Origin of the sequence: Helicobacter trogontum, assembly GCF_000765905.2 — a bacterium.
Classification (GTDB): Bacteria; Campylobacterota; Campylobacteria; order Campylobacterales; family Helicobacteraceae; genus Helicobacter_A; species Helicobacter_A trogontum.
On record NZ_JRPL02000002.1, the window covers coordinates 1 to 57671 of the forward strand.

Here is a 57671-nt window from a genome sequence, read left to right on the forward strand (position 1 = left end):
AAATGTAGTCATTGCAAATCAATCACAAGAAATAAGCAATGCAATAGATTCTGTTGCAGTTAAGATTCTAGAAGATGTTAATAGAAAGAAGTTTTAAATAAATAAAGCTAAAGCTAAATAAAAAAGCAAAGACTAGAGTAAGATAAAGACTCTAGATAAAAGAGATAATAATAGACTAGAAGTAAAAACTCTAGATTAAAAAGATACTAAACCTCATGACCCTATACATAATTACATTATTGATATAGTGCAATGTTTATAACACCCTAGAGTGTAATTAATGAAGGGGGGGGGGGGTAAGTTTTTTTGTATATTGTCTTTTGCATACTTACACTTAATTGATTAATAATGCTTTTCAATGTATTTACTGTTGTCTTGATTGAGTGTAATGAGCTGGTAAGCCTACTTTAGTATAGTTTTTACTCATACTTTCTTATTTGAATCTTATAGAAGTTAATTCCATGTAGTATATTTTATCTGCTGATAGATAAGTTGTAATATGTAGTATCAATATATTTAACATAAATCGAAGAAATTTTTTAATAATTTCTTACCTTGTTCCTGCAAAATAGATTCTGGGTGAAATTGTATTCCATAGGTTTGATACCCCTTTGCTTGTAATGCCATAATTACACCATCTTCACTCCATGCTAACGCCTCACATTTTCCAAGTTTGCTTACATGCAATGAATGGTAGCGACCAACTCTCAGGGGTGCTCTTATGCCATGAAAGAGTGGATGGTCATTAAAGGTTACATGTGAAGTTTTGCCATGCTGTGGTGTTTGCATGGGGGTTACTTCGCCATCAAACACATGTGCAATACATTGGTGTCCTAAGCAAATACCTAAAATTTTTCTGAATGGAGCAAAATATTTTATCGCATCTAGGCAGATTCCAGATTGCAATGGATGACTAGGACCTGGTGCTATAACAAGTGAGTGGAAATCAATATTTTGTAATGTCTGAAGGGTGCAGTCATTGCGTAAGACAATCACTTCGATACCAATCTCACGCAATAAATAGACAACATTGTGCGTGAAAGAATCAAAGTTGTCAATCAAAACAACACGCATTGGCTATTCACTCACAGGAATAAAAAGCTGCGGATTAGCATTATCCATGCATACAATGGATTCAAATTGAGTTCGCATGTATGCTGTAAGTCTTGATCTTGTTATTGCCATACGGAATGGAATGAAATGCAGAATAGGCTTATCCAAGCCTTGTATATAAAATATGGGGTTATCTGTGTTGTTATGTTTGATTGTATATTTTCTTTCAAATATGCGTGAAAGGTTTTCAAACTCCTCATCAATTTCATTATTGAAATGTCCATCAGGTTCAAAATCATACACAGACACATCAAGACAAAGTTGCTTGCTGATGTCAAATACAAGTGTTGAAATATTAGAATCTCTATATTCATCGCCTAAGCTTACAAGTAGACTTGTCGCGACATTTGGCGGATATAGCATTTTCTTTTGTGCATAAAGTTGTTGTTTGGATAGTGTATGATCGTAATTATCTGGTCGCAAGGAATGTGATCCTATTTTTAGGACAGGCAATCTACTCGCCCACAAAGCTTTTCTATAAGCACGTTTGGCAAAGATTTCTTGACTTACAATGATAAAGCCCACTTTCTCGCTAATCTTATTCTTTAAGGTTTGTATAAAGTCCAGATTCTCATAATCAACAACTACAGCAATATCTTCATCGCGTAATTCCTCAAGTTCTTTTATTATTTCAAATTCTGTTGCATGTAAAATCTTGATAGTTAGCTTTGCACTCTTTAGATGTCTATGCACATAGATTGCTTCTTTGCAATCATGCAGCATGGTCGTCTTTGGTTGCAAACGCATGTCAAGTATGAGACATATATCGCGTCCAAAGGGTGCTGGGAACTGCCCTATATCTGCTTTGATTTGATTATATATCATACGTGTTTTTTGTGGCTCACCTGCTACAAGCAAAATATCACCAGGAGAAATGACTAAATCTTGTGTTGCAAGGATAAATTTACTTGCACGATAGATTCCAACAATGCACCAGCCCACTTGTTTTATCGTGTCTATTTGACGATATGCAAAAATGCTACCACTTGGCACTCCAATCTCCATAATTTCACCTTGCTCCAAACCAAAACCACGCGGTATAACTGGAACATTTGGCATACGAAGCAATAGCCTTGAAGCAACCGCATTTGTTTCTGCTACAACTATCAGGTTTCCATCATTTTTCTTTGTAGTCTCGTAGGAAATTTCTGGAGCATGTATACTACGAACAATACGACTTTTTTTATACTTTTTGCGTAAATAATCATATACAACATCCCCCTCTTTTTCATCCTGTAGCACGATGAAAATATCACTGACATCATCATTGTCTAGGCAGGATTCAAGACGAAATGATGAGGTATAATCGCATTCATGAAATCTAAAGGTATTGGGATATTTTTTTGGTAAAAAACGAGAATCTCTGTATAAAACGATATAGAAATTATTGCTTGAGTAATCATCTAGCACTTTATGCACAAAGTGCAATGCGATATCTCCATCGGCTACAATAAGCACATATCTCATTATTCCCCTTTTAATTAATTTATAAGTTTTATGCTTACAAATTATTAGAATAAACCTAGATACAATATGTAATAATGCGGATTCTAGGTTATTGCATAGATTAATTATATCATAAAACAGACTAAAACAAGTTTGAGAGGTTTGCTTTATGGAATAAGCAATAAGAAATGGTAAAGAAAAATTTTATCATTTACATATAAAACAAATAAATAAGTAGAAAATACTTGACAACCTTAGCAAAAAGTTGTATATAATATAGCTTTTTATTTTGGCAGTATTATGTGGTATTATTTAAAGGAATGATATGGCAAAGCAGCAAATGAATGGCTCAAGAATGCTTATTGAGGCACTACACTTAGAGGGTGTATCTGTGATTTTTGGCTATCCGGGTGGAGCTGTCCTTAATGTCTATGATGAGATTTACAAGCAGGATTATTTTCGACATATTCTAACTAGGCACGAGCAAGCAGCAGTCCATGCGGCCGATGGGTATGCTAGGGCTTCTGGTAAAGTTGGTGTGGCAATTATTACTTCTGGACCAGGTTTTACAAATGCGGTTACTGGTATTGCGACAGCCTTTACAGATTCTATTCCACTTGTAGTGATTAGTGGGCAAGTGCCTCTAACACAAATTGGTACAGATTCATTTCAAGAAATTGATGCAGTGGGCATTTCGCGTCCATGCACAAAGCATAATTATCTTGTAAAAAGCATTGATGAGTTACCACGTATTTTAAAAGAAGCATTTTATATTGCAAGAAGTGGCAGACCTGGTCCTGTTCTCATTGATTTGCCAAAGGATATTAGTGCACAAGTGGGGGAATTTGACTATCCAAACAGCATTTCACTTGCAAGTTATAAGCCAACAACAAAAGGCAATGCAAAACAAATCAAAAAACTTGCAAATGCAATATTAGAATCTCATAACCCATTGTTTTATATTGGTGGTGGTGCAGTTATTGCAAATAGTCATGATTTGGTAAAGAAATTACTTGAAATCACGCAGATTCCAAGCGTGGAAACACTCATGGCAAGAGGGGTAGCACAAGGAGATTCCAACTTTTTGGGTATGCTTGGAATGCATGGTACTTATGCGGCGAATATGGCTACAAGCGAGTGCGATTTACTTATTAGCTTGGGTGCTAGATTTGATGATAGAGTAACAGGTAAGGTAAGTGAATTTGCAAAATTTGCAAAGATTGCACACATTGATATTGATCCTAGCTCTATTGGTAAAATTATTAATGTAAATTACCCTATTGTGGGTGATTTAAATCTTGTTTTACAAGAACTTATAAAGGAACTACAAGATAGAGCACCAACACAAGAGGTAGTTGAGGCAAGACGAGCATGGCTTACAAAGCTTAAAAAATGGAGTAGCTCCCATCCATTATCTTATAATGATAGTCAGGATTCTAATGTAAGTAAGGCTGTGTTGAAGCCGCAGTGGGTTATAGAAGAAACAGGAAAGATATTAGGCGATAAAGCTATTGTTGTTACCGATGTTGGTCAACATCAAATGTGGGCGGCACAATTTTATCCATTTAGCACAAAGCGACAATTTATTACAAGCGGTGGACTAGGGACAATGGGATTTGGTATGCCAGCAACCATGGGTGTTTCAGTCGCCTTGCAAGAAATGTGTGAGGGTGAAAATAAACAGCGATATGCCATAAATTTTAGTGGTGATGGCGGAATTTTGATGAATATACAAGAGCTCATGACTTGTGTAGAATCTGATATTAAAACTATAAATATTATACTTAATAATGGATATTTAGGTATGGTAAAACAATGGCAGGAGTTTTTCTATGAAAGGAGATTATCTCATGTAAAACTCACGCAACCAAACTTTAAGTTGTTAGCGGAGAGTTTTGGTGCATTGGGTTTAGAAGCACATGATAAAGAATCTTTTAGGGAAGCACTAAATCAAGCTATAGAAAGTCCAAAAGTTAGTCTCATTAATGTATATGTTGATAAAGATGAGATTGTATTGCCAATGGTTCCAGGTGGGAATCCTCTCTATAAAATGATATTAGAATAATAAGGAAAGATATGCAAAAACGAATTATCTGTATCACTGTTGTAAATGAACATAGTGTATTGGCGCGTATTTCTGGGTTGTTTGCAGGTAGAGGTTATAACATAGATAGTCTGACTGTTGCTCCATTAACAGATAATAATCTTTCACGAATTACAATCACGACTCGCGGTGATGAGAAAGTGTTAGAGCAAATTATAAAACAACTGCATAAGCTTATTCCAGTGTTAAGCGTTATAGAACATAATGATATTGTTACACAAGAAATTGCATTGATCAAGTTTGAGAATAATGAAAAAATTGGCACAATAAGTGCACTTATAAATGCTTCTGGTGGTAAGATTGTGAGTTGGAATGAGAAGAATATTGTCTTTAGTGTGAGTGGCGAAACACAGATGATTAAAGACATCATCACTTCATTGCACAACTTTATGCCAAAAGAAATCGTGCGTAGTGGTGTGCTTGCTATTGAAAGATAAATTTATTGCATTGAGTTTAATTTCTATATCATGCTGATGTGCACCCTGATATTTAGGCTGTAGTGGAGAGGGGATTTTTCTCATTTTTAATTGCTATTGTTTATTTGAATTGCTGACTACTTTCGAGTATGTTGCAAGAATCTAATATGAACGATATAGCGTACTTCTATAGAATGATATATGCAAGTATTTTAGCAGTCTATCGATATTTTCTGTATTTTTGGAAGCGTTTTTTGATTGTTTTGACTTTTGTTCTTTTGTAGAGTTAAGTTTAGATCAGTTTTATTTTTATGCTATCTTATTTGCTTTTTTATTCAAGGTTTGTATAAGTTGTATTTAAACGACATAACCTTAATATGTTATAAGGGTGGATAGAGATTATAAAATCTATGAACAGCACGGCTGTGCAAAATTTGTTAATGTGTAATAAAAAATAGCAGTAACTTGTTATATACATAGAATTAATCCGCCAGTAATGTATAGTGATTATCTCCATATAATTTCGAGGTTTACTTGTGTAGATGAGCGGGTGTTATGCTGTGTAATAAAAATCACAGAATTTATTGGGATGAATAGTATCATGCAGTCTCAACTAATCATTATCTTAATATTAAACATTCTATAGTAGCTTAGTATTGCAAGGTGCTTTACTATATTAAGAATGTTTGGTGACATAGAAGTGCAATATTTACAATTATTAAATTAATTTATTGTAGTTTTCTGATTACTTGCTTGATTTATTTGTTTATTTTTAGTACAATGCGGCTTCGAACATATTGCGTTATTTAGAGCTTCGTTGCATGTCGATGATATGGAACTTTTGAACTTAAGAGCAATGTGGTGAGACAACCTATATTACACCTTTTACAAGAACCTTTGGCTTTTAGTATGTAAGTTCTAACCTTTAGCAGTTTTCAACTCCTTTACTTTGGATAGGTTGTCTCACTACATTGCTTACTAATGAAATCTTTTGTAAGCACTTCATATAAATTCTCCATGATACTTTTGCATAATAATTCCTCGCAAGTGTAGCAAGTTCTTAATGTTTAAATATACCCAATAGAAAAAGATGTGAATACATAAAACTATGCTACAATTATTGCTTGATTTTTGTTTGTTAGAGGAGATAGTGTGAAGAAGTGTTGTCTTGCAATTGTTTGTGTGTTATTTAGTGGATTGTTATTTGCAGCAGGTTCTAAAAAGTCCAATGTTGGTTATGGCATGAGCAATGTTTTTGCTGGGGCTGAAGTGGGCTTTGGCGGATATGGTTCTTTTAATCTCGGTGTAGTTGGTGGGTATCAACATTATTTTAAATCCGAGTGGCAATTCATGGGTTTTAGACATGGTGTAAGAGGTATTGGAACTATAAATTGGCTACAAAATAGTGCTGCTGCTGGCTTATTTATGCGTCTTGGTGCAGATTGGACATTGGAGTTTAATCCACAAGATAGGTTTGTTGGGGGTATTTTTCTTGGTCCATCCCTCGGATTTATTGCGCCATTTAATGGATTGGCAACAAATTTCGTGTTTTCTGGTAATATTGGCGGTTCGTTAAATATTGACAATACACATAGGATTGAACTATCGCTAGGTGCATTTTTTTATGTGGCTTCATTCCGCTATACTTACATGTTTTAACATTTGATTATTGTTATTTGTGCTAATTTTACTTTACGGTGCTCTATCTTGTTTCAAATATAGAGTTTAGAATCACTCTGTAGTGTAATAATGTGGGTTTATATATTATGCCTCTGGTGATTTAAGCGTTGTGTAAGGTAGATAGCGTTAGTCCAATAAATTCACATAATAGGCTATTGATATAGGTAAATTGTAGTTTTACTGCTGGGCTAACAATTCTTTAGAATCCAATTGCAAAAAGGAAGTTAAATGAGTTTTCAAGATTATCTTTTATTGCTTAGTGCAGCTTTTTTTGCATCTCTTTCGCATTGCGTTGGTATGTGCGGTGGGATTGTTATCGGACTAAATATGCGACAATTTGATAGTTCAAAGATTTTGCAATCTCTTGCGAATATACTCTATTTTTTTGGGCGAATGTGTAGTTATATGTTTATTGGACTATGTTTTGTTTTTATTGGAAAGAGTTTTGGTTTTAGTCAAACTGCAAAAGCAATCATTTTTATTGTGCTTGGTGTTTTACTTTTTATTACCGCATTTATTGTTACATTTTATCCTAAAGTGTTTGGGAATATAGCCCCTAGCGGCAACTATGCGTGGTATAAGAAAGCATTTCATAGTGCTTTGCACTCAAAAAGTATTGCTGGATTCTTTGTTGTTGGGGTATTAAATGGCTTACTTCCTTGCCATCTTGTTTACATGTTTGCGATTAAAGCTGCAGATTCTTTAAGTGTATGGCATGCAATGTTGAGCATGTTTGTCTTTTCTCTTGGCACTTTTTTACCTCTTTTTCTTGTTGGGTTTTTTAGTCAGCGACTTTTTCACTCTGGTATGCGACGTGTTTTTTTATATATTGCATTTGTTATTATGAGTTATTTTGCTTTTAGTAGTATTTATAAAGGTACTCAACTCTTACAAGGGCATAACCCTATGCACCACGAGAAACACCAAAGTATGTCGCATGGTCATGATACACACAAAGATATGCAAATGCCAAGTGTAGATTCCCACATGCATTCACATCATCATGAGAATGAGACGCATGAGAATCTAAATCATGAAAATACACATATGCATCATGATTGATACATCATATATGATTCTTGCCTCCAATTTTATACATGAAAAATTTTGAGATGTAGATGAAAATATGTCTTAAGAGATTGTGTTGAGGAATTTTAGGGAGAATTATTTGTGTTTATCCTGCAATATTCACTTAAACCTACTTTCATAATGATGAGGTGAAGGGCGTATTATGAATTATCCAAATATATTTGCTATTGTTGGGGCAACTTGCAGTGGTAAAAGTGCGTTATCATTAGAGCTTGCACCATTACTAAATGCTTACATATTCTCATTAGATTCACTTTGCATTTACAGGGAAGTTGATATCGCATCAGCTAAACCTTCAAATGATGAACTTGCAAAGATTAAACACTTTGCTATAAATATTTTATCTCCCAATGAACATGTATCGGCAAGTTTATTTTTATCACTTTTACATGAGAGTGTACAATACTGCAAGAAGGAGCAAAAAAATCTCTTAATAGTGGGTGGTAGCAGCTTTTATCTTAAAGCGATTATGCAAGGTTTGAGTCCGCTTGATACTTTTCAGGGTGATAATATAAGACAGACAGATTTTATGATGTTAAAAGAGCAGCCTTTGAGTGAGCAATATAAATTTTTGGCTAATATTGATTCTGTATATGCTGAAAAGATAAGCAGTAATGACACCTATAGAATCACAAAAGCATTAGAAATTTTTTTTCAAACCAATATGTCACCAACACAATTTTTTATACAGAATCCTCCCGTGCCGTTTTTTCTACCTATAAATATTTATAGTCTTATTGTACCAAAAGTTATACTGCATAAAAATATAGAGATACGAACGCACAATATGATGAAAAGCGGCATTATCAAAGAAGCAACAAGGCTTTTAGAGACTTATGGTAGTGAAATACAACCATTTAAATCTATAGGCTTAAAAGAATGTCTTATGTTTTTGCGTGGAGAGATTGGAGAGTGTGAGTTAGAACATTTAATTGCATTGCACACGCGACAGCTCGCTAAAAGGCAAACTACCTTTAATCGTACGCAATTTAGTAGCATGACACAGATTTGCCATCCTTTTAATATTCAAGCAATAGCACATGATATGTTAACAAAGATAAAAACTATTGATTAATCTTTGTGCTTAAGCTTATGATCTTTATAGCGTATTTTGTAGATGTATGAATCCTCATGCTTATAAAAAATAAGGGTTAAAGATTCTTAGTAGGGTGATTTTATGTATGCAATATGGCTGCGTGTATAAATCTATAGGTTACATACCCAGATGAAGAGGCTTATGCCCCAACAATCTTCCATTCAAGTGGCAGTGTTATATATGTACTTTCAGGATTGCTATTAACATTTATTAATGAAGAAAAATCTTTCTTTGCACGATCAAAAGTTTTTGTAACTTCATGTCGCACTGCCTCATCATTTAAACCATCAGCTTTTTGAATGATGTCAATATTGGCAAGTTGAGCTTCATTGCCCATCAACTTTATTCTTACTAATACTTTAGCACCATACCCATTTATTACCCATTCGTGTGGATAACGCACTGCATTGTTTATAATATAGCGGTACAAAGCATAATTTGGTATGTTTTCATTTTCTTGTGCGTGTCTCTCCATACCATAAGGAAACTGCTCCCATTTCTTTTCACCAATCTTTTTTGCTGCATTATCAGCAAGCATCGCCAAAACAATATCCATGCGTTACCTCCTTTCAACTACCTAAAATATCCTTATTGCTTCAAGCTTAGGAGTGTGTTTAGAATTTGATCTGATGTTGTAATGGCTTTTGAGTTTGCTTGAAACCCTCTTTGCACTACAATAAGCTGCGTTAAAGCTCTGCTTAAATCCACATTGCTCATCTCAAGCTTAGAGCCACTTACACCGCCTCTGCGTCCAGTATTTGCCGCACCTATAATTGGCTCACCACTATTTCCTGTTTCAGAGAAAATATTATTCCCTTCTGCTTGCAAACCTGCACTATTTGCAAAGTTTGCTAGACCAACTTGTGCTAATGCAAGAGTTTTGCCATTGCTAAATGCACCAAGCAATGCACCATTTGCATCAAACCTTACATCCATCAAATCTCCAGCATTGTAGCCATTTTGTGCTATATTGTAGGTTTCTGAACGTTTATCTACGCTTGTTAATCCATCAAAAGTTTGATTCTTACCAAAATTTAGCTCAATTCTTTGTGGGGCTTCAGCACCATTTTTTGGATCAAATTGCAACATAGGCGGATTCATACCTGCCAAGCTACCATCATTATTAAATGATACTCTGCCGCCCTCAAACATATTTGGGTTATCTGCACTACCACCTATAAATTGTGCTGGTTCTGGCACAATTGCCCTAAATGTCCATTCCTTACCACCACTTTTTATAAACTCAAATCGTATAGTATGTTTTGTGCCTAGAGTATCAAATAAATCAACACTTGTTGCATGTCTTGCATGTGTGAATTTACCACTTGCTACACTAGCCCCGCCTTCAATAAGTGAAGCTGTGTTTAATGCACGCATTGCATCACGCAATAAGATATTGCTTGAAACTTGCCCTGAGCTATATGCACTTGCCATGATTTGCAAGTTGTCAGTTACACCATCATCGTTATCTTTGTTTGAGATTTCAAACATACCAAAACGATTAAGCGTAACACTTACGCTTGCAGTGCTATCCTTATATTCTTTGCCTGGACTTTTTATCATATTTGCATCATATTGCATCAAAGCACGCAAATCCTCTGTTGTTTTAAATTGCCCTGTTGTAGAATCTGGATCATTTGATTTTGTATAACGATATCGGAATGCCGTGATGTCTTTATCGCCCTCTACAAAGTTTGCAAATGCTCCTGTCCCACTTTTTGTGACGATGATGTTTTTTGTATTTTCATCACCATCCATTTCGTTGCGGTTCTCAAGTCGCAATTGACCATTATCTACATATGCTTCAATACCAGTTTTATCACGCACAGCATTAATGGCTGAAACTGCTGCTGCAAGTGTGCTTGTGCCAGAAAGCCCAGAATCATTTGTAAAACTGACTTTTTGCCCGTTAAGATATATGACACTTGGCTCTTTTGTGGTCACTACATTATTTACAAGGCGAGAAGTCTTATAGCTCATCCAAAAGCCTTGATTCTCATTTAATGCAAAAGAATCCCCATCAGCATTAAATAATGCACCAAAATCCTCCGCCATTTGAGTAAGATTTCCCTTAGAATCATATTTTGGACTAACACCATCAGAAGCAGTATAAGTTGTGGAATCTAATGCAGATACATTCACCACATCATCTACATGCCTTCCTGCACTAAGGTTTGCTCTAAGTGTAACCTTGCTTGTAGGTCGTGCAGGCATAACCATACCAGGATCGATTTGAATACTTTCAAGTGGTCCTGTATTATCTACCTTGAAAAATTCATTATCAGTCATTGTAGAGCCAGAGCCCTGATCAATTGGCGGTCTATTCCAGCCTTGCACCACATAGCCACCATTTGTTACAAGATTCCCTTTTGCATCAAATAAAAACTCACCATCTCTTGTATAGTTTTTTGTCTCACCTCTATCTCTACTGATGATGAAAAAGCCATCCCCTTCAATAGCTAAATCAGTCTTGACATCTGTGTTTTGTGTATTACCCTGTGAGAAAACTTTTGTTGTTGCATTAACACCAACACCCATACCCACTGAAAAGTCATTTTGCCCTCCAAGTCCATTTTTATAGGGCGAGGTAGCAATTTGTTTTACTTGAGAAAGCATATCTACAAAAGACGCACGAGAATATTTAAAACCAACCGTATTAACATTGGCAATATTATTGCTCTCTACATCTAATGCAACTTGGTGAGCTTGAAGCCCACTTACACCTGACCATAATGAGCGTAGCATAGAAATCCTTTACAATAATAAAATTTTTCTATCTTAAGCAAATAAAGTTCCAAACACATAGAAACATCATGCATAATTATATGTATCACGTTTTATGTGGGCTGCATTTCTTGGTTGTGCTGGAGTTAAACACAAATCTTAAGCATGAATAATACATTTGCAAGTGAGAAGAATCTTTAGCTTTTTATGCAACAATTAAAAAGAAAGACAAACGTTAAAAATACATGAGATCTAACTCTAAGAGATATTCAAGAATGCGAGAGATTGTCGCTACAAGCAGTTAAAATCTTATTGAAATTCCAATAAATATAATTATAGAATATAAACATTTTGAAAGCAAGTAAGTTTCAGTATTTCTATATATGTATTACTTAATATTACACCCACAAGGGCTTGGCTTGGTCAATGTATATTAAGATTTTTTATCTTTCAAAACTATGCGAGAAACAATATGGCATTGTTTGGGCTTTTTTCTTTTTGAGTAAGTTTTTAGATGATTGATTTGGGAATGTATAAATTTTTACTTTTATATCTAGATTACTTATATAAGGGTGTAGTAAGAAGGTATTAGATTCTGATAAAAACAAACAACATAGCATTAAATCTAAATCATTCTTCATCTATATCTACTCTAGCACAAGAGTCTTTTACTCCAAGCTTACAAGCCATTTGGTAATAATCTTGTGCATCTATATCATTTTGTAATGCAGAATTAAGAGTAGCCATCATTTCACATGCTTTGGCATCTTTTTTGAAGCATAAATTTCGCAATGGCTCACGATATTTTGAGAGAAAGTTTTGTATGGCAATTTCTGGGCTATAGCAGTTCCAACAAATATTGTCATAATCATTTTGTATTGCAACGGGCACACAAAATGCCGCATTTATCGCAAAAAATGCACTCGTAAAACATACAAAACTTACATATCTCATAACTACCCCTATTATTAAAAGACTCTATGTATATATTTTAGCAAATTTTACATGATTTTGTGTGATGTTGTTATGAAGTCCTAGTAAAATCCTCACACCATTGCTTTACAAACAAAAAGCACATGATAAGCACGACACCAAGAAAAACACCAAAAAGATATACAAACGGATAAAATGCTTTAAACCATACTAGTATAATACAACATACAATCATGCCGATGAATACAAGGATTCTGGGTAGTGAAAAGCTAAGCTCAAAACCCAAACTAGCCTTTGATAAATCAAGAAACTTCGTCCTTTCTTTGCCCTTCTCTTTTTTGTCTGGTTTATTGTTTGTGCCATGTTTTTTGGCATTGTTTTTTGCGTGTAGATCATTATCTAATTTTTGTATTGTTTCTTTGTTGATGTTTTGTATGGCTTCTTGCATAGGTTTTGTAGCGTTGGCTTGAGTGTTAGTTGCTTGGCAGCTCTTATTATTTTGAGAGTTCAAGAAGCTATTTGAAAATGTTTGTATAGCAGCTTGGTTTGTGTTGCTTGTGGATTCTGATTGCTGTTTGGTGCTTAGATGAGGCATTTGTGCGTAATTGTTAGAATTTAAATTGCGTATAGAATCTTGTATGATCTGTGCTCTGTGCTCTGTATTTGCACATAAAGGCACAGATTCTAAAATTTTATCATTCTCAGGCATAATTGTATGATTCAGAGAAACTTTATTGTGAGTTGCAGATATGGAATCTGTGTGGGATGTTTTATGTGTGTCTGTATGATAAATATGAGAGTTTTGGGTCTTAATAGAATGCAGAGATTCTAATGTATTTTGAGTATGGCTAGAATCTTGTGTTGTAGCTTGTTGCGTAATGTCTTGCATTTCATCATCATATCGACTTGCATACTTTAATAGCTTTTGTTCTGTATCAGCTTCTTGTATTTTCTGCATGATCTTTAGATGGATAGATTGGAATGTTACTATCATAAGCAACATATAAGATAGGCAACCACAGATAAGTGAGAATATCCATTCACTATGTGCGATATACACGCCAATAATACCTAATACAACACTACTAAAAAGTAAAACAATGATTATTTTTTGTCGCAATGATAATGCACGTAAAGTATATGATGATAGTGACATTAATATCCTTATGTCTATTTACACATATTCATAGCTAGAATGTAGCTTTTAGAATCTTTATTGTTATAAGCAATATTGTAATTAAAATCTAGTTCCCATAGTGAATTCAAAGAAGCTAGGATAGTTTGTAAGATATCCTCCACTCGCACGAATGTCATTTGCCACGCCATAGCTAAAGATCTTGCTAGGTCCTGTACCCATTGGGTCTGTTGGTCCATACCACAACATAGGGATTACTATTACAATAGGTCCCATAGGTGATACCCATTCTACGGCGACACCAGCTGCACCCCTTGCCAATATGCTTGAATTGCCATAAATTGTACCATACTGCTTAAAGTTTGCTGCACCATTTGCACCATGGTAGGTCAAGATCCCATAATCTACATATAATGCTACACGCATTTTTGCACTAGGGATTAATCCATAGCTAAGCTCTATTGAATTAGTAAAGATTCCATCGCCACCAACACGCAACCCATCGCTATCTAGTGGCGTAACAGAATAGCTTGAATATCCTCGAATTGTGCCTACACCACCCATATAAAAAGTATCATTAAGCGGTAGAAAGTGGCTTGGGTTATAGCGGAAAAGATAACCACCTTGTGCCTTATATCGTGCTATTAAGTCAATTTTTGTCCATTTGCTGATATCAAAATAAAATCCCGTCTTAGCATATAGTTTTGTATAATATACATCACCCCCGATACCAGCGATATTTAAAGAGAGTGTTGTTGAGTTACCATTCTTTGGAAAATAGTAGTCATCTGTATTATCAAAAACAAGGCTTGGTGTGAGCGAACTCTTAATAGGAGCATTGTTCCAACCAGAATAGCTTCTATCCCATAAACCTTGTGTGCGATATTTTAGGAATTCTGTGTTTGTAATTGAACTGCAATCAGTAGCCGTACAGTCTGTTGTTTGACCAGCACCAGTGCTATTATCCCAGTTGGGATTTTTTATTGAATAATCAATATTTCCTGAATCATAATATTTCTGATATTGTGGTTGGGCTTGTCCTGTATAAAGATTGTAAAATCCAAAAGTATCTGTTTTATTAATATCATAACCCACATTAAATCTTAAAGTAGGCAGCAAGAGGCGTCCCACAGTAAAGCCACCACCCACACTTTGTTGGGTATAAACGTAGTTGAGGTAGCGACTATAATAAATATTTAACGATAAACTCCATTTAGAATCTAAGATTCTAGGGTTTGTAAGGCTTAAGTTGAAAGCTTGTTGTGTAGCAGTAAAAAAGCTATTTGCCCCTGTATTGTAGTAAGAGAAATCACCACCAAAACTCACATTTGCATATAAACTTGCTCCAAAACCACTGCCAAAAAGGTTTCGTTCATTCACACTTGCATTTACCATAAGTCCATAAAAACTTCCATAACCAATACCAAAGGTAAGTTCTCCTGTGCGTCCCTCTGTAACATTGACCACTAAATCCATAGAATCTTCGCTAATGCGTTTTTCATCAATGCGGACATTTTCAAAATATCCGATACGTTTCAATGCGATTTCACTGCTTTGAATCTTACCCAAAGAGTAAATATCCCCGGGTGCTATGAGGATTTCACGACGTATGATTCTATCACCTGTCCTTGTATTTCCCGTGATTAAAACGTCATTAATATGCACTTTTTTACCAAAGTCAATGTGAAAGATAACTTCTACTTCTTGTTTTTGTGCATTCTTTTTTAAATCTGGATTTACTGCAACATAGGCATAACCTAAATCTGCCACTTTTAGTTTTATTCGTTGCGAATCATCTCTAATATCTTGTATATTAAAGACTTCGCCAATCTTTGCACTAAGATCTTTTTTAAGCTCTTCTTCTGTAATCTCACTTTGATGTTCTGAAGCAATTACAAATGAGATTCCACTCACTTTATATTGCTCTCCTTCATTTACATTATAGTAAAGTTGTGCTTTGTGGTTTGTCATATTGACTGATAGTAGTGGATTTGATACTTGTGCGTCCAAAAAACCATTACGCATATAAGAATCTTGTATACGCAATGAATCAAGCTCAATCTCACTTAGCATAAGTTTACCTGCATTAAGCCCAGGTAACCATCCCATAAAATCTCTCTGTTTGTTTGCACTAAGGGCTTCTAGCTTTCGTTTTTGTAGTTTTGTCGCACCCTCATAATAGCTTTTTTCAATAACGATTGTGTCTCCACGATTGACATTTAGTGTAATTGCTACTGCCCTACCATCACTTAGTTCTGTTACACTTGGCTCAATGACGCTACCATAATAACCTTTATATTCCAACATTTGTTTGAGTGTTTCAAGCGCCTTATCAAGTTTGATATCATCATACGTATCGCCTTTTTTGATTCCAATTTGCCCATAGATTGTTTCTTTTTCGCTCTGTGTGCCATAGCCCTTAAGTTCAATGCTTGCAATTGCTGGTTTCTCTTTTACAAAAAATTGCAAAATTCCATCATCAAATGTTGCATAAATATCACTAAAATAACCTTGCTTGTAAAGAGATAAAATAGCATTATCTACTTTACCATAATCAAGCTTTTCACCTGACTTTATATTAATAATCTCTTTTGCTAGGGATTCTGACATATAAGTAATATTATTCACTTTTACGGAGCGTACCACTTCCGCGAAAGATAAGCTAAACATGCAAAAAATAAGCAGTAAAAGACGCATAATGCTCCCAGATTTCTAAATAAAGATTTAATAAATTATAAAAAAGCTAAAATTATAGCGGATTAAAAACAATATTAAAGCCTACTTTTGTAGAGTCGCAAGGAATTTAGCACAACACATAATGAACTTAAACTCATGAATGCTGCTGCAAATAATGGAATCACAAAACCAAAGAATGCAAGTGGGATAGCAAGAGCATTATATACTAAACTCATGATAAGGTTTTCTTTTATAATGCGCAATGTTTTATGTGCAATGCTAAAAGAATTTGCAAGACTCCTTAAGCTATCATCAAGGATAATGACATCACTATATTGCAGAGCAATTTCACTACCACTTCCCATCGCAATGCCAACTTGTGCGTATTTTAATGCAAGTGAATCATTTAGCCCATCACCAATCATTACGACATTATGTCCATTTGTGATTAAATCTTGCACAAAAGAGGCTTTTTCTAGAGGTGTTTGTGAATGCTTATAATCTGTAATATGTAGCTCCTGTGCTATCTTTTTAACAACGCTTTCTCTATCACCACTAAGAATGATTACTTTCTTTTTATACTTGCGAAGCAATGCTATAAGATCTTTTGCCCCCTCTTTTATAGAATCTTTGAGGCTAAATTTATAGGCAAGTGTGTATTGTTTTTCATCATGTAATTTATAAGCAATGAAACACTCACTCATTTCATCTTCTATATCCTTATCGTGCAATATGATACCCATTTTTTCCATATATGCTCTACTACCGCCTATAATATGCGTGTTTTTATAATAAGATTCAAATCCATTTCCTGCAATGAGAGAAAAGTCATTAAAACTATATTTATCAGATAAGGCTTTTATAGAATCTTGCTTTGCGGTATCGCTGTTGTATAAGAAATGGGCTATAGTTTTTGCGATTACATGATTGTTGTGTTTAAATAGGGCATATAAAAATGCTTTTTCTTCTTGTGCTAATGTTTTAGTATTTTTTGTAGGTTTTGTGAAGTTTGGAGGATTGATTGTGGAATCTAGATTGTGTGTTGCTTGGGTGGATTGCAGAGTCTTTGAGTGTAATTTTTCAGAATCTAGATTATCATCCAAGTAGGCTCTGTCTTGATTTATGGGTAGAGTATCGCTTTTTAAGTTTGTCTGAGATGTTTCATTGCATTTGATATGATGCTTTCTAGAATCTAGTATAAGCTCTCTTAATCCATTGTAATGTGTTATATTTGCGACACTCATCTTTCCCTCTGTTAATGTCCCTGTTTTATCAAAGACAACAGAATCTGCCTTTGATAGAGATTCCAAAAAGTCAGCTTTTGTGTAGATAATGTGATTTTTAAACCCTACATTTAATCCAACTACGCTTGCAATAGGCGTAGCAAGAGCCAATGCGCAAGGACAAGCAATTACAATTACAGATACTGCAATAAGCAGAGCATACTCAAAACCACTTTGTGCTAAAAAATAATAGTAACAAAAACTAAGCAAAGCAATGCTTAAGACAATGCGACTAAACTTACCAGCGATTTTAAATGCAGTTGTTGCAATTTTTGGTGTGCTAAATTCACTTTTCTTTAAAAGTCTTGCCAACTTGCTCATACTAGAATCTTCAAAGCTTTTTTGTGCTTTATATATCAATGGTTTATCAAGAGCTATTGCTCCTGCCATAACTTCCTCATCTACTTCTTTAGTAATCGTTAGGCTTTCTCCACTGATGTTAGCATAATCTAAATGTGCATTTGGGCTTAATAAGATTCCATCAACACAAAGCATTTCTCCAGCCAAAACAAGCAGAGTATCTCCCACTTTAACATCATACACAGATATAATTTCTCCGTTTTCTTTACGTGCTTCAAGTGGTAGTATCGCATTTAATCGGCATAGATTATCATTTGCTCTTTTTTGACTTAAAGATTCTAAAAATTTTGCACTTAAGACAAACAAAATAATCATGCAAACAGATTCAAAATAAGTATGCCCGCTCTCACTAAGCCATGCATAAATTGAGTAGCAATATACAAGGCTTGTGCCAGTTACAACAAGCAGCTCCATGCCTATCACACCATTTTTTAACCCTCTGTAAGCCTGTTTATAAAAGTTGCTCGCACAAAAGAAGAGTACGGGTGTAGTAAGAATGAAGCTTGCAAGATTTAATATATTACTTGAAATAGAATCTATGCCTGAGAAAAAGCCGCTATATTGCCCAACATTTACCCACATAACATTCATTGCACAAAATATTGCCACAGCTAATTTGATATAATACTCTCTATTTCTCACATTGTCATTTTGCTCCTTATCTTGTGGATCATAGACAATAGCTCGGTAACCTATTTTTGCAATTTCGTCATAGATATTTTGAAAATTTGTTTCATTTGGGTCAAAAAGTATCTTTGCCTTGTGTGTTGTGTAGTTTATCTTTATTTCTTTTATACCATGTATTTTTGCTAGAATTTGCTCATTTAACCATACACATGCGGCACATACAACACCCTCTATCACAAAATGCACCTCTTTTAGACCATGGGAATCTTTGAGATATTTTTGTGTGAAATTGATAGAGTTAAAATTTGTAATGACATTTTTAGAATCCTGTATTTGTTTTGTTTGCAGGGTATTATTGCCTAGCTTTGTATAAAAGGATTCCAAATCGCATGATTTTAGGAGTGAATATGCAAGCTCACAGCCATTACAACAAAAATATAAAGTTTCATTTGTATCAGTATCTTTTACTTCTTTTAACGCATTTTTGTTGTATATTTGCTTACAATGTGTGCATGGGGTTTGCATATTACGCCTTTGTATTTGATAGATCAAATTTTACAATAAAAACTGCAATAATGTATTATTGTTGTCTTTACCTGTAAAGCTTAGTTTGTCCATGATGTATTAGCTTTAATTCTTTTTGATTTCCACTATTATAGAATGTCTTTATTCTTAGCATTTGAATTCATTATGTTTTTGGCTTAGATTCCATAAAGAGAGTATAATTTTAGGGAAAATATTTATAAAAATTCATAGTTTTGTGATAGAATAGCGAAAAATTTTTTGATTTAAGGAATACAATGGCAACAGTAATTAGATTAACACGAATGGGGCGTAAGAAAAAACCATTTTACAGAATAGTGGTTACAGATTCAAGAAAAAGAAGAGATGGCGGTTGGATTGAATCTATTGGTTTTTATAACCCTGTGGCTAATCCAGCAGTTGTAAAGTTAGATAGAGAGCGACTAGAATATTGGAAAAGTGTCGGTGCGAAAATGAGTGAGAGAGTTGCAGTTTTGAGTAAGTAAAATGCAAAATTTTTCTGTGCAAGATTTCTTAGAAAAGTATGTTAAGAAAATTGTGAAATATCCAGATCAGGTGGCGATTACATCAAATGTTGGTAAGCATTCTGATTATATGATTTGCATTCAAGTTGCAAATGAGGATATAGGTAAAATCATCGGAAAAGATGGCAAGATGGTAAGTGCCTTGAAAAATGTTATTTCTGCATGTAAGGCAAAGGATAATATTTCTTATGAGCTTGTGGTTGCGTCTAACGATAGCACAAAGTCGCAATAGTTGGTGCTAATGGCAACAAACCGCACAGAATTACAGAATTTGCCGCGATTTTTACCATCTGATATGGTTGTTGTTGGTAGATTTGGCAGAAGCGTAGGATTAAAAGGCGGCATTCGTATTACAATATTGACAGATTTCCCAGAAATTTTATTGAGTGGCAATGTGTTTTATGTCGCATACACAGATAGCCTCTCTCTTTTGAAATATGATGCCACGGGAAAATCCTCTTCTCACAGCAATATAAGCAGAGCAAATGATACTATCGTGCAAAACAAAGGTGTTTTAACAACCTCTATACATAATCCTACGCACACAAAAGATCTAAAAGCTTATTTACCCTTAACACTCAAGCATCTTCATACTTCAAAGAATGTTGCAGAATTTCAAGAACTTACAAGACGTGAGGAAGCAGAAATTTTGTGTAATATGTTTTTTTACAGCACTATTGATGATACACGTGAGTTGTGTGCTTTAGATAAAGATGAGTTTTTTTATTTTGATATCATTGGTATGCGTGTTGTAGAAGATGGTGTGGAAATTGGTATTGTTAAGGAAATTCAAGAAATAGCAAATACACATTATTTTGTACTTGATAAGCATTTTTTGATACCATATATTGATCGCTATGTGCTTTCAATAGATTTGGATAAAAGGCAAATCATCACAAAGGATGCACGTTTTTTACGTGTAGAGCATTAAGCTTATCTAAATATACTAGATTTACGACTACAATTACAAAGCAAAGAGATTGTTTGCTGGGATCTAAATATTTTGATTATTGGTCTTTTTTTGTAGATAGGCTTACAAGATTGTGGGTGATAAGATCTTAAAAGTTCTTTTTCTTCCTAATGGATTAGGAATAAATTCTCTTTATCTTTAATATGAAGGCTTGATAGCCAATCTAGTCTCATACATGAATAAGTTTATAACTTAGTATCTATATGGAACATGTATTAATCTTTTATTGCCAGTTCAAGCTATTTTCTTTTTTTGTATCTTAGCATGGCTATGACTTGCCATATATGTTTAGAGCTTTCCTCTATGTCTGTTTGGGTTTAGAAGTATCTAATATTATATTTCTAGAATCTGTGCAAGTTCGCTAGATTCTATAATTTTAATGCCCAGTTCTTTTGCCTTGGAGAGTTTTGATCCAGCTTTTTCACCTGCAATTAAAAAGTCTGTTTTAGCACTGATGCTGCTTGATACTTTTGCCCCAAGCATTTCTAATCTCGCCTTTATGGAATCTCTACTTAAGGTGAAAGTTCCTGTGATAACACAAGTCTTTTGATAAAAGATGGAATCTGTATCTACCTGTGTGGTTTGCATATTTTGAAGCTGTGGTTTTAATATTTCCTGCATTTCATTAATAAAATCTTTATTGTGAGTGCAAAAATCATAAAAGCTTTGTGCCATATCTTTACCAAATCCATCAATCTCTTGCAACTGCTCTATATTATAATCAAATATTTCATAACCATAGTTGGCTAATTTTTTACTAGCTACTTCACCAATATGTAAAATACCAAGCGCATGAATGAAACGCCAAAACTCTCGGTTTCCTATACTATCTTTAATTGCATTGATAAGATTTTGCGCTTTCCTTTCTCTAAATCCTTCAAATTTTAAAAAGTCTTTTTCTTCTAAGCTATAAATATCTTTACATTGTTTAATCACGCCATTATCAACTAATAGCTCTATAATGCTTCCCCCAAGTCCTTCAATATCTATACATTTTTTTGATGCAAAATGTATAAGCTTTGCTTTAATGATTGCATCACAATTTGGATTTGTGCAATAGATATAAATATCTTCATAGCTTAACTCATGATTGCATATAGGACAATGCGTAGGCTTTACTATCTTTATCTCATCGCCCTTTCTTCTTTCGTGTAAAACTTTTGTAATTTTTGGAATCACATCACCACTTCTCACAAGTAAACAATAATCATTTACACGTATGTCTTTTTGCTCAATTTCTTTATAGTTGTGTAATGTCGCTCGGCTGATAAATGCACCATCTAATAGCGTAGGCTTAAAGTTTGCAACGGGTGTAATGATACCAGTCCTGCCAACTTGTGGGGTAATAGATTCTATATTTATTACCACTTCTGTTGCGGGGAATTTATACGCACAAGCAAACCTTGGGGCTTTCTGTGTAAAGCCTAGCTTATCTTGTAATATCAAGTCATTTAACACAATCACAAAGCCATCAAGCATGAATGGATAATTATTTCTATCACTTAGAATCTTTTGGTATTCACTCTCAATCTTTTTTGTATTGACTTTTTGTAAATACCTAAATGGTGTAAAACCAAACTCTGGTAACAACATAAGTATGTCATAAAAGCCTAAATTAGATTTCTTCGCATATGTTTCTAAAGCACTCATTTCAACACTACCTATGCCCCATGCTACAAAGCTTAGATTACGCTCTTTTGTGAGGTTGGAATCTAGTTGTCGCATACTGCCTGCAGCGGCATTGCGTGGATTTGCAAAGAGAGATTCTTTGTTTCTTTCTCGCTCTTCGTTTAATTTGGCAAAGTTCTCTTTAGATAGTACAACTTCGCCCCTTATCTCTATTGTACCTTTAAATGGGATTGTATGTGGTATTGCTTGTATTGTTTTTGCATTTTGCGTAACAAGCTCACCAACCTCTCCATCACCTCTTGTAGTCGCACTTTGTAAGATTCCATTTTCATATAAGAGATTAAGACTCATGCCATCATATTTTGGTGAGATGCAAAAATGCAGGGTGTTTATATCTATAGAATCTGTCTGATCGATATCTGTGTCAAAAAGTGTTGGGCTTATAGTATTTTTTTGGATTCTAGAGATCGCATTTGATAGCTTTGTAAGCCATTCATCTAAATCACTTGAGTTAAAAATATCTTCTAAACTCCACATTCTTTTTTTATGCTTATTTTTACTAAAATCTTTTAGAATCTTATCGCCTATCCTTTGCGTTGGGGAATCTTTTGCGATTTTATCCACATTATTTTCTTCATACAGCTTCACTGCCTTATATAGCATATCATATTCAAAATCACTAGCAATAGGGTCATCTAGCTCGTAATAATGCTTTGCATAAAGGTTTAGCGTTTTAATAGATTCTAAATATTCTTCATAGCTTTTAATCTCTTGCATAATTGCCCTTTATTTCTCATCTTGGTCTTGTATCTTTTGTATCAACACTCTTGCGAATTTTTCTTGCCCATCAATATGTGGCATATATTTTGTTTTTCTGGCTACTTTAAAACCACACTCTAGCACGCCATTAAGAATCTGCCTAGCAGAAACCGCAAAAGGCTCATCATAATCGCTGGGGATATAATTATTATCCACCGATAAAATCCCATCATCATCAAATCTTTTATATACATCTGGAATCTCAATTAGTGGCATAAATTTTAAACGGCTTTTAGTGGGGCGATCTTTTATAGGAAAATTTGTAAAAAAATGCCCTGCTGCTTGGACTGGGACTCTTTTAGGATTTAGATACCAATCTACACGGGTATATCCCGCCCATACTTTTTTAACCATAAAATAATGGATAAAGGCAGTTGTTACACAATTTGTAATATTTGAGATAATGATAAATTTCTTTTTACTGCTTATTAGAATCTGCCAATATTCCGCTGCACGAGAAAAGGGCGGATTCGTGCAAACAATATCTGCTTCTTCGTTTAGAATCCTAAGAGATTCTGCTTCTTCAAAACCACCATTATAACCTTTTGGTGTATTTAATAGCTCCCTTGCCCCTTCTTTTGTAAAGATATAGCCTTGTGTCCCTGCGTTAAATAAATCTGCTCTACTTCCATAATGCGTGCATATAAGCTTTTTAAGCTTTAGTCTAAAAAAATGTTTTATAAAATAAAGTGAAAAGGCTGAAGAGTCTGTATAATCTCTATTACTTCCTATCGCATCATCGCAATTACAAAATACAACTTTATCTTTCCATATTTTAGTAGGATACATTGAGAGTTCTTTCTCTACATCTTCCATGCGTGTATAAAACTCATCATCTTTTATTTTTCTAGCTTTATCTAGTAGGGTTTTGCGTGTAACGCCCCGCTCTTTCATCGTGGGCGTATTAGCAGGCTTTATAATTGTTTGCTTTTTAGATTCTTTAGTGTTTGACTTTGTAAGAAAGCAAGGGTGTGATTGAATAAAATCTACATACATATCAAACAAACTTTGATTAAAAAAGTAAATTTCTCGGCTGCGATACTCACGCAAATGCGGAAATTGATTTTTTATATCTTGCTCGATTTGACGCATATCGCTCACTTCACAAGTAAAAAGATAGCTATATGTATTATCCAGTGATATACCTGTAATGCTGTTATATTCTTTCAATCTCCGCTCTAAATCATTTGTGATTCCAATCTTGCATTTGCTTGGCTCTTTACTTGCTTGAATAATATAGAGATACTGCTTCATAGTTTTGCCTTTATTGAAAGCTTTTAAGGGTTAGTCTGCTCTACTTCTGTAAAGACATTTGTTAAACCAAAATATTGTAATGCCGCCATGATTTCTACAAACTGCTGCACATTTGCATCTTTATCCGCTTTAATAATCACGCTAGTTTTAGAATCTAGGCTGCGTAAATAGCCCTGCATTGATGCCTTATCGACTTGTTGGGTATTTATATAGATTTTACCTTCTTTATCGAGTGCAATATGAATGCGTTTAGATTCCATATTGCTTTGTGCACCCTCATCAATTTGTGGTATTTGAATAGGCAATTGAGAAGAAACGCTAAAGGAAGCTGACATTAAAACAATTACAAGCAACACAAGCATGATATCAATAAATGGGACGAGATTAAGCGAATCGATTTTTTTCATGTCATTCCTTTTGGTTACTATCCATTATGTTAGTGGTTTGTGTCGAATCCTTATATGTTTTCATATTGTTTTTTATTTCTATTCGCTTTGCTTTGTGTATGCGATCCTTAAGGTTAGAATCTGTTGTATAGCTGTATGGTTTTGGTCTTTTGTCTTCTCTTAACTGATTGCTTGTTAAATCTTCCCTATAATCAAGTCTTGGATTATTTTTTGTATTTGCGCTTGGATTTGTGAAAATATCCCAATTTGTTAAAATTACTTCTGCTTTTCGCACTAAGAGGTTATAGAATACAATGCTAGGTATTGCAACAACAAGTCCCAATGCGGTAGCACGTAGAGCCATTGCAAGTCCCACCATAATACCTTTTGTATCTAGCATACTATTTGCTCCAATGCTAACAAAAGTTAGCATAATCCCAATTACGGTGCCAAGCAATCCTATATAAGGGGCGTTTGAACCAATCGTTGCAACAAGAGTAAGTCGTTTGTGCAAGTCAAGCTCTAATTCTCTTTTATCGCAATAATCATCAAGCCGAATGATTGAATAAAACCAAAGCCGCTCAATCCCAATGGCGATAACAAGTAAGCTTAAAAATACTAAAAAACCAAAGATTCCATAATCCACATAAAGTGCATAATCTGCAACTTTTTCCATAACAACCCTTATATTAATATGTATGATTTTTCATATTTGCTCTGGCTTCTCTATCAAGCTCTTTTCGTTTGATAGTTTCTCGTTTGTCATACTCTTTTTTTCCTTTTGCAAGTGCGATAAGTAATTTTGCATATCCCTTTTTGTTGAAATGAACTTGCAAAGGCACAATCGCTAATCCTTTTTGGCTAACTTGCCCAAAGAGTTTATCAATTTGTTTTTTATGTAAAAGTAATTTTCTTGGACGCTTTTCATCAGGCTTAAAATAGGGATTTGTCGTATGATGATAGGTAAGATGCATACCAAATACAAAGGCTTCATTATTTATAATACGCACAAAACTATCTTTAAGGTTTGCTCGTCCATTACGCAAAGATTTCACTTCGCTGCCTGCTAATACAAGCCCAGCCTCAATTTGCTCTAATATAAAGTAATCATGATATGCCTTTTTGTTGCGGATAATACCACTCATGACAACTCCCTCATACTTTTAAAACACTCCATCTATTGGAAACATTTTTACTCACCCAGATCCCAATGTTTTGCTTTACTGCATAGATATAGGACAATGCAAGATTTTTTGTGATTGGCGAAACAATGCACAAATGCACTCTATTATACCTAAACTTTAATTATATTCCTATTTGACTTTTTTGTTGTATTCTATTTTTGCAACAAGAGATGACTAGCATCGCGACATGCCTTTTGCTAGTTGCGCCTTATCTTTACATACGAAAGAATTCTTATTGCATCAAGTAATGCTACTTACCATAAGTAATTCTTGCACTATCTCGCATTTTTTTCACTTTTTCTTTTAGAATTTCTTCCATTTTTTGTTGTTTTAAGAGCTCGATAAGCTGCCCTTTTACAGAATCAAAGGATTGTGTTACTGGTTTGTCAAGTTTTTTGAGATAGATAACATGGTAGCCGTAGCGAGTTTTTACAGGAGCTTTAGTGTAAGTTCCAGCTGTCATTTTTAATACTTCTTGTGCAAACTCTGGTGCAATCGCTGGGCTGTTGATAGGTAGTTGCATAAGTCCACCATTTTCCTTTGAGCCTGGATCAATTGAAAGTTTTTTAGCGAGTTCTTCAAATTTGCTTTCAGTTTTTGTTTTAGGCACTTTGTTAATTTCTGCGATAATATTTTTTGCCTCTTGTTCTTTTTGTACTAGGATATGTCGCACTTCAGCATTCTGTGTTACAAATGCTTTTGGATTCTCATTATAAAATTTTTGTGCATCTGCAATGCTTACATTAATTGTTTTTGATAGGCTATCAACTTGTTTTTTAAGCCACAAGCCAGATAGCATTTGCAAGTTTGCCATTCTATATTCTTCGCTTTTATCAAGCCCTTCTTTCTTCGCTGCGTTTGCTGTAACCACGCCATCAATAATCTCATCTAGCAATTGCTTTTTTTGTGCTTCAGGCAATGCGTCATAATTAAAGTTTGGGTTTTGTTGCTTTAATGCTGAAAAGATAGAATCAGAGATTTCAATGCCATCAACATTAACAAGAACTTTTGCACTTGATATCACTGGCATAAGACAAAGGCTAGAAATGGCTACTACTTGTGCTACACGCTTAAAAACAAAACTTTTCATTATTGCTCCTATTTAGTTCAGAATGTGAAAAATAAGCTATAATTATAACGATTAATTGTAAATTCACTTATAACACGCTTTAAATCACATTTGCTTGATAATAACATTAAGGAACATATTAAGATGAAGATAAATATTACATTTCCTTTTGCAAAACAAGTCTCTATGCAATGTTTTCGACAAGCATGGCAGAGTTTGCAACATAAGCGTATGTTATTTTTGAGTATTTTGCCATTGTGTTGCACTATTTTGTTATGGATGGTGATACTTACTTCGAGTATAATGCATTTTGATTGGTTTTTGCATCAGTTTCCAAGTATGTGGATTAACTATGCTTCAAATGATGGGTTCTTACCAAAAATTTCATATTACCTGTTGATATTTTTTGCAACTATTATTATGCTATTGTGCTGCGTGATTCTGGTTGGTATTTGTATGAGCATTATAAATGCTTTTTTAGCTCCACTTGTAGTGCAATTTGTGCATAAAACCTACTACCCATATATAAAAACAACTCCGCCTAACTTTACGCAATCGCTTTATTTGAGTGCTCTATTATTTATAAAGACCTTGTTTCAATTTGTTGTGTTTTTGTTGTGTTGTTATTTACTTTCATTTATCGGCTTGGGATTTATTGGATTACTACTTGGTGTTTTTATATATTTTCAATTTTATTGCAAGAATCTAAACCATGATGTTGGCATCAGCATCATGTCTCAAGAGCTTTATAAGTTGTTTTTGCAAACAAATAAGTGGCCGCTTACCTTTGTCAATATTCTTATTTTTATTCCACTTTATATTCCAGTGATAAATTGTTTTATTGCAACATGGCAAATACTTGTGTTAGCTCATTATATGTTTGCGTGGTATAGTCAGTATGGTAATATTGAGGGTAGCACATATATTGAAGAAGCTGTTATCGTTGAGTAAGTTTATGCGTCTTGATTGTTTCATAGCAGAAAAATATAGTCAAATCACAAGACAAAAAGCAGTAGAACTTATAAAACAAGAACAGGTATGTGTAAATGGTAAAGTTATTCTAAAACCTGCATTTAATGTGAATGATACAGATTCCATAGAAATAAAACAGGACTTTTTTATAGAATCTGAGATTTTTTGCAGCAGAGCTGCCTTGAAATTACAAAGATTTTTAAACAATATGGAAGTGTTGCCCTATCAATATGTGTTTTATAATGCTGCATTTCTAACAACACAAAACACATTTTTATCATATCTTATGCAATGTGTTGATACTAATGAATGGCAAAATGCTCATGATTTGATAGCAGCACAAAATAAACTTGATGTAGAATCGAAAAAGAAGATTAGAGCTCCACTCACATATGTAATAACAAGTTTGAAACATGTGCTCCCATTGATGATAAAAGATTCTGTTATTCTTGATGTTGGCGCAAGTGCTGGGGGCTTTACACAGGTTTTGCTTACATATCAACCAAGTCTTATAGTTGCACAAGATATTGGTAGGTTACAATTAAATTCTGTTTTACACACAAGAGATGAGGTTGTGTCAATTGAAGAAGTAGATATTAGAATCTTTGCACAGAATTTTGATACTTATAAAGACAAGATCTTGGCATATGTGAGAGATTTTAAAAAAGATTTGTTGTGCGATGACATATTGCAGCATAATAGGTTTGACTTTTTAGTCTGTGATGTAAGTTTTATCTCATTAGAACATATTTTAGAATCGCTTCTTCATCTTTCTAAGAGCATGTTGCTTTTATATAAGCCACAATATGAAGTTGGTATACATGCAAAGCGTAATAAAAAGGGCGTCATTAAAGATAACAAAAATATATTGCAACACTTAGAATCTTTTCTCGCACTGCTTAAAGCCAAAAATGCACTTTATATCTTTGTGGAAAAATCACTCTTAGCAGGAAAGGAAGGTAATGAAGAGTTTTTTATCTTTTGTCAATTCTAAGCTCCCTTATGAAAGTGTTGCTATTGGCAAATTTGATGGCATGCACAAAGCACATAAATATTTACTAGGATTTGTAGAGACAAATGGTTGTGCTCTAAGCATCGCCTCTATAAACCCTCCGTTTATAACCCCACCAAAGGAGAGGGCAAAATATACACATATCCCGTTTTTTCGTCTTCGTTTTGAAAGCATTAAATCGTGGGATTCCATGCAATTTTTACAATTACTCTTTATAGTTATGCCGCATTTAAAAAGCATTGTTGTGGGATATGACTTTTATTTTGGCAAAGATAGAATGAATCATGCAAGTGATTTATATAAACTATTAAAAAGCATAGGCAAAGATGAAGTGAGAGTAAAAATTATATCACCTCAAACATATCTTAATATGCCATTACACACAAGTATTATTAAAGATCTTTTAAAGCAAGGGGAAATGTATAATGCAAATGCTATGCTTGAAAGATTTTATCATATCAAGGGACGTATTATAAAAGGGCAGGGTATCGGGAGCAGCAAACTCTACCCTACTATCAATACGCGAAATACGCTTTATTTTGTGCCAAGATATGGCGTATATGCTACCTTTGTTAAGTATAAGGATGTGTTGTATAATGCGGTTTCATTTGTTGGTGATCGCCTTAGCACTGATGAAAGATTCTGTATTGAAACATATATTATTGATGAAGATATAAATACACAATACAACGACATAATGCAAATCTTTTTTGTAGCATACTTGCGTGATAATAAAAAATTTAATATACTTAGTGATCTAAAAACACAAATAGAATCTGATATATCACATGCAAGAGGGGTGCTTATGGTGCATGATAAGAAATATTGTAAATAGCTTTTCATAGGGCAATATTATTTCGTCTGGCATGGAATCTACGTGAAACTACATAAAGCAATAGAGAGTATGTCTATTTGTGTAAATTAGTAATGATTTTATAAGTATTTTCTCATTTCTCCGATACAATTTATTTTCATGATCATAGTTGGATCATATTATTATTTACTTTATTCTACATTTCCAATAAAAATAAAGATAATTTGAGATTTATGCGATCATATTCTGACAATAAAATGTATATTTTGTTACTTTTTGTAAAAATTAAGAGTTTTGTTATTTATTGGTATTCCTCTTTCTTGTGCTTATTTACATAAATGAATAATGATTGAATATCAAGTTGTTTGGTAATTTGATATTTTTACACAGAAGGATTAGTATGCAAAGACCTGTTTGGAGTTCTCAACTCGCATATATTTTGACAGTTGCTGGTGCAACTATAGGTTTTGGATCTACATGGCGTTTTCCTTACATGGTTGGGCAAAATGGTGGTGGTGCGTATGTGCTTACATTTTGTATTGCGATGATTTTGATTGGAATCCCTATGATTCTTGTTGAAAATGCAATTGGTAGGCGTATGCACAAAAACTCTTTGGATTGCTTTGGTGGTACTGCAAATGGTAAACCCATATCACCACTTTGGAAAATTATAGGAATCACTGGACTTATTGGTTGTTTTGGCATCATGGCATATTATATGGTTATTGGCGGTTGGGTTTTAAACTATATCTTTAACAGCTTAACGGGCACGCTTTCCTTGACGCATGTGCTTTCTGCTGGTGAGACAAAGGCATTTTGGCAATCTAGTGTTGTTAATGCTCCACTTGCCATAAGTATTGCTACTTTCATTTTCGTTTTAGCTAATTATATTGTTTTAACTCGCGGTGTCATCAATGGCATTGAAAAAGCTGCAAAGATTCTTATGCCTTTGCTTTTCTGTCTTATGATTGGCATGGTTATACGAAATGTTACCCTAGATGGCGCTATAGAGGGTATTAAATATTACTTAACACCTAATTTCAGTAAAATTACACTTGATTTATTTATTGTAGTCTTGGGGCAGGTATTTTTTGCATTATCTCTTGGCTTTGGCGTTATGATTACGCTTTCATCACATTTGCATAAGAATGAAGAACTTATTAAAACGTCTGTAATTACTGGTATTGTCAATACTTTGATAGCGGTTGTAGCTGGATTTATGATTTTTCCTTCGCTTTTTAGCTTTGGTGTAGATCCTGCTGCTGGTCCTAGTCTTGTATTCCAAAGTCTGCCTATTGTTTTTTCAAAAATGCATGGTGGTACGATTGTTATGATTGCATTTTTCTGTTTACTTATGCTTGCAGCATTTACTACCTCGTTGCCAAATTTTCAGGTTTTAATTGTTGTATTGGAAGAAAAATTTGGTATAAATAAGAAGTTGGCGGTGTTTGTTGTCTTGAGTATTGTTTTTGTGCTTGGCAACATTCCATCAATCTTGGGCGATAATGTATGGAGTGATGTAAAGATTTTAGGAAAAAGTATATTTGATGCTTTTGATGATATTAGTGCGACTATATTTTTTATTTTTACCTCTCTTGGTTGTGCTATCTTTGTGGGCTGGGTGCTTAAAGATGAAGCAAAACAAGAGATATTGCAAGGAAGCGAAAAATACGAGGGTATTGTAAATATTTGGTTTTTATATGTAAAATATATTATTCCTGTTATTATTTTGGTTGTCTTTGTCGCAAGTTTTAAAGACAAATTTTTATCATAACATGAAGTAATTGCAGAGCAAGTATATTTATAATATTTGCTATAAACGACACTTTGAATTTTTACACTTAGCATTGCTGTATTTTATATGTTATTTATTCTTTATTCTATGTAAAATGCTATAATCTCCGCTTCAGTAAGCAAACAAAGGAGAGTTAAGCATGATTGGCACACATAATAGCCCAGAATCTATTGAGACTTTTTTTGATTTTTGTAAGGCAAATGAAGTAGAATTTGTAGATTTTAGATTCACAGATATAAAAGGAACTTGGCATCATATAAGTTTCTCGATGTCAGCCATTGATTCTGATACCTTTAAGGTAGGCATCCCATTTGATGGTTCAAGCCTCGCAGCATGGCAACCTATTAATAAATCTGATATGATACTTATCCCTGAACTTGTGCGATACTTTATTGATCCTTTTACTGCAGATACAACAGTCGTTGTGTTCTGTGATATTTGGGATATTTATAAAAATGAGCCATATGAGAAATGTCCTAGAAGTATCGTTAAAAAAGCGATGCAACATCTAATTGATTTGGGTATTGGTGATAACGCATATTTTGGACCTGAAAATGAATTTTTTGTATTTGATAACATTAAAATGCGAGATTCCGTAAATTGCCAATATTATGAGGTAGATACAGAAGATGGTGAATGGAATCGGGATCGATCATTTGAAGGTGGAAGTAACATAGGGCATAGACCAGGCTTAAAGGGTGGATATTTTCCTGTTGCACCAGTTGATTCTCTAGTAGATATTCGTGCAGAAATGGTAAAAGTGTTAAATCAAGTGGGATTGGAGACATTTGTTGTGCATCATGAAGTAGCACAGGGACAATGTGAAATTGGTGTGCGTTTTGGCAATATGATAGAAGCAGCAGATAATGTGCAAAAGCTAAAGTATGTTGTCAAAATGGTAGCACATCTAAATGGTAAGACCGCTACATTTATGCCAAAGCCCCTATATGGGGATAATGGTAGCGGTATGCATGTGCATATTAGTATATGGAAAGATGGTAAGAATTGCTTTGCAGGTGATAAATATCAAGGGTTAAGTGAAATGGCATTGCATTTCTTAGGTGGTGTTTTAAAACATGCAAGAAGTGTAGCAGCCTTTACAAATGCTAGCACAAATTCATATAAAAGATTAATACCAGGGTTTGAGGCACCAAGTATCTTGACTTATTCTGCACAAAATAGAAGTGCAAGTGTTAGGATTCCATACAATCAAGGGGAAAAAGCAAAGCGAATGGAATTTAGATTCCCAGATAGCTCAAGCAATCCATACCTAGCTTTTGCTAGTTTATTCATGGCGGGACTTGATGGAATCTGCAAAAAAACAGATCCAGGCGATCCTATGGATATCAACCTTTTTGAATTAAGTCTTGATGAAATTAGAGATAAGGGTATCAAGCAGTTGCCACACACACTACGCAGTGCTATTGAAGAAATGTTGGTGGATAGAGAGTATCTAAAAGAAGGTAATGTTTTTAGTGAAGATTTTTTACAGGTGTATAAGGCATATAAATTTGAAACAGAGATTTGGCCCTGGGAGGCAAGACCTCACCCATTTGAATTTATTTCAACCTATAGCTGCTAATTTTATTTGACAATTAACTTTTGCTATATATGGGATTATCTATAAGATCTATATGATAGCATATAGGCTTGTATGATCCATATAAGACCTTATATATTCTTTTTGTTACGCATAACTTCAAAATAAATTTCAAAACCTATAATTATATGCTTATAAAATAGTCATAATCACACAAAATCTCTGTGAAATTTAAAAAATAATGTAAAATATAAGAAAGACACAAGGAGAATGGTATGCAAAAAGACAAAGCGACACATACAGAAATCGCAAAAAAAGACATGTATTTTAATCGCGAGTTAAGTTGGTTACGTTTTAATACACGTGTTTTAAATGAAGCAAAAAATACAAAAATCCCATTACTTGAGCGACTAAAATTCTTAGCGATTTATAGCACAAACCTTGATGAATTTTATATGATACGGGTTGCAGGGCTGCAGCGACTTTTTGCAAATGGTGTTATTGAAAGTGGAGCTGATAAGCTTACGCCACTAGAGCAGCTAAATGCCATACGCACATATATTAACAAGGAAAAAGATATTATTGTAGATCTGTACAATGATATTAAAAAATCACTTGTGGAAGAAAAGCTTATTTTGCGTAATTTTGATGAACTTGATTCTAGAACAAAGCAAGAGGTGCATAAATACTTCAAAACTTATTTATATCCCATCATTGTGCCAATTGTTGTAGATTCTGTACACCCATTTCCACATCTTAACAATCTTAGTTTTGCCATTGCTTTGACATTAAAAAATAAAGAAACAAATGAAATAAAATATGGTATGGTGCGTATACCACGAGTTTTAAAGCGTTTTGTGCGTGTGAATTATAACTCTTTTGTATTTACTGAAAGCATAGTGGGTGAGTTTGCTAGTGAGTTGTTTGAGGGTTATGAGACACTTGCGTATCTGCCATTTAGGGTTACAAGAAATGCGGATATGGAAATAGAAGAAGATGAGGCAGATGATTTTATTGCACTTATGAGTGAGGGTTTGAGAGCAAGAAAAAAAGGTGAGATTGTTCGTCTTGAAGTTGGCAGTGCAAACAAAGAGGGCGAGTATGCAAAATTGCTAGATTTTATCAATACGCAGTTAAAAGTACCAGAAGAAGATGTATATACATATAAAACTCCTATTGGAATGAATGCCTTTTGGGAGCTTGTAGGGCTAAAAGAATACGCATATCTTACTTTGCCACAATATGTAGCAAAAACTTTACCGCCACTTGGGGATTCTGTAAATATTTTTGATTGCATTGAAAAAGAAGATATATTGCTTTTTCACCCGTTTGAAAGCTTTGATCCTGTAGTGCAGTTTATACAACAAGCAGCAAAAGATCCTGATGTATTGTCTATCCGCATGACGCTCTATCGCGTAGGAGCAAAATCTCCTATTGTTAAAGCCCTGACGGAAGCTGCCGAAGTTAAACAAGTGACTGTGCTTGTTGAGTTAAAAGCACGTTTTGATGAAGAAAACAACTTGCATTGGGCAAAGGCTCTAGAATCTGCTGGTGCACATGTGATCTATGGTGTGCCAAACTTGAAAGTACATGCAAAAATAGCACTTGTCATCCGCAAGAAAGGGGAAAAATTGCACGAATATGTGCATTTGAGTTCAGGAAATTATAATGCACAAACTGCAAAAATCTATACAGATGTAAGCTTACTTAGTGCAAATCCTGCGTTTGCAAAAGATGCAGTCAAATTTTTTCACTCACTTTCTGCAGGTAGTTCTAAGCGTGTTACGCTTGATACATTATATAGTGCACCAACGCAAATTAAAAAGCATCTTTTACAATTGATTGCTGATGAAACAGCACGCAAGGAGCAAGGTAAAATCATCATGAAAGCCAATGCGTGTGTAGATATTGATATTATAAATGCACTTTATAAAGCATCTCAAGCAGGGGTAAAAGTGGATTTAATTATACGTGGGATATGCTGTTTGAAGCCCGGAGTGCCAGGCTTAAGTGAAAATATTAATGTGTATTCTATAGTGGGTAAATATCTAGAACATGCAAGAATTTATTACTTTAAACATGCAAAAACAAACGTTTATTTTGCGAGTGCGGATATCATGCCTAGAAATCTGGAGCGTAGGGTTGAGTTATTGACACCAGCGACAAGTCGACATATCGCAGAAAAGCTCATGCAGATTCTAACTTTACAACTCAATGATACTATGCAAAGATATGAGTTAAAAAGTGACGGAGAATATCAAAAAGTACCAGCAAAGGAAGGTGGATTGTCCTCGCAGGACGCATGGGAGCGTATGACAACGCAAATCCATAATGCTAATAAAAAAGTTGATGAGAAAATGAAGCGCCTTGTAACACGCATGATGGGTGAGTCATAATTACAGTTTTGCATCACATCATAATAGCTGCAATCGCTTAGAATCTAGCCTTATAAAAGTTTGTTGTATGTGAGGGAGAGTAAAATCAGAACATGAGGATATAAAGGGATTCTAAAATATTACAAGCATATGTAATAATAAGAAGGGCTACAAATAGATTGAAGCATATATTGTATAGAATTGTTTGTGTGTCAAAAGTGTAAAAGCAGCATGAGTTTAGGTTGTTGTATAGATCTTATCTATAAACTCCAATATAGCTATAATGCTTACAAAATTATCTAAACAATACGTTTTTTGGTATATTGCAGAAACATCTAAGAATAGTTTGTATAGCTTAAAATATTAGAGAATCTTTAACGCTATATCCACAAGCCAAGCTTTGTGTATGTGTTTTAAATGATCATACATGCAATATATGCTTTGTCATACAACAAAAAGAGAGTAAATTCTATTAGATTTAGCAATCAAAGATAGAGAGACTAAAAACATCATACATGAAAAATCTTATTATCACACAAGTACAAATAGCAACATAGATAGACTTTGTAGCAAAAAAGGATTAAGTTGCAGAATCTCTAAAGATACACCACAAACAAGTATCCAATGTGTTATCTTTTATCTGAAGTATCAAATCTATCAATATATTTTATTGACTGGTTTTATATATGCGGAATATTAAGAGGGCTTTATCTTCTTTGTAACCAAAAGGCTTATTAATCAATCTTACAATAAGATGTTGATAGCAGGATTATTGTTTTCATAAACAACAAAACACAAGCTGATTTCATGGAGTAAAATATTATGATTAGTAAAGGCTTGTTGTGTTGCCACAATGTGATAAATGTGTTTGCTTAATTATTGTGTATTATGAGATGTTATATTAAAATTTATTCACTAAGTATGCAATCTGACAATCTTTTCAAGAACTTCTATGTTTTTGACATGTTGTTTCGCATATGTCCATTTTGCTTAGACGGAAAGCCTTTGTCATATATTAACCAGATTTAATTAGACAAGCAATAGAATCTTATATCTGATATGTGTGATTAGAAAGTCTTGCTTTCTTGAACCGCAAGGGAATATGTGATAAATTCACAAAAAAAATATAGAATCTTTTGTAAAAAAATAAAGGATATATTGATGTTTTGCGATATGCTTAAGCATTATCTGCATGTTGTTTTGCTATTTATGTTTGGTAATACAAGCTATTTATTTTCCCAAAATTATGGGGGCAATTATGATTGGCGTATGCTTGGCGGAGGTCCTTTGCAACTTGTATCATTTCATATTGGGACAAGCACAAGCATAAATCGTAATTTTACAGGTTATAATCTTGGTGGGAGTGTAGGATGGAATTATTTATCAAGTTTTTATAATGCGTTTGAGGGTGTTGATCATATATTTGATATGGGTATACGATTCAAATATATGTTTAATGATTCGGCCATTAAAAGTCATCTTATTGGGACAGAGCTTTATTTTCATTTTCCATGTAGCACAACCAATCTTTTTCGTCATGCGCCACAGCCTATTTCTCTTGTCGTTGGCGGTGGTGCAATCTTTGCAGAACATAATACTACGCGATTACAGAATCTATCTTTGGGAGAAACAACAGGATATTATGTTGAGGTGGGTATCGGACTTTTCAAATACTTTGTGATTAATGCAAATTTGCTATATCGTGCAAGCTTTTTTCAATCAAATACTTTAAATATACAGCCAATAGAACATAATCTTCTTGTAGAGTTTGCAATCTTTTGATGGTTATGTTGTCTTGCATATTGGAGAACTGCAAGTGAAACTTGATGTCATTATGTTTTAAGATGGCTTAAAATTCTAAGGTTTAGTCAATTAGGTAAATATCTTGTCATTTAGTCTTTGAGGAATAAAAAGGCTGGTGCAACAAGTGCGGCTCCAGTATAAATTGGCACAATAGCAGCAGTTATGGCTAAAGCTGGATATGCCATAAAAGGAAAACGAAGTGTAAGCTGCATAGAGTGGTTGGTGGGAGCATTTGGAATAAAGTCGGCTCTGTAATATAGAGATGCGTGTACAGGGCTTGTCGGTAGAATGAGCATACCAACATCTACGTATGTTCCACCATTTATGCCTACGTTATCAAGTCTGCCTCCAATACCAAATAATAGACTTGCAATTTGAAAACCTTTAACACTGAGCAATCGTGGATGATAATATGATTCAATACCTAACCTATGTGTGCCATAATCTCTTGCATCAAAACCATATTCATATCTACCTTTTAAGCCAATACTGAGGATTTTGCAACCAGTCCCACCAATTCCCATCCAACCTATATCAAACGCAAGATGATGGGCTGGAAGGGATTTATCTGTGAGTGTAGGAAGATCTTTATGATTTGGGGACAGGTTGAAACCATACCCATACTCTGCTCCAAGAATATTACTTAAAGTACTCGCGCGACCTAGACGGTTAAACACGGTATTGCTACAAGCCTTGGCACTGCTGCTTATAAGTATAAGAGTGATGAATACGTATAGCAATTTCTTATATGGATTACTATAAACTAACAAAATAAGGACTCCAGTATATTTAAGTATGCGTATTGTAATACATGCGTGTAAATGCTATTTATATAAGAAGCATGATTCTTTGTCATTACAGAATCTAATGATACATGAAACTTGTAGTAAATTTGATAGCAGTGGCTATCAGCCTTATTGCGTTGTTTGTGTGGATAAACATAAACAAATAAGTATGATGACTTACCTAGAAAGGCTATCATGAATTAGCATTAGAATCAAACTATTTTAATATAAGAACCAGCCCCTATTAAGAAAAGACTGGATAGATCCTATTGGTATGTCAATGTGATTATTGTAAACTTTTTTGTAGAGCTTCGAGCTTAGCTTGATAAGCTTTTCTTGCTTCTAAGGCTTCTTCCATGCTTATTTGCTGAAATTTAACTTTATGGTTTGGTGGCAGTTGCCCCATTTTGTCCAAGTCGCAACTAATAACTGTGCAATACATTGCAAAGCCACCGCCACTTGGTGCATCACGCAAAAGCACTATAGGTTCATTTCCACCTGGTGCCTGCATGGAACCAACAGGATAGCACGCATCTGTGATGTTGCTTGGATCACTACCTGCACCAAATGGCTGTGGCAAGTTTTTATATTTAAGTTTTCGCCCATTTTTGAAGCGATAACCTGTCCTATCAGCTTCACTTGAGACCACAAAGGTATCTTCAAAAAGCCCTTTTATGGAATCCTCTGTGAGTTTATAATCGTGTAAACCCATGATAACACGCAGTGTTTCAACAGATTCCAATTTAACCTTATATTCTTCTGGCAAGGTTTTGCCAATTTGTGGCTTTTCTTTGAAATCACCTATTGGTAACATATCTCCTGCTTCCAGCTTTCTACCTTTATAGCCACCAATACCACCAAGAGGATAGGTAGAACGAGATCCCATAACAATAGGCACATCAATGCCACCTTTCACACAAATATAACTCCTAGCACCGCCACGTAGGAAATCAAAACTCAATGTCCCACCTTTTGGAATTTCAATAACGCTATGACTAGTCTTTTTTTCACCATTTACAATAGGAGTCATTTCTGCTCCAGTAATAGCTACGAAACCACCATCTTCAAATTCCAAAGTAGGTCCCATTAAAGCTACTTCAAGTGCAGCTGCATTTACATCGTTACCTAGAAGTAAGTTCCCAGCTTTAAAGGACATTTGATCCAATGCTCCACCAGGTGGAATCCCTAAATGATAATATCCATAACGTCCACTATCTTCTACAAAAGTTGCAAGTCCTGGATTTATTACTTTGATTTTAGCCATTGAACACCTCCAAAAGTTTTTTATTATAGTTGTTTGGATTTTGTTGCCAATCTTGTAATGAGAATTTTACATCTGCACTTTTTAATGTAAATGTCCCATCTTCAACCTCTTTTACAGCTTTATTGTATGCTGCTTCATCAATAGGCTTAAACTTAATGATATCACCAGGTTTTAAAAATACCATAGAATCTTTAAAATACTCGAGTTTTTGTGCAGGATCCCATACTGGTGCAGGTGTGATTCCCATCATTTGATAACCACCACCACCACGCACAGCATAAATACAACCAAAGCATCCACCATGCCCAATAGTAAGCTTTGGTGTGTCAATACGAGCTTTTAAATATTTTGGCACCTCTATCTGCCTTTCTCTCTCTACAAGTTGATACAGCCATGGTAGTCCTGCCACAAAACCTATCATACTTACAAACCATGGGTTTTCAGAATGTGCTTTAATATAAGATTCTACGCTATCATAACCATTTATCTTACTAGCGTATTCTATATCAGTGGTATTTGGATCAAACTTAGAATCTTCAGCTCTTACTTGGTGATTATCCCTAAATCTCATCATTGTGTCATGCGTATAAGGATCTTGATAAAATACTGGAAATTCGATGAGCCTTGTTGTAATTTCTGCATTCGTGCTTTGCACTTCCTTCTCTAGCTCTTTGCATATCTCAAGCACCTTCTTGTAATGTAAAACATCAGGATCAAAAGCAACCATATAAGATGCATTTGCTGGACAAATCTCAGTAATACCTTTGATATTTCTCTCGCGTAACTTATTGCAAATTGCCATTGCTTGAAAAAATGCTTCAAGGCTCATACCATCTTCACTTACCTCTACATATAAAAATGTATCGCCACCAAATGTATATTTAAACATACTATTCTCCTTTATTGTTTTGCTTTGCCATCCAAGATTCTAAGAAATTGATGTGATAATTGCCACTTGCCACATCTACATCTTTAAATAAATCTTTAAATAAAGGCAATGTTGTTTTAATGCCCTCAATCCTCACTTGTCTTAATGCTCTGTTCATGCGAGAGATTGCCATTGTTCTGCTTTCATCATAAATGATGAGTTTTGCCACCAAAGAATCGTAAAATGGTGGGATTACCCTGCCATTAAATAGCATACTATCAATTCGGATTCCAGCACCTGTTGGATAAAATACTTCACTAATCTTTCCTGGACTAGGGAAGAAATTATTGCTTGGGTCTTCAGCATTGATCCGTATTTCAATGGAGTGCCCTTTGATTTTTATATCTTCTTGTTTAAAACGTAGCGGCTCACCATCGGCGATACGCAACATTTCACGTACTAAATCCACACCAGTTATCATTTCCGTAATAGCATGTTCTACTTGGATTCTTGTATTCATTTCTAAGAAATAAAAACCACCTCGCTCTTCATCATAGAGAAACTCCAATGTTCCAGCACCTTTGTAATTCACCAGCTTTGCAAGTCCCAAAGCACTTTTGCAAAGTTTTTCTCGCATCTCATTGCTAAGAGCTTGGCTTGGCGCTTCCTCTACGACTTTTTGTCGTCTTCTTTGCAGTGAACACTCTCTGTCGTAGAGATGAATGACATTATTACCATCACCTAAAACCTGCACTTCAATATGTCTTGCTTTTGGTAAATATGCTTCTAGATATACTCCACCATTACCAAAGGCAGCCTTTGCCTCGCTACTTGCAATGACATATTGCTCTTGTAGTTCCTGCTCATTCTGCACAATGCGGATACCCTTACCGCCACCACCAGCAATAGCTTTGATAACTACAGGATACCCAATTTTTTTGGCTTCCTCGATTGCATTTTCCATATCTGTTAATACAGGGCTGCCTGGTATTGTTGGAACTTTTGCTTCTTTTGCTTTCAAAATTGCTGCTGCTTTATCGCCCATTGTTTTGATAATATCGCTACTTGGACCTACAAAAATCATACCCGCATCTACGACTTTCTGGGCAAATGTAGGATTCTCGCTTAAAAAACCATAACCTGGATGAATCGCGTCTGCTTTTACCTGTTTTGCCGCTTCAATTACTTTATCCATATCTAAGTAGCTTTTATGTGCTAGATTCTCACCTATATGCACAACTTCATCGGCTAGTTGTGAAGCAAGATTTCCGATATCTGCATCACTGCAAATTGCTACTGCAAGCATGTCAAGCTCATGTGCTGCCTGAATAATACGGACTGCAATCTCACCTCGATTAGCAATTAAAACTTTCTTAATTTTTTTAGGTTGGTATGACATGACACCCCTTTCAATTATATTAAAATGTTTTTACAACATACACAATGAAACAAGATCCTACAGACCTTTACTAAGTCCTCATGTATAACGATGAGAATCTATCGTGCCTTTAAAATCTCAATCCTATCTCCAGTAGAGGGTTTGTAAATCTTAATCACACGTAAGCATTTTTTGATACTTTATTTAAGAATTTTGCACGTTTTTACAATAACTTCATTAAAGGTATAGTATTAAGCACAATTATTCTTTTGCAATCACTATTCAACAATAAACAGCACATCACCTGGATTTACAAACGCCTCATTTTCTGCACAAACTTTTGTTACCTTTCCTGCTACACCAGCTTTTATTTCATTAAAGGTTTTCATTACTTCTACAAGACACACTGTTGTATCCGCCTCTACTATGCTACCTACCTCTACATATGGGGCTGCATCTGGACTTGGTTTCCTATAAAATGTTCCTGGTATTGGACTCAAAACTTCTGCCATATCTGTTCCTTCATAAAATAATTTTGCTAGAATCTAGCCCTCTATACCCATGAGATACAGAGGGTTAGATTCTAAATTCCATGCAATTTTTTTAATGCCGTAAAATAGGCAGTTTCGCACATATAAAATTAGGCATTTTGCCACATATGTGTGCCACATTGCCACATTTTACCACACAAATCAACATGTTTTAACATGGAAAAGAGGTAAAAATGGTGTTTTCTCGGCATCACATACACAATATTGCTAAAAAGAATTTTATCATTGATTTTGAGTTACTGTCGGTTTTAAACATTACAAAAACTGAAGCAATCATATTGGACCATATATCTTATTTTAATAAGGTGTATGGTGCCATATCGTTGAATATTAGTCAGTTTGTAGAGATTTTACAAATAAGCAGACAACATTTTTATCGTTGCATTAAAAAGCTTATATATAAGAATCTGATCTCTAAAGATAACAAGAATATCGAGGTAACAAAGTTTTATGAAGAAACTAAGGTTGCGTGTTTTAAAAACGCACATAATAAGAAAGTAAAACAAACCGGAAAGCAAAGCAAATATGCAATAAAAAATGACTGCAATGAGCATGAAAATTTAATTGACAATCTGTCTCATAATGTTACAGAAGTGTCGCAAAATGTTACACTTCCTATCCTATATAATACAAATAAAAACTTTATGTGTGTATTAAACACACATAAAGAAAATATAAAAGATTGCAAAAGCAATCATCAACAAACACAACAAGCAAGAAAGCTTGTCGGTTTGTTGAATTGGTGTAATACTAAGCAAATAAAAAAAGGCTTGTATGAAAATATCTTAAAAGAAACAGAAGTCAATCAACTTCGACTGCTTCTGCAAAACAAACAGGATGAACAAATAGAGCACGATACACAAAGACTGCAACAATCACTCAAAGAGAAAATGAATGCAGATGAATTGGAAGCTTTAAGAGACTTTAGTGTGTTACTTGCAAAAACAGGAATGTTTCTACTCCCACAAAACCAAAAAACTTTTGTTTGCCATATAGAAAAACTTATAGAACAAAAAAAGAATTTAAAAAACATGATAGCTTATAGCAAAGAGAATAATTGCTTATGGATTTGTGATGATGAAAATGATGATATGGGTATGCAGTGCTTAAAGCAAATGTGGGAATGCGTACAGTTATCGTTAAAAGAAAAAGAGCAAGAAACCATAACACACGTATCAACAAAGCATAGGCATTTATTGTTGCAATTTATGAATTATAGACAAGAGAAAGGAAGAGCTATGAATGAGTTTAGTTTAAAAAGGCTATGCCTTGTATTCAATGAGCTAGAGCAAAAGGGAATAAATCTCATAGACTGTGTAAATCAAAGTATTGAGCGTGGTTATAATTGGGTATTTAAGCCCACACATAATGCTAGATTTTTCAACAGAAAATTAAAAAATAAGTAGGTGTAAGCTATGAATAAGGTCATTCTAATCGGAAATCTAACAAAAGATATAAATTTAAAGTATTTAACCACAGGTGTGGCAGTTGGCGAATCTAGTATGGCTATAAATCAAGTATATAAAAAGCAAGATGGAACTAAGGTGCAAGATACTTGCTTTATTGATATAGTAATGTATGGTAGGAGTGCTGAAATTAGTAACCAATGCTTAAAAAAAGGTAGTAAGGTTTGTATTGAGGGTAAATTAAACTTCCAGCAATGGAGTGACCAAAATGGAAATAAAAGAAGCAAACATATAATATCAGTTGAAAAAGTTGAGTTTTTAGACACAAAAAGCGATGATAATGTGCAACAAGCCACACAAAGCACAATGCAACAAACCCAAACAAAAGCAAATTCAAACGCGTTAGCACAAAAATTTGAGGACATAATATTAAAGAACTTTATAATCATGCGAAAAAATGATACTGGTTTGATACATTTTAAAGGGACAGAAAGTGAGTATAAGTTTGCACAAGATAACTGGGCTGCTTTATTTGAGTTAATAAAGGCTAAATTACCACACACAAGTAAATTTGATATACAAAAAGACATTATACAAACTGATACAGCACAGGCGATTAACTTTGATATACAAGAAGAAGAGATACTATTTTAAAGGAGCAAGGCATGGATTTAAAAATACAAGATGATTATTATGTAGATAACAATGACAATAAATGGAATGCAAATGAATATACTAAAGATTGAAATGGCAAAGACTTTAGTTGAATTGATTGTGAGGATTGTAATGATTGTCCTCATTGTCACTAATGTATTAAATGTGAGAATTGCGAGGAATGCGAGGAATGCGTTAATTGCGATGATTATTAGGAATGAAAATATAATTCAAAAAGGAATAAAAACATGAAAACATACAAACATGCAAAAGTTAGAAACAATAGTCAATTTATACAGATAGAGGCTTGTATAAATAATGTGCGTTATAGATTTAGCACAAAACTTCTTGTAACAAAAGAAAACATGGATTATGTAGAATTCAATTATAAAGAGCTAATAGAGCAATATAAAAATCAAAAGAATATTGAAGCAAACAAAGATGATCCATATTTACTTTCAAATTATGGTTATCAAGTTTTAGAACTGGAAAAAGCAACATGCAAGGAATCAACATATATACGCTATTACAATGTGTTTAAAAAGCACATTGTATCTGCTATTGGATCTATGCTAATAAGCGATTTTAGTCCAAAGATTATGAAAGAAGTATTTGTAAATAAATTTTCTCATTTAAGCTTTGCAAACAGAAACATTGGAATGACTGTATTAAAAAAGATTTTTAATCATGCAATCACTGATGAGATATACACAAAAGCAAATCCTATGATTTGCATTAAACGCACCAAAAATCATCAAATCACATACAGAAACAAACCTTTTGAATTACATGAAGTTATGCAAATTATTAATTACATCGATAAAGATGAATTAATGGATGATCGCATGAACATCTATTTCAAAATAGCGTTATTCACAGGTATGAGAGTAAATGAGATATTAGCCTTAAAATATGAAGATATAGACTTAGAACGAAAGATCATTCATGTTTATAAAACATTAAGCAATGCTAAAATCACAACAACAAAGACCCAAAGTGGCACACGAGAGGTAGAAATTATTGACGCTTTGCAACCTTCTCTTAAAGAAATAAAACAAACAGAAGAGATAGGTTATATTTTTGTAAATCGCAATAACAAATTTATGTCAAAACAACATGTTGCAAAACAATTCAAAGAAATCTTAACAAAACTACATTTAGAAAACAGAACACTATATTCAACAAGACACACATTTGCAAGTCTGTCTTTAAGCTATGGAGAGGATTTGTTATGGATAGCCAACATGTTAGGACATAAAGACGTATCAACAACCTGCAAAAGTTATGCAAAATATATTAAAACAAACAAAAAACGAGCCACATTCTTTAATACAAACAACAAACACAGAAAGGTGGGATAATGAAAAAATTTGTAGTTGTAAAAAGAGAATATAAGACAAAAATGCAAGAGTTGCAGAATAAAAAGGAAAAAATATCACTTATTGCAGAAATTGCAATAAGAATATTATATCAACAAGAAAAAAATAAGGAATTACAATATGAAAAAACACGAAAACTTTGATGATATTGTAAAGAAATTAATGAAAGAGCCTAAAACATATTCATTTCACTTAAGATATGAAAGTAGCATATCTTTGTATTACATAAAATACTTGAGAATGCAATTTAAGGAAAAGAATACAGGAAAAATAGTAGAAATGGCGATAGACCATCTGTATAAAGAAATACAAGAAAAAGGAAAGGAGTATATAGAAATGAAAGTCTTAATTGAAAAAGTAAAAATCTATATTGAAAACTCAATACCAAAAGATATAAATAACCATGATAAAGAAAAAATTTTAAATGACTTAAGCTTATTGACAAACAAAATTGAAAAGCTATATCAGCAACAAAGAGCAAACACTGCAACTAATAAAAATATTAGAAATAAAAGGAAGTATGACAACACGCCAAGCTTGTTTGAAAACTTAAATACAGCATATAAGCAATAATGCAAAGAAAAATAGGGAGAAGAAATAATATCCAAATGAAAACAACATTTTATAGTCAAGAGTTATATGGAAATATAGCAAATAAAATAGAAACAAGTATTATTACATCAGTGATAATGTCCCCAGAACAACATGTAACAAGTTTTCTGTCAAAAATTCCAAAATATTGGTTTACAGAAGAATATTATCCATATTATGAAGCTATACAAAAAGCCCATGAAAATAAAAAACTTGATACGACATATATTTATTCATTATTAATTAATGAATATAGACAACAAGAAGAGAAAGTTATGCTAATATTGGCAAATACGCATATTATTGTTACAATCGATGATTATATTCCCCTTTTAGAACAAAAATACCTTCTAAGACAACAAGCTAAACTTAGCAAGAAGCTCCAATATGCTACTGATGAATATAAAGTGCTTAATATTGAGCAAGAAATACAAAATCATAAACTTTTATATAGAGAGCAATACTCGATTAAAACATTTGCAGAATGGGATAAATTTTACAAAGAAAACCACATTAATATCCAGAAATATGAATTAGGCATACCATTTTTAGATGAAACTTTAGATAAGGGTATAGAATTGGGGCAACTAGTCTTAATTAGTGGAGAATTTGAAGCAGGTAAAACAAGTCTTGTATTGCAAATATTAGAAAATCTAAGCAAACACCATAAAACATGTTTATTTAGCTTTGAATTTCCTATACATACACACATACTAAAAAGACATAAATTCTTTAAAAAAATGATAGAAACAAGCAGATTAACACAAGAAAACGTGGAAAACATAAAAAATAACATGGTTATTATAGATGAGGGAACAGAGATAAGCGAAATAGAAAACAGGATTGTATCGCTTTTTATTTCCGGTATAAAATTTTTTGCGATAGATTCTCAAATGTGTATTTTTAATGAAAATTTTGAAGGATTGGGTGAGAAAGAGGAATCATCAAAATTTGAAATATTGCAACGACTGGCAAAAAAACATAATATTGTTATTATTCTTATAGTGCAAACAAGCAAATTAGATAATACAAGTCCTATGGGAAGCAAAAAAGGTGCTTATTTTAGCTCAATAATAATACGCATAGAAAATGTTATTGATGAGAAAACTAAAGAAATAAATCATAGTAGAAAAAGAATTGTATTTCAAAAAAATAAGCAAACAGGTAAAAATGATATACACAATGTGTATTTTGATAAAGAAACAAGATTATTTTATAGCAATGATATTCCTAATAAAAAATATATAATCCAACCCACTCAAACCGAAACCATAACACAACAAGAATTTGATCAATTAATAAAAAACACAAAAAGAGTAGAAATACCATTTAACTTTTAATTTAATAATGAGGATCATACATGTGTCAAAAAAAATTCTATGTCAAGAAACTAAAAAAGGTAGTATATGCAAACGTTTCTTTTAGGTATAACAGAATTATATACAAAACAAATAAAAATGAAATAATCATGTGTAGTCTTAGTGATTTTATATTGATATTAGAAGCCATAGAAATTGATAAAGATTAGTGCAAATATCACAGAAATAAAATACGTAAAGACTAAACAATAAAATCTATCACAATGAAATTAAATGTAAGTAAATTATCATAATTAGAGATAAATAAGATATAAAATAAAGTTAAATAACACTTAAATAACATATATTTATATTTAACTTATATATTAAATAATATTATTTAAATAATAATTTATATATTAAATATAAATATTTTATTTCTAATTTATATATTAAATTTTAATATATAAACGCTATTTAAACGTTATAACACCATTAAATAAGTAATAAGAAAGATACACACCACACACGGCAACGCTCTAGCGTGTATTCATACTTTACACTACGTTTCACTTCGTATAAAGCATGAAACTTGACACGCTATCGCTTTTTCTTGCTTCTTTACCGCAAAGCCTAGCAATTTTAAACTTAAAAGTCCTGCTGAAATTACATTCCAGCGGTTTTAAGTTTAAAATTACGCCTTGCGGAAGCAAGAAAGCAAAAAGAAAATGCGTGTGTTGTGGTGTGTTTTTTGGGTTTTGACTTGAATAAAAAAGGCATTAAAAAAGTGCTAAAAAAATATAAAAAAACACGTAAATAAGGGGACTTCTTATTGACTTTTATTGAAAAATTTGTTATAATTATTGCATGAATTTAGAAAGAGTTTAAGTAATAAAGGCGATTTTATTTATACAGCAATATAAATAAAATCTAACTTGATTTAACCGAGCAAATCAAGCCCAAATTATAGCAAGATTTAGCATTAAAGTCAAGTTTATTTAGCCTTTTTTATTTTTTTTAAATTCTAAGGTTTTGATATGTTGAATTGGGCTATATTTGATTTCACTCAATCCCGCTTTAATTGTCATGACCTTTTAATTTTACTTGAAAGGTTAAATCATGAAAAAAGAGATAACAGAATACACTTTTAACAGGTTTTTACTTAAAATTTGCCCTTTTGGTTCCTTAGACATTTACAAGGCATTAGAGATTTTAGGCGGAATATATCACGAAAGCGAAACAGCAGACATTTTATCAGATTTGATATATGAAAGCTTAGAAAACAAATTGTTTACAGACATTAAAAACATAGATGTATGTTATTTGGCTATAGGTCATATTTTACAAAAAGCACAAATAAAGCTAAATAACGCAGGGCATAACATAGATTTACACGAAATATTAAACCCTTATTATAATTATTTAGACAGCAGTTTTGATTGCGGTTGTGATGCACTAGCACAAGCCTTAGAAATTGAAACCGAGTTGGAAAATATGGAGCTATTGCAAGCTATTATTAATAATGAGATAAATTTATAAAAACGGAGGGCTACAAATATGTTAAAAAACCATCTTGCAACATTAGAGGGAGCAAAGAAAGGTTTTTTGCAAATAATAGATAATTTGCAAGAACCCGAAACAGAATTTTACGAAGTTGTTTTATTACAACAACAACAACAAGGGGTATTATATTCTCTTATCAGTGTGGGAAGCGTGGAGCTAATAACAAAGAATCTTAGTGAAGCTAAGCAAACGGCTTTAAACCTCATGAGAAAATCTGGGTTAGAATACGCTATTATTAAAAATGCTAATGAAAAGCACAGAGTTAGACTCGACCAAAAGCGAGGGCTTGTTAAATGGTAAGCCTACGCTAAAAAATCGGCGAAAAAGAAGTATTTTAATAGATTTGCTATCATAAATCAAGGTTTTAAAAGTGTTTATTTAATTATTATTAAGTGTTATTTTAATAATAATTAAATATTAAAAAATATTTAAGAGGAAAGGACAAAAAAATGCAAAAGATGACAAAAAGACAAAAAGAGAATCAAATTATACAAGCGTTTAAAGAAAGGATGCAAGAAAGCGTAAAGAGGTTTAAAAATCCTATTATGCGAGAGATTTACCTAAATAATATTTTATTACAAACAGACTCCATAAGGCTACATAAGAAAATGAGTAAATATGTTTATACAAATTTTATAAACATATTAAACGAGCTTAAAGAAACAAATTAAAAAGAAAGGATTAATATGCAAATTTTTATACCAGCAACGATATTTCAATGCAAAATAAGCAAGAATGAGTTAATTAGTAAATATAGAACATTACATATCACAAAGGAATATGTAGTTTTTACAAACGCAAAAGTCATGATAAAAGCTTATTGCAATAACATCGATTTAGCATGTGATGAAATCAATCTTGATTTTTGTGAGCTAAAGAATTTAATCAAGGTTGGGAAGAAAAGCGGTGAAATATCATTTTTTATTGACAATATAAAAGAAAATGAAGCAGAAATAACCCGCAAGAGTAGCAAAGAAGTTATAAAGGGCAGAGTAAGAACATATAAAACATATTTAGACTATAACGCACTATATGATAATTTTGATTTTTATCATAAGATAACGTTATCAAAAGATTTTAGTAAATTATCATTATTTTGCAATGCAAATAAAACTATAAAGTTTGAAAATAATCTCATTACAGCAAAACTAGGTAATGCAAGAATTGCAAAACAAAGCGAGAGTCTTGAAAATACGCAGCTTAACGGATTAAAAATAGCCTTATCAACCAATAATAACTCAATGATAACCTTAGATACAAATAAAGAGGCAACATGGTATTTTAAAAATGAAAGCAGCCCCTACAGAATCATGCAATATGATCTTGAAAATACTCTTGATATTATAGAAATGCCAATAGCATTATAATAAGAATTTAAATAAAAAGGATGCAACATGAATATAACACAAATTGCAAAGACTTATAATATTTTAAGCAAACATATAAACCAAACATGTGTCGCCATTAAAGGAGAACAAAAGATAATTTATAAAGTAAAGAATAAATTTTATTTTATGAATGAAAAAGACAATGTTTTCAAATGTATAGCCCAATTAGATTCTGAATTTTTAGAAACTATGGATACATTAAAAGAAAATGTAATTTTTAGTTTAGTTTCAAGTGGCTTTGATACGCTAGAAAAGGTAAATAATGAAAATAACTATTTTGCTATGTTTGATCACTTGTTAATGGAATTAGATAAAGCAACATTATTGCATAATGACTTTTTTTCTTTTTGTATTAATGATATTGATAGGGAAAATAACATTATTGATAATAACATTATTGATAATGGCATTATTGATAATGGCATGATAGAAAAGCATGAAACAGAAGCAGAAACACAAAAAGCACTAAGTCTATTATCTGATAAAAACATTATCACTAATTTTATAGAGAGTTATTTTAAACCTAGATTTAACTATAATCCTACAATGGACGACATAAAAGAAATGATTTTGCTTTTTAAAAAACCTAGAAAATATCTTTTAGACAAATGTATGCCTCAAAATACAAACATACAAGATTATAAAAAAGAATGCAAACAAAGTAAAATAAAAGAAACAAGGGTTCTAAAAGTAATAACAACAAAGGTAAGAAGCCCACCATTGAAAAAGTGGGATTAGGGGAGAACCCACCCACAACCGCCCGAGATAAAAGTTAAGCAACAACATATCTTTTTAAACACAAAGTCATTTAGAGTTTGTATCTATTAATAAGCATTTTGTATGTTTTAATATCTAAATTTTAGTTTTTAATAAATATTAATTAACACTTAAAAATAATTAATTATACGATAATATATCATATATTAAATATTATTTAATATGTAAATAAACAAATAAAAGGCATAAATTTAATGTTAAATAAATATATTTTTAATATTAATAAGTGTTTATTAATAGATACATAAGCATAAATTTAAGATATAATTATCTTAAATTATTGCTTTAATCTATTAAACTTAATAACAAGGATTTTCAATGGTTATTGCAATAGCAAATGAAAAAGGTGGTAGTGGAAAAACTACTTTAAGTGTTAATTTAGCTATTAAATTAGCACAAGAGGGTGATGATATATTGCTTATGGATTCAGATCCACAAAGAAGCACAGAAGTATTTGTAGATATAAGAACAAATGCAGAGCATGAATTTTTGTTTAATTCATTGCAAAGAACAGGTTATGGATTAACAAAGGAGATTAAAACTTTAGAGAAAAAATATGATTGCATTATTATTGATACAGGTGGTAGAGACTCTAAAGAAATGAGACAAGCCTTAGTTGTTGCAGATATTATTATCATTCCAACAATACCAAGTCAATATGATGTTGCAGTGCTTGATAAAATGGTAACAATATGCGATGAAATTGGTGTTATGAATCCACATGCAAAAATATTGATATTGATTAGTAAGGCAAGTCCCAATCCATTTTTGATAAGTAAAGTCAAAGACTTGCAAACCTATATAAATGAGAAAGAATTGGTTAATTTAAAACTTATGGATAGTGTTATATATGAAAGGGAGGCATACAAAAATGCAACAGGTTTAGGTTTGGGCATTACAGAATATTGCAATGAGAATGATAAGGCATATAGTGATTTTATTAAGTTTTATGATGAATTACTATGTGAGATTAAAGCGATGAGTGTAAAAGAACAGATAGGCTAACAATAGCGATCTAAAATATATTTAAAAAAGGAGAGAATATGACTTTAGTAATTAGTAATGTAAAACAAGAGTTTGTAGAGAAATTTAAGGATTTAGCAAGTAAGATTCACGCAGATGTTGAAATATGTGAGAGTGAGAGAGAAATACCCAATGCTCAAACAATGGAAGCCATAAGATTATGTGGTAATAGCGAATCAACAGAGTATGCAAATTTTGGAGAATTTTGGCAAGAAATGGAAAGGGAAGTGAATGCTGAAATTAAAAATTGAAAATAGCTTTAAAAAGGACATAAAGACTGTATACAAGCAAGGGTTAAAACAAGGTGAGATAGAGCCAATCATACAGAAGCTACTATCACAAGAATTGTTAGAATCAAAATATAAAGACCATAAGTTACAAGGCGATTTAAAAGATTTTAGAGAATGTCATATAAAGCCTGATTTATTGTTGATATATCAAGTAAAACAAGATAGTTTGCATTTAGTAAGAATAGGCAGTCATAATCATCTATTTAAATAAAAAAAGGAAATACGATGGGTATTAAAGAAATTAATCAGCAAAAACAAAACACATTTAAAAGTGTAGAGTTAGAAAGAAAAACAAAAAGGGCAAATGATATAGAAACATTTATTGAAAATGCAGAGGGTGAAACTTCAAAGAAAAGATATGGTGCTCCATTAAAGGATAAAGAGAAGAAAAGCACAGAAAGACATAGTTTTTATTGCACACCAGCAGAAAGCAAGAAGATAAGAGAAATGGCAGAACAATATAATATGAAAATCGCAGAATTTATTAAATTTAAAGTATTTGATAAGTATAAAAATATGTGATTCTTTATTATAATTTTGTAATACAACCTCATTTAAAATGAAAGGAGAATGTATGAAGAAATATTGTTTAATATTAGTGAGTAGCATTGCAATAGTTGGATCATTGACAGGCTGTGCAAAAATGTGGATTTGGTTTGGTATGGGAGAGAAGCAGGGGTAGATTATACTCAATGCAAAGATTTGGAAAAGAGAGCAAGAGATTCAAGTGTAAAAATGTAAGAAAGAGAAAAAGCACTTAAGGAACTCTCTGTTTGCAGAAAGGATACTGAAAAGAAATTTTTAGATAATCAAAAATAAATTTTGAAAGGATAGAACATGACAAATAAATTTCTTATATTGGGTAAAAGATTGGGTGCAGTGGCTTTAGGTGCAACACTATTGTGTGTTAGTGTGCAAGGGGCTACACTTAAAGAAATAGAGGCACAAAAAGAGGCAGAGGAAAAAGCACGATCACGATCGGTTTCAACACTTAAAGAAAATGAAGTAATCATCGCTTATGATGATAATGTCATTGCAGAACTAGCACATGATATACCAAAAGATAAAAAGAAAATCTTAAAACAAGCACTATATTATTCAAATGTTGCAAGTGAAAAATATTATAAGAAGGAGGCATTAGGACATGTATTTGAAACTAATCATGTTACATCAGGATTATGCAACCCAGAATATTTAATAGAGCCTTATAGAAATATAGAAGTAACAAAACTTGATAGAAAAAGACTTTTAAGCGGTAAACATCAAGCAGGGAGTAGTTTTGATGCAACAAAATATGGTTTTATAGATGATTGTATTCTTGCAATTACATGGGCAGCAGCAAGAGAGTATGAACAAACACATAACAAACAATATTATTGGGAAGGAAAAGGGTTTAGTCAAACAAGACTGAATGAAAAGAAAGCCTTGCAAAAATGGTTAGATGGTGTGTTTTATCCATATATTAATAGTTTAGATGTGACAGATTATGATTATATTAAAAGATATTTAATAGACATTAAAAAAGCAATGGTTATTAAGAATAAATAATAGCCTATCTCTCGACCCCTTTCTTATTAGAGGCATTTTGTTTTACATTTGTCTCTTGTTTTTGTTTTGCTTTTTCTAGCAATCGCAAATGCACTTTATAATCTACTATGGCATTCTTATCGTATTTTTCTAAATATTCATGCAAAGTATTATTTTTATATTTATCATGTAATGATTTACGCATATAATCTATATTTCTTATCTTTCTATCAATTAAATACCATTCAATAAAATCATTGTAGAATTGCTTCTGTTCTAAGCATTCTCCTTGTTGTTTAGTTTCATTTTCACGCTCTATGAAAAAGTTATTGATTTTTGTTTGCAGTAGCGTAAAATCACTGAATTGTTGCTCTTTTTGGTGCATTGTATTCTCTACTTTAGAATCTAAATAATTTGTAAGATTCTGAAACTCTTTGAAGTAATACTGCAAAGTCTTTATGTGATATTTATTAAGACTTGCTTCATCTTTAAAAATACTTTCATAATGAAGTATTTTATCATCGATGATTTTATCAATTACAATAGTATTTGTTTGCAATGTGTTTTTATAGCTATCAAGTAATCTTGTATCAAGCATATTATTTTTATCTATGCTCTGTAATACTTGCAGTTTCTTTATCATGTCTTTTTGTGCAAAAATTAATGATTTACTTGTTGATTTTACACCTAAATGTTGCAACAAGGCATTATCTAATTCATTTTGTAAGTTAAGAGATTGTGTAATATCTGATGTATTTTTTCTGATTTCATTTTGTATATCATTTGCTATACAAAGTTGTTCTTTTGTGGCATATCTTTTGTGTTTCATAACAAAATCTAAATACGCTTTTTTTGCGATCACATTTGTATAATCATCATTAATATCTTTTGCAAAATTATTTCTATGATTCATAAAATCAAATCCTAGATTATTTATAGCCTTGTTGAGTTTATAAATTTCTTGTTTGTAAGTCTTTTGATGTTTGTATGCAACAGTTATCGCCACTCTTAATTCTCTTAGAGCTTCTAATATATTTTTATATTGTTGTCTTGTTGTAAAATCAAGTCTCTTATGCAGAAACTTTTCTTTTTCATAGAGGGTTAGAGCTTTTAATTGTTTGATGTATTCTTGTTTTTTAGCTACATATTCTTTTATCTCATTTTTTGTATTATTTAGTTTGTGTTGCAACATTTCTTTTTTATTGGCAATAATATCTTTGTCTTTATTTATTTGAGCGATAGTATCCATATAGTGATTTCTATTTTCTCTTTGCTTTGTCCTATCGATTTGTTCTAAGATATTTGTTTTTTCAAATCTATAAGCATTGTGATAATTTAAATTTCCATGATAATTAAGTGAATCTGCAAAATCATCTCGCATTTCATTAAAAAAGTTTTTAACACTATTTTTATCTTTGAAGTGAAGTTTTTTATGTGTGAGCATACTGTTTTTATTAATTACTACATGAATATGTGGATTATTTTGATGCACATGCAAAACTTTTACATATTTATATTCATAAAAATGTTTTTGCAATAAATCATTAACACTTTGTTGCAACGCATAAATATTTTGAGAATTGACTTCTTCTCTCATGGAAAAACATAAATGCCATGCTTCTTTAGAGTTAGCTTTGGAGCTAAAATCTTTTTGCCAATCCTTTAATACCTCACTTGCATTAACCCTCATTCCATTTTCATCAATAGCATAATCATAAGGACCATGTCGTATAATATAATTAATTGCATTATAAGTACCTCTTGCAGTTAAATTTGAAAGTAATTTGACAACAGCCTGTTTAGAAAATCTTTTATCTTTTTTTAATAACGATAGGTTTGCAGGTTTAACTATTTTTTTTGGAGGTTCTTTATAAAATCTTTTTTGGATTCTAAGCTCCTCATCACTAAAAAAATCAGCTAATACTTTTTCCACATGTGCATAAGGTTGTCGCGGCATTATAAACGCACCTTTAATGATAGATCTTATGAACAAAATAATATCTTTTTATCAGAGAAAAACAAATATTTTTGTAAAAAAATTATAGGAATATTTGTAAGTTATTTTTGGGAAAAAATTATGGGCAGGATAACCCTTTTGTCCGCACAAAAATACGCTCAAATATCGTAGATAGCGATATTTGAAACAAAAACATAGTTTTTTGTAATAATCTCAAAAAAAGTAGAAACTTATAAGCAAAAAAATATTGTAGATGTAAGCAAAAAAAATATTTTTTTGATACAAAAATCCTAACATATCCATCTATGAATGTTAAATTTTTCTTAATTATATATTTTTTGACTTATTCCAAAATATTCATTATTCTTGCACAATTTTTTTAGCGAAAGGATTTCTATGTTTTCAAAACATTTTCTCAAAATGCAGAGTGCAAGACAATATATCTGCAAGAGAATAAATAAACTTTATTTCTCTTTTCTTTGCTTTATATTTTACTCTCCTTTTGCATTCGCAGATTTTGCAAGTCTTGGAAATCAAGTAAAAGGAGAATTAAAATCAACAGCAAGCACAGTTATGAGTGTGCTTAATACCGTAGTTGCAAGTGTTGGCATTGTGTATGTGTGTATTGTTGGATTTATTTTTATCTTTAAGCCAGATACATTCAAAGAAAACTCAAAAGTTTTAATCGGTGCTTTAGTTGCTCTTGGAGCATTATATGGCATTACAAATTTAGGACAAAGTGCATTCATATAGAAAGAGGAAACTTATAATGATTGTTGTTGATAATATAAGAGAGATTACAAAAAAAGATAAGATAAGAGGCTTGTCTCGCAATGCGTGGGTATTAGTGCTTTTGTTTGGAGTAACAAGCTTTATTCTTTTTCTTTTTTATGGACTTATTGCAACTCTTATCTTAATCATAACACTTGCAATACTTGAATATTTTGATGATGACATATATGACATCATTGCCATTAATTTCCAAAATTCTTTTCAAAAGGCTTATTATGCTTAAGAAGTCATTTTTTAAAGAAATATTTGCTCATAATAAGTTAAATCCAAAAAACAATAGTTATGGAAAAACACTAAGCAATATACAAAAACATGCCCTCAAAAATCCCATAAGCATGAGTAAGGTAAATCATTCACACACTAGCAATATAGAAAGCATTAATACAGGAGATACAAATGATACAAGCAATAATCTGATTGATACTAGCTTAAATGTTACTACTAAGCAAAAAAATATGCCAACACAACAATTACTTACATACAATAAAAATGAAAATATTGATACTTGTAACATAGAATCTAACCATACAAGCAATATTATTGATACAAGTGAAACACAACATACTGGCACAACAGAAAATACAAGCCATGTTTCCTATGCAGACCATGCAAATATTTCAAATAGAGAACATGAAAACTTGATTAATACAAAAAAATATAGAAGAAATAAAAACAATAAAACACCCAAAAAGTCTTTTAAAGAAGTAATCACGGACAATGCAAATAAAATACTTGGATTCTTTGAAAATATTTTCATAAAAGAACCATTAGTATATAGCTTATCTTATGAAAATAATATTGCATGTAAA

The 57671-nt window shown here is 32.8% G+C and carries 54 protein-coding genes and 1 pseudogene (1 of these 55 running past the window's edge); 35 read left to right on the top strand and 20 right to left on the bottom strand.

From position 1 onward, the window contains the following. Positions 1 to 516: 516 nt before the first annotated feature. Both LS81_RS01010 and LS81_RS01015 read right to left on the bottom strand, forming a co-directional pair. Entirely contained in the window at positions 517 to 1074 is a 558-nt protein-coding gene (locus tag LS81_RS01010; protein ID WP_034345111.1) for an anthranilate synthase component II, read from the bottom strand. Positions 1075 to 1077: 3 nt separating this feature from the next. After that, positions 1078 to 2580 (bottom strand): TrkA C-terminal domain-containing protein, encoded by a 1503-nt coding sequence (locus LS81_RS01015; protein ID WP_034345108.1) that lies wholly within the window; start codon positions 2578 to 2580, stop codon positions 1078 to 1080. Positions 2581 to 2884: 304 nt separating this feature from the next. On the opposite strand from LS81_RS01015, the gene LS81_RS01020 reads away from it, so the two are divergent. The 5 genes from LS81_RS01020 to miaA all read left to right on the top strand — a co-directional run bounded on the left by LS81_RS01020 (position 2885) and on the right by miaA (position 8923). Next, a complete protein-coding gene (locus LS81_RS01020) occupies positions 2885 to 4624 on the top strand; it encodes an acetolactate synthase large subunit (RefSeq protein WP_034347354.1) in 1740 nt (579 codons plus the stop codon). An 11-nt stretch (positions 4625 to 4635) separates the two neighbouring features. Next, on the top strand, positions 4636 to 5100 hold the full coding sequence (gene ilvN / locus LS81_RS01025; RefSeq protein WP_034345106.1) for an acetolactate synthase small subunit: 465 nt from the start codon (positions 4636 to 4638) through the stop codon (positions 5098 to 5100). Between the two features lie 1131 nt (positions 5101 to 6231). Continuing rightward, positions 6232 to 6738 carry a hypothetical protein gene (locus LS81_RS01030; RefSeq protein ID WP_034345104.1) on the top strand — a complete coding sequence of 169 codons (507 nt, stop codon included), beginning with the start codon at positions 6232 to 6234 and terminating at the stop codon, positions 6736 to 6738. Positions 6739 to 6987: 249 nt separating this feature from the next. Beyond that, positions 6988 to 7821 (top strand): sulfite exporter TauE/SafE family protein, encoded by an 834-nt coding sequence (locus tag LS81_RS01035; RefSeq protein ID WP_034347014.1) that lies wholly within the window; start codon positions 6988 to 6990, stop codon positions 7819 to 7821. Between the two features lie 169 nt (positions 7822 to 7990). Then, a complete protein-coding gene (gene miaA / locus LS81_RS01040; RefSeq protein WP_034345102.1) occupies positions 7991 to 8923 on the top strand; it encodes a tRNA (adenosine(37)-N6)-dimethylallyltransferase MiaA in 933 nt (310 codons plus the stop codon). Between the two features lie 160 nt (positions 8924 to 9083). Here miaA and LS81_RS01045 read toward each other — a convergent pair whose 3' ends face one another. The 6 genes from LS81_RS01045 to LS81_RS01070 form a co-directional block, all read right to left on the bottom strand. Beyond that, positions 9084 to 9500, bottom strand: coding sequence for a hypothetical protein (locus LS81_RS01045; RefSeq protein WP_034345100.1), 417 nt, complete (start codon positions 9498 to 9500; stop codon positions 9084 to 9086). A 32-nt stretch (positions 9501 to 9532) separates the two neighbouring features. Then, positions 9533 to 11689: a flagellar hook protein FlgE gene (gene flgE, locus LS81_RS01050; protein ID WP_034345099.1), complete on the bottom strand. Its 2157-nt coding sequence runs from the start codon at positions 11687 to 11689 to the stop codon at positions 9533 to 9535. A gap of 609 nt (positions 11690 to 12298) precedes the next feature. Next, positions 12299 to 12622: a hypothetical protein gene (locus tag LS81_RS01055; protein ID WP_034345097.1), complete on the bottom strand. Its 324-nt coding sequence runs from the start codon at positions 12620 to 12622 to the stop codon at positions 12299 to 12301. 70 nt (positions 12623 to 12692) lie between these two features. Further along, positions 12693 to 13757 (bottom strand): hypothetical protein, encoded by a 1065-nt coding sequence (locus LS81_RS01060; protein ID WP_034345095.1) that lies wholly within the window; start codon positions 13755 to 13757, stop codon positions 12693 to 12695. A gap of 81 nt (positions 13758 to 13838) precedes the next feature. Further along, on the bottom strand, positions 13839 to 16433 hold the full coding sequence (gene bamA / locus LS81_RS01065) for an outer membrane protein assembly factor BamA (RefSeq protein WP_034345092.1): 2595 nt from the start codon (positions 16431 to 16433) through the stop codon (positions 13839 to 13841). Positions 16434 to 16507: 74 nt separating this feature from the next. Then, positions 16508 to 19207, bottom strand: a complete 2700-nt coding sequence (locus LS81_RS01070; protein ID WP_034345090.1) for a heavy metal translocating P-type ATPase — start codon at positions 19205 to 19207, stop codon at positions 16508 to 16510. A 275-nt stretch (positions 19208 to 19482) separates the two neighbouring features. Here LS81_RS01070 and rpsP point away from each other — a divergent pair, with 275 nt between their 5' ends. The 3 genes from rpsP to rimM are packed head-to-tail and all read left to right on the top strand — an operon-like array spanning position 19483 to position 20680. After that, a complete protein-coding gene (gene rpsP / locus LS81_RS01075) occupies positions 19483 to 19710 on the top strand; it encodes a 30S ribosomal protein S16 (RefSeq protein ID WP_034319291.1) in 228 nt (75 codons plus the stop codon). 1 nt (position 19711) lies between these two features. Beyond that, positions 19712 to 19981 (top strand): KH domain-containing protein, encoded by a 270-nt coding sequence (locus LS81_RS01080; protein WP_034319293.1) that lies wholly within the window; start codon positions 19712 to 19714, stop codon positions 19979 to 19981. A gap of 9 nt (positions 19982 to 19990) precedes the next feature. Continuing rightward, the gene (gene rimM, locus LS81_RS01085; protein WP_034345088.1) at positions 19991 to 20680 is read left to right on the top strand and encodes a ribosome maturation factor RimM; all 690 of its coding nucleotides are present in this window, start codon (positions 19991 to 19993) and stop codon (positions 20678 to 20680) included. A gap of 372 nt (positions 20681 to 21052) precedes the next feature. Here rimM and ligA read toward each other — a convergent pair whose 3' ends face one another. From ligA to LS81_RS01115, 6 genes and pseudogenes are all read right to left on the bottom strand, one after another. Continuing rightward, positions 21053 to 23125 (bottom strand): NAD-dependent DNA ligase LigA, encoded by a 2073-nt coding sequence (ligA, locus tag LS81_RS01090; protein WP_034345086.1) that lies wholly within the window; start codon positions 23123 to 23125, stop codon positions 21053 to 21055. A 9-nt stretch (positions 23126 to 23134) separates the two neighbouring features. Beyond that, the gene (locus LS81_RS01095; RefSeq protein ID WP_034345084.1) at positions 23135 to 24421 is read right to left on the bottom strand and encodes an adenine-specific methyltransferase EcoRI family protein; all 1287 of its coding nucleotides are present in this window, start codon (positions 24419 to 24421) and stop codon (positions 23135 to 23137) included. Positions 24422 to 24444: 23 nt separating this feature from the next. Then, positions 24445 to 24828: an ExbD/TolR family protein gene (locus tag LS81_RS01100; protein ID WP_034345081.1), complete on the bottom strand. Its 384-nt coding sequence runs from the start codon at positions 24826 to 24828 to the stop codon at positions 24445 to 24447. 223 nt (positions 24829 to 25051) lie between these two features. After that, positions 25052 to 25483, bottom strand: a pseudogene (gene exbB, locus LS81_RS01105) (TonB-system energizer ExbB); the annotation flags it as partial. Positions 25484 to 25496: 13 nt separating this feature from the next. Then, the gene (gene smpB / locus LS81_RS01110) at positions 25497 to 25952 is read right to left on the bottom strand and encodes an SsrA-binding protein SmpB (RefSeq protein WP_034345076.1); all 456 of its coding nucleotides are present in this window, start codon (positions 25950 to 25952) and stop codon (positions 25497 to 25499) included. 289 nt (positions 25953 to 26241) lie between these two features. Further along, positions 26242 to 27081, bottom strand: a complete 840-nt coding sequence (locus LS81_RS01115; protein ID WP_034345073.1) for a peptidylprolyl isomerase — start codon at positions 27079 to 27081, stop codon at positions 26242 to 26244. 123 nt (positions 27082 to 27204) lie between these two features. Here LS81_RS01115 and LS81_RS01120 point away from each other — a divergent pair, with 123 nt between their 5' ends. From LS81_RS01120 to LS81_RS01150, 7 genes are all read left to right on the top strand, one after another. Beyond that, complete coding sequence (locus tag LS81_RS01120) at positions 27205 to 28011, top strand: EI24 domain-containing protein (RefSeq protein WP_034345071.1); 807 nt, start codon at positions 27205 to 27207, stop codon at positions 28009 to 28011. After that, on the top strand, positions 27986 to 29026 hold the full coding sequence (locus LS81_RS01125) for an SAM-dependent methyltransferase (protein WP_237022185.1): 1041 nt from the start codon (positions 27986 to 27988) through the stop codon (positions 29024 to 29026). The genes LS81_RS01120 and LS81_RS01125 overlap by 26 nt, the downstream gene beginning before the upstream one ends. Then, the gene (locus tag LS81_RS01130; RefSeq protein ID WP_034345070.1) at positions 28995 to 29879 is read left to right on the top strand and encodes a bifunctional riboflavin kinase/FAD synthetase; all 885 of its coding nucleotides are present in this window, start codon (positions 28995 to 28997) and stop codon (positions 29877 to 29879) included. The genes LS81_RS01125 and LS81_RS01130 overlap by 32 nt, the downstream gene beginning before the upstream one ends. Positions 29880 to 30258: 379 nt before the next feature. Then, positions 30259 to 31632 (top strand): sodium-dependent transporter, encoded by a 1374-nt coding sequence (locus LS81_RS01135; protein WP_034345067.1) that lies wholly within the window; start codon positions 30259 to 30261, stop codon positions 31630 to 31632. Positions 31633 to 31792: 160 nt separating this feature from the next. After that, on the top strand, positions 31793 to 33235 hold the full coding sequence (gene glnA / locus LS81_RS01140) for a type I glutamate--ammonia ligase (RefSeq protein WP_034345064.1): 1443 nt from the start codon (positions 31793 to 31795) through the stop codon (positions 33233 to 33235). Between the two features lie 233 nt (positions 33236 to 33468). Then, on the top strand, positions 33469 to 35589 hold the full coding sequence (locus LS81_RS01145; protein WP_052096474.1) for an RNA degradosome polyphosphate kinase: 2121 nt from the start codon (positions 33469 to 33471) through the stop codon (positions 35587 to 35589). 1083 nt (positions 35590 to 36672) lie between these two features. Continuing rightward, complete coding sequence (locus LS81_RS01150; protein WP_233715934.1) at positions 36673 to 37350, top strand: hypothetical protein; 678 nt, start codon at positions 36673 to 36675, stop codon at positions 37348 to 37350. A 110-nt stretch (positions 37351 to 37460) separates the two neighbouring features. Here LS81_RS01150 and LS81_RS01155 read toward each other — a convergent pair whose 3' ends face one another. The 5 genes from LS81_RS01155 to LS81_RS01175 form a co-directional block, all read right to left on the bottom strand. Then, positions 37461 to 38141 carry a hypothetical protein gene (locus LS81_RS01155; RefSeq protein ID WP_034345059.1) on the bottom strand — a complete coding sequence of 227 codons (681 nt, stop codon included), beginning with the start codon at positions 38139 to 38141 and terminating at the stop codon, positions 37461 to 37463. 301 nt (positions 38142 to 38442) lie between these two features. Further along, on the bottom strand, positions 38443 to 39420 hold the full coding sequence (locus tag LS81_RS01160; RefSeq protein WP_034345056.1) for a 5-oxoprolinase subunit C family protein: 978 nt from the start codon (positions 39418 to 39420) through the stop codon (positions 38443 to 38445). After that, positions 39413 to 40309, bottom strand: a complete 897-nt coding sequence (locus tag LS81_RS01165) for a 5-oxoprolinase subunit B family protein (RefSeq protein WP_034345054.1) — start codon at positions 40307 to 40309, stop codon at positions 39413 to 39415. Before LS81_RS01165 ends, LS81_RS01160 begins: the two co-directional genes overlap by 8 nt. Position 40310: 1 nt before the next feature. After that, the gene (locus tag LS81_RS01170; RefSeq protein ID WP_034345051.1) at positions 40311 to 41687 is read right to left on the bottom strand and encodes an acetyl-CoA carboxylase biotin carboxylase subunit; all 1377 of its coding nucleotides are present in this window, start codon (positions 41685 to 41687) and stop codon (positions 40311 to 40313) included. A 257-nt stretch (positions 41688 to 41944) separates the two neighbouring features. Then, complete coding sequence (locus tag LS81_RS01175; RefSeq protein WP_034345048.1) at positions 41945 to 42178, bottom strand: acetyl-CoA carboxylase; 234 nt, start codon at positions 42176 to 42178, stop codon at positions 41945 to 41947. Positions 42179 to 42390: 212 nt separating this feature from the next. On the opposite strand from LS81_RS01175, the gene LS81_RS11715 reads away from it, so the two are divergent. The 17 genes from LS81_RS11715 (at position 42391) to LS81_RS01255 (ending at position 54134) form a co-directional block, all read left to right on the top strand. After that, the gene (locus LS81_RS11715; protein ID WP_034345046.1) at positions 42391 to 43623 is read left to right on the top strand and encodes a hypothetical protein; all 1233 of its coding nucleotides are present in this window, start codon (positions 42391 to 42393) and stop codon (positions 43621 to 43623) included. A 9-nt stretch (positions 43624 to 43632) separates the two neighbouring features. Beyond that, a complete protein-coding gene (gene ssb, locus LS81_RS01190; RefSeq protein ID WP_052096473.1) occupies positions 43633 to 44277 on the top strand; it encodes a single-stranded DNA-binding protein in 645 nt (214 codons plus the stop codon). A 248-nt stretch (positions 44278 to 44525) separates the two neighbouring features. Beyond that, positions 44526 to 45638 carry a tyrosine-type recombinase/integrase gene (locus LS81_RS01195; protein ID WP_081955891.1) on the top strand — a complete coding sequence of 371 codons (1113 nt, stop codon included), beginning with the start codon at positions 44526 to 44528 and terminating at the stop codon, positions 45636 to 45638. Continuing rightward, a complete protein-coding gene (locus tag LS81_RS11620) occupies positions 45638 to 45799 on the top strand; it encodes a hypothetical protein (RefSeq protein ID WP_162846238.1) in 162 nt (53 codons plus the stop codon). The genes LS81_RS01195 and LS81_RS11620 overlap by 1 nt, the downstream gene beginning before the upstream one ends. Next, the gene (locus LS81_RS01200) at positions 45777 to 46229 is read left to right on the top strand and encodes a hypothetical protein (protein ID WP_034345041.1); all 453 of its coding nucleotides are present in this window, start codon (positions 45777 to 45779) and stop codon (positions 46227 to 46229) included. The genes LS81_RS11620 and LS81_RS01200 overlap by 23 nt, the downstream gene beginning before the upstream one ends. Positions 46230 to 46264: 35 nt before the next feature. Continuing rightward, positions 46265 to 47587: an RAD55 family ATPase gene (locus LS81_RS01205; protein ID WP_233715932.1), complete on the top strand. Its 1323-nt coding sequence runs from the start codon at positions 46265 to 46267 to the stop codon at positions 47585 to 47587. 543 nt (positions 47588 to 48130) lie between these two features. Further along, entirely contained in the window at positions 48131 to 48307 is a 177-nt protein-coding gene (locus LS81_RS11170) for a hypothetical protein (protein WP_161976736.1), read from the top strand. Between the two features lie 357 nt (positions 48308 to 48664). Further along, positions 48665 to 49084 (top strand): hypothetical protein, encoded by a 420-nt coding sequence (locus LS81_RS01210; RefSeq protein ID WP_034345038.1) that lies wholly within the window; start codon positions 48665 to 48667, stop codon positions 49082 to 49084. An 18-nt stretch (positions 49085 to 49102) separates the two neighbouring features. Then, complete coding sequence (locus tag LS81_RS01215; protein ID WP_034345036.1) at positions 49103 to 49408, top strand: hypothetical protein; 306 nt, start codon at positions 49103 to 49105, stop codon at positions 49406 to 49408. 149 nt (positions 49409 to 49557) lie between these two features. Next, complete coding sequence (locus LS81_RS01220; RefSeq protein WP_034345034.1) at positions 49558 to 49779, top strand: hypothetical protein; 222 nt, start codon at positions 49558 to 49560, stop codon at positions 49777 to 49779. A gap of 15 nt (positions 49780 to 49794) precedes the next feature. Then, positions 49795 to 50475, top strand: a complete 681-nt coding sequence (locus LS81_RS01225; protein ID WP_034345031.1) for a hypothetical protein — start codon at positions 49795 to 49797, stop codon at positions 50473 to 50475. A 27-nt stretch (positions 50476 to 50502) separates the two neighbouring features. Further along, the gene (locus LS81_RS01230) at positions 50503 to 51234 is read left to right on the top strand and encodes a hypothetical protein (RefSeq protein ID WP_034345029.1); all 732 of its coding nucleotides are present in this window, start codon (positions 50503 to 50505) and stop codon (positions 51232 to 51234) included. Between the two features lie 357 nt (positions 51235 to 51591). Further along, positions 51592 to 52278 (top strand): AAA family ATPase, encoded by a 687-nt coding sequence (locus LS81_RS01235; protein ID WP_034345026.1) that lies wholly within the window; start codon positions 51592 to 51594, stop codon positions 52276 to 52278. Positions 52279 to 52316: 38 nt separating this feature from the next. Beyond that, a complete protein-coding gene (locus LS81_RS11485) occupies positions 52317 to 52547 on the top strand; it encodes a hypothetical protein (protein ID WP_034345024.1) in 231 nt (76 codons plus the stop codon). Further along, positions 52528 to 52797: a type II toxin-antitoxin system YafQ family toxin gene (locus LS81_RS01245; protein ID WP_034345021.1), complete on the top strand. Its 270-nt coding sequence runs from the start codon at positions 52528 to 52530 to the stop codon at positions 52795 to 52797. The genes LS81_RS11485 and LS81_RS01245 overlap by 20 nt, the downstream gene beginning before the upstream one ends. Positions 52798 to 52811: 14 nt before the next feature. Then, the gene (locus tag LS81_RS01250) at positions 52812 to 53108 is read left to right on the top strand and encodes a plasmid mobilization protein (RefSeq protein WP_034345019.1); all 297 of its coding nucleotides are present in this window, start codon (positions 52812 to 52814) and stop codon (positions 53106 to 53108) included. Between the two features lie 315 nt (positions 53109 to 53423). After that, positions 53424 to 54134 (top strand): hypothetical protein, encoded by a 711-nt coding sequence (locus tag LS81_RS01255; RefSeq protein ID WP_034345016.1) that lies wholly within the window; start codon positions 53424 to 53426, stop codon positions 54132 to 54134. A 4-nt stretch (positions 54135 to 54138) separates the two neighbouring features. On the opposite strand, the gene LS81_RS01260 is transcribed toward LS81_RS01255, so the two are convergent. Then, complete coding sequence (locus tag LS81_RS01260) at positions 54139 to 56070, bottom strand: relaxase/mobilization nuclease domain-containing protein (RefSeq protein WP_034345012.1); 1932 nt, start codon at positions 56068 to 56070, stop codon at positions 54139 to 54141. A gap of 396 nt (positions 56071 to 56466) precedes the next feature. Between LS81_RS01260 and LS81_RS01265 the strand changes: the two genes are divergently transcribed. The 3 genes in view from LS81_RS01265 to LS81_RS01275 are tightly spaced (at most 16 nt apart) and all read left to right on the top strand, a layout consistent with a single transcriptional unit that may run on beyond the window. Continuing rightward, positions 56467 to 56823: a hypothetical protein gene (locus LS81_RS01265; RefSeq protein ID WP_034345010.1), complete on the top strand. Its 357-nt coding sequence runs from the start codon at positions 56467 to 56469 to the stop codon at positions 56821 to 56823. A 16-nt stretch (positions 56824 to 56839) separates the two neighbouring features. Then, complete coding sequence (locus tag LS81_RS01270) at positions 56840 to 57085, top strand: hypothetical protein (protein ID WP_052096472.1); 246 nt, start codon at positions 56840 to 56842, stop codon at positions 57083 to 57085. After that, positions 57078 to 57671, top strand: the 5' end (the start) of a protein-coding gene (locus LS81_RS01275; protein ID WP_052096471.1) for a VirB4 family type IV secretion/conjugal transfer ATPase. 2301 nt of this gene lie beyond the right edge of the window; 594 of the gene's 2895 nt are visible here — the first part of the coding sequence; its start codon is at positions 57078 to 57080; the stop codon falls past the right edge of the window. Before LS81_RS01270 ends, LS81_RS01275 begins: the two co-directional genes overlap by 8 nt.

Bases quoted from the DNA above. Each gene is read 5' to 3' on its own strand.
- LS81_RS01145 (WP_052096474.1), top strand. From the start codon at position 33,469: ATGCAAAAAGACAAAGCGACACATACAGAAATCGCAAAAAAAGACATG.
- LS81_RS01160 (WP_034345056.1), bottom strand. From the start codon at position 39,420: ATGGCTAAAATCAAAGTAATAAATCCAGGACTTGCAACTTTTGTAGAA.
- LS81_RS01070 (WP_034345090.1), bottom strand. From the start codon at position 19,207: ATGCAAACCCCATGCACACATTGTAAGCAAATATACAACAAAAATGCG.
- LS81_RS01165 (WP_034345054.1), bottom strand. From the start codon at position 40,309: ATGTTTAAATATACATTTGGTGGCGATACATTTTTATATGTAGAGGTA.
- LS81_RS01210 (WP_034345038.1), top strand. From the start codon at position 48,665: ATGAAAAAAGAGATAACAGAATACACTTTTAACAGGTTTTTACTTAAA.
- LS81_RS01235 (WP_034345026.1), top strand. From the start codon at position 51,592: ATGGTTATTGCAATAGCAAATGAAAAAGGTGGTAGTGGAAAAACTACT.
- LS81_RS11715 (WP_034345046.1), top strand. From the start codon at position 42,391: ATGGTGTTTTCTCGGCATCACATACACAATATTGCTAAAAAGAATTTT.
- LS81_RS01195 (WP_081955891.1), top strand. From the start codon at position 44,526: ATGAAAACATACAAACATGCAAAAGTTAGAAACAATAGTCAATTTATA.
- LS81_RS01115 (WP_034345073.1), bottom strand. From the start codon at position 27,081: ATGAAAAGTTTTGTTTTTAAGCGTGTAGCACAAGTAGTAGCCATTTCT.
- LS81_RS01200 (WP_034345041.1), top strand. From the start codon at position 45,777: ATGAAAAAACACGAAAACTTTGATGATATTGTAAAGAAATTAATGAAA.
- LS81_RS11620 (WP_162846238.1), top strand. From the start codon at position 45,638: ATGAAAAAATTTGTAGTTGTAAAAAGAGAATATAAGACAAAAATGCAA.
- rimM (WP_034345088.1), top strand. From the start codon at position 19,991: ATGGCAACAAACCGCACAGAATTACAGAATTTGCCGCGATTTTTACCA.
- flgE (WP_034345099.1), bottom strand. From the start codon at position 11,689: ATGCTACGCTCATTATGGTCAGGTGTAAGTGGGCTTCAAGCTCACCAA.
- LS81_RS01265 (WP_034345010.1), top strand. From the start codon at position 56,467: ATGTTTTCAAAACATTTTCTCAAAATGCAGAGTGCAAGACAATATATC.
- LS81_RS01095 (WP_034345084.1), bottom strand. From the start codon at position 24,421: ATGAAGCAGTATCTCTATATTATTCAAGCAAGTAAAGAGCCAAGCAAA.
- LS81_RS01255 (WP_034345016.1), top strand. From the start codon at position 53,424: ATGACAAATAAATTTCTTATATTGGGTAAAAGATTGGGTGCAGTGGCT.
- LS81_RS01120 (WP_034345071.1), top strand. From the start codon at position 27,205: ATGAAGATAAATATTACATTTCCTTTTGCAAAACAAGTCTCTATGCAA.
- LS81_RS01035 (WP_034347014.1), top strand. From the start codon at position 6,988: ATGAGTTTTCAAGATTATCTTTTATTGCTTAGTGCAGCTTTTTTTGCA.
- LS81_RS01135 (WP_034345067.1), top strand. From the start codon at position 30,259: ATGCAAAGACCTGTTTGGAGTTCTCAACTCGCATATATTTTGACAGTT.
- LS81_RS01225 (WP_034345031.1), top strand. From the start codon at position 49,795: ATGCAAATTTTTATACCAGCAACGATATTTCAATGCAAAATAAGCAAG.
- LS81_RS01205 (WP_233715932.1), top strand. From the start codon at position 46,265: ATGAAAACAACATTTTATAGTCAAGAGTTATATGGAAATATAGCAAAT.
- LS81_RS01270 (WP_052096472.1), top strand. From the start codon at position 56,840: ATGATTGTTGTTGATAATATAAGAGAGATTACAAAAAAAGATAAGATA.
- LS81_RS01060 (WP_034345095.1), bottom strand. From the start codon at position 13,757: ATGTCACTATCATCATATACTTTACGTGCATTATCATTGCGACAAAAA.
- LS81_RS01220 (WP_034345034.1), top strand. From the start codon at position 49,558: ATGCAAAAGATGACAAAAAGACAAAAAGAGAATCAAATTATACAAGCG.
- LS81_RS01245 (WP_034345021.1), top strand. From the start codon at position 52,528: ATGCTGAAATTAAAAATTGAAAATAGCTTTAAAAAGGACATAAAGACT.
- LS81_RS11170 (WP_161976736.1), top strand. From the start codon at position 48,131: ATGAAACTTGACACGCTATCGCTTTTTCTTGCTTCTTTACCGCAAAGC.
- LS81_RS01100 (WP_034345081.1), bottom strand. From the start codon at position 24,828: ATGAAAAAAATCGATTCGCTTAATCTCGTCCCATTTATTGATATCATG.
- bamA (WP_034345092.1), bottom strand. From the start codon at position 16,433: ATGCGTCTTTTACTGCTTATTTTTTGCATGTTTAGCTTATCTTTCGCG.
- ilvN (WP_034345106.1), top strand. From the start codon at position 4,636: ATGCAAAAACGAATTATCTGTATCACTGTTGTAAATGAACATAGTGTA.
- LS81_RS01130 (WP_034345070.1), top strand. From the start codon at position 28,995: ATGAAGAGTTTTTTATCTTTTGTCAATTCTAAGCTCCCTTATGAAAGT.
- LS81_RS01015 (WP_034345108.1), bottom strand. From the start codon at position 2,580: ATGAGATATGTGCTTATTGTAGCCGATGGAGATATCGCATTGCACTTT.
- LS81_RS01260 (WP_034345012.1), bottom strand. From the start codon at position 56,070: ATGCCGCGACAACCTTATGCACATGTGGAAAAAGTATTAGCTGATTTT.
- LS81_RS01080 (WP_034319293.1), top strand. From the start codon at position 19,712: ATGCAAAATTTTTCTGTGCAAGATTTCTTAGAAAAGTATGTTAAGAAA.
- ssb (WP_052096473.1), top strand. From the start codon at position 43,633: ATGAATAAGGTCATTCTAATCGGAAATCTAACAAAAGATATAAATTTA.
- ligA (WP_034345086.1), bottom strand. From the start codon at position 23,125: ATGCAAGAGATTAAAAGCTATGAAGAATATTTAGAATCTATTAAAACG.
- LS81_RS01045 (WP_034345100.1), bottom strand. From the start codon at position 9,500: ATGGATATTGTTTTGGCGATGCTTGCTGATAATGCAGCAAAAAAGATT.
- rpsP (WP_034319291.1), top strand. From the start codon at position 19,483: ATGGCAACAGTAATTAGATTAACACGAATGGGGCGTAAGAAAAAACCA.
- LS81_RS01020 (WP_034347354.1), top strand. From the start codon at position 2,885: ATGGCAAAGCAGCAAATGAATGGCTCAAGAATGCTTATTGAGGCACTA.
- LS81_RS01230 (WP_034345029.1), top strand. From the start codon at position 50,503: ATGAATATAACACAAATTGCAAAGACTTATAATATTTTAAGCAAACAT.
- LS81_RS01215 (WP_034345036.1), top strand. From the start codon at position 49,103: ATGTTAAAAAACCATCTTGCAACATTAGAGGGAGCAAAGAAAGGTTTT.
- LS81_RS01175 (WP_034345048.1), bottom strand. From the start codon at position 42,178: ATGGCAGAAGTTTTGAGTCCAATACCAGGAACATTTTATAGGAAACCA.
- LS81_RS01250 (WP_034345019.1), top strand. From the start codon at position 52,812: ATGGGTATTAAAGAAATTAATCAGCAAAAACAAAACACATTTAAAAGT.
- LS81_RS01055 (WP_034345097.1), bottom strand. From the start codon at position 12,622: ATGAGATATGTAAGTTTTGTATGTTTTACGAGTGCATTTTTTGCGATA.
- LS81_RS11485 (WP_034345024.1), top strand. From the start codon at position 52,317: ATGACTTTAGTAATTAGTAATGTAAAACAAGAGTTTGTAGAGAAATTT.
- smpB (WP_034345076.1), bottom strand. From the start codon at position 25,952: ATGAGTGGTATTATCCGCAACAAAAAGGCATATCATGATTACTTTATA.
- glnA (WP_034345064.1), top strand. From the start codon at position 31,793: ATGATTGGCACACATAATAGCCCAGAATCTATTGAGACTTTTTTTGAT.
- LS81_RS01010 (WP_034345111.1), bottom strand. From the start codon at position 1,074: ATGCGTGTTGTTTTGATTGACAACTTTGATTCTTTCACGCACAATGTT.
- LS81_RS01170 (WP_034345051.1), bottom strand. From the start codon at position 41,687: ATGTCATACCAACCTAAAAAAATTAAGAAAGTTTTAATTGCTAATCGA.
- miaA (WP_034345102.1), top strand. From the start codon at position 7,991: ATGAATTATCCAAATATATTTGCTATTGTTGGGGCAACTTGCAGTGGT.